Here is a 42,959-nt window from a genome sequence, read left to right as displayed (position 1 = left end):
CTTTTGATCTTGCTTTTAAAAAACAAGATCAAAAGATCGCAGCCTGCGGCAGCTCCTACAGGGGCGCACCGATTACGGTTGGATGTGGGACAATAGCCGCCACTTTTAGCCATACCCGAATCGATCACACCCATGACCGCCCCCCGTACACCCAAACCTGCGCGTAAAAAGCCCGAACCCGTGACCCCGGCCAAAGCCGTGGAGCCGCGCGAAAAGGCCAGCTTGCATCCGCGTAACCGCCACCAGGGTCGTTACGACTTCCCGGCGCTGATCAAGACCACGCCGGAACTGGCGAAGTTCGTGATCATCAACCCCTACGGCAAGGAAAGCATCGACTTCGCCAGCCCGGACGCGGTGCGGGTGTTCAACCGGGCGCTGCTGAAGTCGTTCTACGGCATCGCCCACTGGGACATTCCGGCCGACTATCTGTGTCCACCCGTTCCGGGGCGTGCGGACTACGTGCACTTCCTCGCCGACCTGCTGGCCAGCGGCAATGATGGCGAGATTCCCCGAGGCGCCGCGGTCAAGGTGCTGGACGTGGGCATGGGCGCCAACTGCGTGTATCCATTGATCGGTCATAGCGACTACCGCTGGCGGTTCCTCGGCTCGGAAATCGACGCCACCGCCATCGCCGCCGCCAGGGCCATCATCCAGTCCAACGGTTTGAACAAGGCCATCCAGATTCGCCAGCAGGGCAACCGCAAGCATATTTTGCTGGGTCTGCTGGAGAGCGCCGAACGGTTTGACCTGACGATGTGCAACCCGCCCTTCCACGCCTCGCTGGAGGAAGCCACCCGAGGCAGCAGCCGTAAATGGCGCGCGTTGGGCAAGGCCGATCCGAAACGCAAACTGCCAGTGTTGAATTTTGGCGGTCAGGCGGCGGAATTGTGGTGCGAGGGCGGTGAAGCGCGATTCGTCACCCAACTGATCAGCGAGAGCGCGCAGGTGGGTCAGCAGGTGTTGTGGTTCAGCACCCTGGTATCGAAAGCCTCGAACCTGCCGGCAATCCAGACCGCATTGAAAAAAGCCGGGGCATTGCAAAGCCAGGTGGTGGAAATGTCCCAAGGCCAGAAACAAAGCCGCTTTGTGGCCTGGACGTTCCAGACCCCAGCGCAACAACAAGCCTGGCGTCAGACGCGCTGGGCGAGACCTGCAGCGCAATAATCTGCGGACACAAAAAAACCGTGCCCGGATCACTCCGGCGCACGGTTTTTTTTTAACAAGTCTTACTTGTTAACAGCGTCGGTCAGGCCTTTAGCCACAACCAGCTTGATCACTTTCTTGGCAGCGATTTCGATGGCGGCGCCGGTCGAAGGGTTACGGCCAGTACGGGCAGGACGCTCAGTCACTTTCAGTTTGCCGATACCTGGCAGAGTGATTTCGCCGCCGTTTTCCAGCTGATCGGCAACGATTTGGCCCAGTTGGTCCAGAGCGTTACGCGCGGTGGTTTTCGGCGCGTCGATAGCTTCAGCGATGTCGGCGATCAGTTGGTCTTTAGTAAGAGCCATGTAGTGTTCCTTCCCTATCAAATTCATATGGATTGCAGAGTGCAGTGTCAGCCATCGAGCCCGATCTTTTGGATCCGGCACCCTCGGCCAAATAACCACGGGATCGGGGTTATAGATTCCGAAATCAGGGTTTGGTTCGACCTGACAAATGCTGAATGCACGCTTAACGCAGTGACTACGCGTAAGACCGCGCAAAACTAGCACAGAGGCGGGGAAATATCCGCCTCTAGCTACCCAATTGGTCAGCTTTATTGCTCTAAATCGGCAAAAAAACCCATAAGCACCACCGGTCGCCCCGCAATTGCCGTTCGCACCGCGCCAAAACCAGTGGTTGCGGTACACTGGGCGCTTTTTCGGGGAGCACGCCCTCCCGTCTTCAATCAGCCGAGAAGCCCATGCCGATCCGTCATTGCATCGTCCACCTGATCGACAAAAAACCCGACGGCACACCTGCAGTTCTGCACGCTCGAGACTCCGAGTTGGCCGAGTCCAGCGCCATCGAGAACATGCTTGCCGACCTCAACGAAAGTTATAACGCCAAACAAGGCAAGGCCTGGGGTTTCTTCCATGCCGAATCCGGGGCGCATCCGTTCAGCGGCTGGCTGAAGGAGTACTTCGATGGCGGCAAAGACTTCACCGCCTTCAGCCGCGTGGCGGTGGAACACCTGCAAAAACTCATGGAAGAGTCCAACCTCTCGGTCGGCGGCCACGTCCTGTTCGCCCACTATCAACAAGGCATGACCGATTACCTGGCGATCGCCCTGCTGCACCACAGTGAAGGCGTCGCGGTGACCGAACAACTGGACGTGACCCCCTCCCGTCACCTGGACCTGGGCCAGTTGCACCTGGCGGCGCGCATAAACGTGTCGGAGTGGCAGAACAACAAGCAGTCCAAACAGTACATTTCGTTCATCAAAGGCAAGAATGGCAAAAAGGTTTCGGAGTATTTCCGTGACTTCATCGGTTGCCAGGAAGGCGTTGACGGCCCCGGCGAAACCCGCACCCTGCTCAAGGCCTTCAGTGACTTCGTCGAAAGCGAAGACCTGCCCGAAGACGACGCGCGCGAGAAAACCAAGACCCTCGTGGATTACGCCAGCAGCCAGGCCAAGCTCGGCGAACCGATGGGCCTGGAAGAGTTATCGGAACTGATCGACGAAGACCGCCCGAAAGCCTTCTACGACCATATCCGCAACAAGGACTACGGCCTGTCGCCAGAAATCCCGGCTGATAAACGCACCCTGAACCAGTTCCGCCGCTTCACCGGCCGCGCCGAAGGCCTGTCCATCAGTTTCGAAGCGCACCTGCTGGGTTCGAAGATCGAGTACGACGAAGAAGCCGGCACGCTGATCATCAAGGGACTGCCAACGTCGCTCACCGATCAGCTCAAGCGCCGCAACTGATGCTTGGCAGCGTATTGAAGAAATGCCTGCTGATCCTGTTGGTGGTCGTGATCTATCAGCATTGGGGCAAGATCGAGCGGGTGTTCAACCCGTCGCAAGTAGTGCCCGAGCAGACCCAGGCCAAGGCCAACGTCGTGCTTTACGCCACCGAGTGGTGCGGCTACTGCAAACTGACCCGGCGCTTTCTCGATCAGAAAGGCATTCCCTACAAGGAATTCGATATCGAGAAGGATGACGAAGCGCGCAAGGATTACCAGGCGCTGGGCGGCGGCGGAATTCCGATCATCGATGTCAACGGGACGTTGATTCGCGGGTATGACCCGGATGCGATTCTTGCGGCGTTGAAATGATTTAAAGATCAAAAGATCGCAGCCTGCGGCAGCTCCTACAGGGTGTACATCGATCCCCTGCAGGAGCTGCCGCAGGCTGCGATCTTTCGCTTTTAGCAGGCCCCGATGCGAAACCCGAACCGCGGAAAATGCACATGCACCCAACCGTCGCGCTCGTCTTTACGACGCAGAATCAATTCCTCGCGACCGGCGAACAGCAGCTCCCCCGCTACTGGATCAACGCCATAGTCAGTCGCGGCAATCACCACCTGCTGACCGGCCTGGAACCCGTTCGGATCGGCAAACTGCTCGTCCGGCAGATCAGCCGGCGTGGCATTGCGCGCCACCTCCAGAGCCTCTTCAGACGTCATCTCGCTCGGCGCACCGTGACCGAAACCGAGCACCCGCGCCAACCAGGCCGACACCGCCGGATAGCTATCCACACAGGGTGAGGTCACGGCGGTTGCCTTGAGGAACCACAGGGGATGAGCCATTGCGAAGTCGGCAATCGACGGCTCGCCAAACAGATAATCGCCCTCCTCGCGCTGCAGCTGCTGCTCCAGGCGCGCCATGATCGTCGGCCATTGGTGTTTGGCCTGCTCAGTAGACAAGCGTATAGCACTGCCACCGCTGAACAACGCGGCGCGGTCGGCGATGAATGCCTTGATCGCTTCCGGCGGCATATTGCCAAAGCGCACGGCTACCGATTCCGGCTGAAACACCAGGCTGACTGCATGCTGGAACACCACCGAATCGGCCCACGCGGCAAAGGAGGCCGCGATCATTTCCTGGCCTTCGGGGAAGAACGCCGGCAAGGCCTTTTCCTGCTCCAGGCGCCGGGCAATCAACGAAGTGTCGCAATAAATATCGGCACCCACCTGCAACACCGGGGTTTTGCGATAGCCTCCGGTCAGGGCCGTCAGGTCAGGCTTTGGCATCACCGGCGAAATGTTCACCGAGCGCCAGGACAGCCCCTTGAAGCCCAGCAGCAAGCGGGCCTTTTCAGAAAAAGGGGAGGTCGGGTAATGATGAAGAATCAACTCGGACATGCTCGGCTCCGCCGCACGGGTAAGGAATCCGCAGCTTAGCGCGCAATCCATAAGCATCACACCGATATGCCTGATGGGAACTTATCAGTCAGATTGATAAGCCGGCAGCAAAGCTCGCCACCAGGCATTCCTTGGCGCTTTTCCTGAGTTTCTTGATCAGCCGTTCCTGGCGCAACGCTTCGCTTTTATCGCGGCAGCGTTCGGTATAGACCAGCGCCACGGCAGGGCTGGAGAGAAAGAAGCGCGCGCCCTTGCCACTTTGGTGAGTGGCAAAGCGGCGTACCGGATCGTCGCTGATCCCGCAGTAGAGCGCACCATTGGCCGCGCGCACGAGGTAGACGAACCAGGGTTTGCTCACCGGTGCATTGGCGTCGAGAGGATTTTCGCTGAGGGTGGTCACGGCACAATCAAAACTTGAAAGGAAACAAGCCGCGATCTTATCAGCGACTGGCCTGCCATGCCTTCAGCCCCTTCAGGGCCTGTGCCCGAACGGCGTTCCTTACCAATGGCGTCCAGCCCAGGATCAGGCCTTTGAAACCCAATGCCTGGCGCGACCAGGCCCACAGATCAAAACGGTCGTGGTGTTCGCAGATCTTGCCGTCACGGAAGACGAATCGAGCCTGGATGTCGTTGACCACGGTGTTGCCGGTCTGGCTGAACAGGTACGTCGCGACCCAATGCGCGGCGCCCGTGTGCTCATCGGCGTGAACGCTATCGAAGGTCAGGGAGAAATCCCTGGCCCGGGTCGTGAGCATGCGCCACATGTCGCCAGCATCGCGCCCCCGAAGTTCGCCAAACGCCGGATCACTGAACACCACGTCATCGGTATAGCAGGCGCTCATGGCCTCGGCGTCCAGCCGCTGGAAGGCTTGGTAGAACTGGGTGATCAATGCGCGATGGGCATCACTCATGGGCAGGCTCCGTACGAATAAAGGATTGCCTGCAAGATAGTCTGCAAAGCCGCCGAACACTATCGGCATTCGCAAGGCGAATACCGACAGTGCGCAAGGGTCAAACCCTTTCGCTTTCGACTTGGACGTAAAGTGCCCGCCCGGCACCAAGGCCGGCAATGATCGCACCCAGGCCGATCACCCCGAAGATCCAACCCACAGCGCTCCAGCCGCCGGTCCAGTCGTGCACGATGCCGACCGCGAACGGTCCCATGGACGCCAGGGTGTAACCGAACCCTTGGGCCATGCTCGACAGGTTCGCCGCCACGTGGGAATCGCGCGAGCGCAATACGATCAGGGTCAATGCCAGGCTGAACGTGGCGCCCTGCCCCAGCCCCAGCACAATCGCCCACCCCCACAAGCCTTCGATCGGGGCGTACAGGCAACCGAACAAACCTGCCAGGGTCAGCGCCATGACGATCACGATCGCCAGGCGCTGGTCCTTGCCACGCGTCGCCAGCCATGGCGCGGCGAGGGAGCTGACCAATTGAACGATCACCGACCCCGACAGCACCAGGCCGGCCTGGGTTGCGCTCAGGCCACGACCGATCAGGATCGACGGCAACCAGCCGAACACGATGTAGGCCAACGACGATTGCAGGCCCATGTACAAGGTGACTTGCCAGGCCAACGGGTCGCGCAGCAATCCTCGCACGCGATAGGCAACGTTATGCGCGCCGTGTTTCTGCCCGGTTTGTGGCAGCCAGAAAATCGCCGCGATCAAGGCTGGAATCACCCAGAACCCGAGGCCCAGGCTCCAGCTTTTGTCGAAGTGTTCGCTCAACGGCACCGTGGCGCCTGCGGCCATGGCCGCCCCCAGGCACAGGGCCATGGTGTAGACACCGGTCATGGTCCCGGCGTGTTTAGCAAAGTCGCGCTTGACGATGCCCGGCAGCAACACGCCGATCACGCCGATGCTGGCACCTGCCAGCACACTGCCGGCAAACAGACCGATTTCGCCGAAGGCACTGCGCAGGATGATCCCTCCCGCCAGCGTCAGGAGAATGCCCAACACCACACGTTCAGCGCCGAAGCGGCGCGCCAGCACCGGTGCCAGCGGAGCGAACAACCCGAGGCACAGCACCGGTAGCGTGGTCAGCAAACCGGCTTGGGCCGCCGACAGGCCGAGGCTTTTCGACACCTCACTCAGCAGCGGCGCCATGCTCGACAGCGCCGGACGCAGATTCAAAGCCACCAGGATCAGGCCCAGCAGCAACAACCACGGACGCCGCAGAATTGGCTGGGTTTGCTGGACCTGCTCGTCATCGGCCTCGGCGTCGATCAGCAGCTCTTCCAGCTCTGCCGTGCGCTTGGGTGAAGTGACATCGGTGTGCTGGCTGGACATGGCGTTCTCGGTTTCAAGGTTCATTGATCAACTGCCTCGACAGGGCTTTGGCCCGCTCCGGGTCGCGTTGCTCCACGGCATCAAGCAGTTCGACGTGCAGGTCGAACACCTCCTGGCGTCGGGGAGTGATGTTCAGGCAGTGGCGCAATTGTTCGCCGACAACGCTGGAGAAATAGCGATACAGCTCACTGAGTGTCGGGTTGTGCGCGGCGTCCACCAGGCGCCGGTGGAACACCAGGTCACAGGCGATATAGGTGTCGAGATCGCCGTGATAATGGCTACCGCTGACGCCCAGTGCCTCGCGCAAGGCCACCAGGTCTTCATCGGTGCGGCGCATGGCGGCCAGGCCAATGGCCTCGACTTCCAGGATGTGCCGGGTCTCGCGGGCCTGTTCGAGTGAGCAGCGGGACAACGCCTTTAGGGTGTCCAGCGGATCGACCACCGCGCGCAGGTAACTGCCGTCACCCTGACGGATCTCGATCAACCCGGAAAACGCCAGCACGCGCATGGCTTCGCGCACCGTATTGCGGCTGATGCCCAGCTCTGCGGACAACTCGGGCTCGGTGGGCAAACGCTGGCCGACCGCCCAGACGCCCTGGTTGATGCGCAAGCGCAACTGCTCCAGTGCCTGATCGACCAGGGAGCGCTTGATTAACGGAGAGGTATCTGACATTGGATTCATCCTTTCATCCAATCATAGGATGAATTTTTTGACATCTTAGTCAGCTTCATCCCAAAGGACAACCTCCTACAGGTATTGCGCTATCCATGTTTCCCAATCCGGAACCAAAAAAAAGGCCCTTCACGGTTTGCCGTGAAGGGCCTTTTTGATGCCCGTGTATCAGGCTTCGGTCTTGGCTGCTGCTGCTTTGGCAGCGGCGTCCTTGATCAGCGCCTGCAACGAACCATCAGCGGACATTTCAGTCATGATGTCGCTACCGCCAACCAGCTCGCCAGCTACCCACAGTTGCGGGAAAGTTGGCCAGTTGGCGTATTTAGGCAGGTTGGCGCGGATTTCCGGGTTCTGCAGGATATCCACGTACGCAAATTTTTCGCCACACGCCATCACGGCCTGCGCGGCTTTCGCGGAGAAGCCGCACTGCGGGGCATTCGGCGAGCCTTTCATGTAAAGCAGAATGGTGTTGTTGGCAATCTGCTCTTTAATCGTTTCGATGATATCCATGGAGCACCTCGGCTGAACTTTCCGACTCATGGGTCGGCACGGTGGCGCATTGTAACGGAAAGCCGAGCGCCCTGCTCGGTCTCTCCGTCAGATGCGATCAGGCCGCTACCACGGTCACTGGTACACCGTTCAACGCCGCATTACCCGACAACTCGTCGAGCTGACACTCGTCGGTCAGGTCATTGGCGCTGGAACCCGGCTGACCACTGGCGATGCTCATTTGCACACCTGGCCGGGCATGGCCCCAACCATGTGGAAGGCTGACCACACCTTTCATCATATCCAGGCTGGCCAACACTTCCACTTCGATCACCCCGACCCGCGAGCTGACCCGCACCTTCTGCCCGTCGCTTAACTTGCGACTCGCCAGATCATCCGGATGCATCAACAACTGATGACGCGGCTTGCCCTTCACCAGACGGTGATAATTGTGCATCCATGAGTTATTGCTGCGCACATGTCGCCGGCCGATCATCAACAACTCATCGCTGGTCGGCGCCTGCAATGTCGCGAAACGCGCCAGGTCGGCGAGGATCGCGGCGGGGGCAGCCTGGACTCGTTGATTGGCGGTTTTCAGGCGTGGCGCCAAGTTGGGTTTCAGTGCGCCCAGGTCAACGCCATGGGGATGATCGAACAGGGTTGCCAGGGACAGATTGTGCGGCGACGCGTCGCCGTACAGTCCCATGCGCAAACCGCGGTCGATCATCTGCGCCGGGGCGATGGTGGGCTTCAACTCCTTGCCGGTCTTGGCTGCAAACGCCTGGGCCAACCCGACGAAAATCTCCCAGTCGTGCAACGCACCCTCGGGCTTGGGCAGGATGGCGCGGTTGAAGCGGCTGACGTTGCGCACCGCAAACATATTGAAGGTGGTGTCGTAATGATCGTTTTCCAGCGCAGAAGTAGACGGCAGGATCAGGTCGGCATAACGCGTGGTTTCATTGATGTACAAGTCGACACTGACCATGAACTCCAGGCCGTCCAGCGCCTGCTCGAGCTGGCGTCCATTGGGCGTGGACAGCACCGGGTTGCCCGCCACGGTGATCAATGCACGGACCTGCCCTTCGCCTTCGGTGAGCATCTCTTCGGCCAGCGCCGAGACCGGCAGTTCGCCGCCATACTCGGGGCGCCCGGACACCCGGCTCTGCCATAAATTGAAGTGTCCGCCCGACGTCGAGGCCACCAGGTCCACCGCCGGTTCCGTGCACAAGGCACCGCCGACGCGGTCGAGGTTGCCGGTAACCAGGTTGATCAACTGCACCAGCCAATGGCACAGGGTGCCGAATGCCTGGGTCGAGACGCCCATGCGGCCGTAGCAAACCGCCGTGGGTGCGGCGGCAAAATCCCGTGCCAATTGGCGGATCTGCTCCGCCGGCACCGCACACAATGGGCTCATGACGTCGGCGCTGAAGCCGGCCACGGCTTCGCGCACCTGGTCCAGACCGTCCACTGGCAAATGACTGTCGCGGGTCAGGCCTTCGGCGAACAGGGTATGCAGCAGACCGAACAGCAGCGCCGCATCGCCACCGGGACGCACGAACAGATGCTGGTCGGCGATTGCCGCCGTTTCGCTGCGACGCGGATCGACCACCACGACCTTGCCGCCTCGGGCCTGGATCGCCTTCAAGCGTTTTTCCACGTCGGGCACGGTCATGATGCTGCCGTTGGAGGCCAGCGGGTTGCCGCCCAGGATCAACATGAAGTCGGTGTGGTCGACGTCCGGTATCGGCAACAGCAAACCGTGGCCATACATCAAGTGACTGGTCAGGTGATGGGGCAACTGGTCGACCGACGTCGCGGAATACCGGTTACGGGTTTTCAGCAAGCCAAGGAAGTAATTGCTGTGGGTCATCAGCCCATAGTTGTGCACGCTGGGGTTGCCTTGATAGACCGCCACCGCGTTCTGCCCGTGGCGCTCCTGAATCGCGGCCAGGCGTTCGGCGACCAGGTTGAAGGCGTCGTCCCATTCGATGGGTTGCCACTCGCTGCCCACCCGTCGCATTGGCTGATGCAGGCGATCCGGATCGTTCTGTATGTCTTGCAGGGCAACCGCTTTGGGGCAGATGTGCCCACGGCTGAAGCTGTCCTGGGGGTCGCCCTTGATCGAGGTGATCTGCAGGTTGCCATCGAGCTCGGTGGTTTCGATGGTCAGTCCGCAAATGGCTTCACACAAATGGCACGCACGGTGATGGAGAGTCTTGGTCATGGCCAGTCTCTGTCTTGTTCGGGGCGGGCAATAACGACCGCGGAAACAAAACTATGGTGCCTGCCCCTCCAGCGCGCCAGCGACGTTCATCTTGTGAATCGGTGGTTATCAGGCCTGCCGATAACCGCGGGCCATCAGCTCGAAGGCAACCTCGGCGGCGTGTGCAACTGGATTTCCTGGAGGGTTTCGACCGGCGCTTGGGCTGCGTGCACACCGGTCAGCTCGCCAATCAGGCGCCAGTGTTCGTCAAGCCCGGCACTGATGGTGACCATGCGATCGATCATGCGCCGTCCTGCGTCACGTGTGACCTGGTCGTCGCTGCGCAGCAGTTCGAAAGACATCGATGTCATGGAGGCGGTCAGGTGAGTCAGGCAGCGTGCCGTGAGGCCGAGCAATTCCATAAGCTGTTGTTCTTTCGATTCCATCGCTGAGCTTCCTGCGTCACTCGTGAATTAGTTATAACCCAGCACTTTGCATTCGCAAGTATTTCAGATCGGCTGTGCCCGGCACCAAGGCCACGAACCACCGGCCGAAAACCGACTGTCTGTTCGCCATCCCCGCCCCTCTGGATTGCCAAGTTCCAAGGCCCCGGTGTACAAATGCCTGGCTGCTGTCAGGAAACAGGCTTCAAAAGCGCTATTGCGGTCCACCGATAGCCCCTCTGAAATCCCCTAAAACCGTAGCCCTATTGGTAAGACGCGACATTTAATTATAAGATCGCGCCTTCCCCTATTTCGTCGCCCCGTGCGGCTTACGCCGCAGGTCTCGCCCGTTGTTCCGTTAAACAAGGCTTTGAGCATCTGCGGTTTGTAGCAAAAAGGTAGTCAATGATGAGCGCAAGGCACTTTCTCTCCCTGATGGATTGCACGCCCCAAGAGCTGGTCAGCGTGATCCGTCGAGGCGTTGAGCTCAAAGACCTGCGTAACCGCGGTGTACTGTTCGAGCCTTTGAAAAACCGCGTGCTCGGGATGATTTTCGAAAAGTCCTCGACCCGCACCCGAATTTCGTTCGAAGCCGGCATGATCCAGCTCGGTGGCCAGGCGATCTTCCTGTCGCCACGCGACACCCAATTGGGCCGTGGCGAGCCGATCGGCGACTGCGCGATCGTCATGTCGAGCATGCTCGATGCCGTGATGATCCGCACCTTTGCCCACAGCAACCTGACCGAATTCGCCGCCAATTCCCGTGTGCCGGTGATCAACGGCCTGTCCGACGACCTGCACCCGTGCCAGTTGCTGGCCGACATGCAGACGTTCCTCGAGCACCGTGGCTCCATCCAGGGCAGGACCGTTGCCTGGATCGGTGACGGCAACAACATGTGCAACAGTTATATAGAAGCGGCGATCCAGTTCGACTTCCAGTTGCGCGTCGCCTGCCCGGAAGGTTACGAACCCAATCCCGAATTCGTGGCCAAGGCCGGCGATCGGGTGACCATCGTTCGTGATCCCCAGGACGCCGTGCGCGGTGCGCATCTGGTGAGCACTGACGTCTGGACCTCCATGGGCCAGGAAGAAGAAACTGCCAAGCGCCTGCAGCTGTTTGCTCCGTACCAGGTCAACCGTGCCCTGCTCGACCTGGCCGCCCCGGACGTACTGTTCATGCATTGCTTGCCGGCTCACCGCGGCGAAGAGATCAGCCTCGACCTGCTCGACGACCCGCGCTCAGTGGCATGGGACCAGGCTGAAAACCGGCTTCATGCACAAAAGGCGCTGCTCGAGTTTCTAGTCGAAGCGGCGTACCACCACGCATGAGCCAGCCATTACTGCTCAACCTGCGCAACCTCGCCTGCGGCTATCAAGACCAGCGCGTGGTGCAAAACCTCAACCTGCATTTGAACGCCGGTGATATCGGTTGCCTGCTGGGCTCTTCGGGCTGCGGCAAGACCACCACCCTGCGCGCCATTGCCGGCTTCGAACCGGTGCACGAAGGTGACATCCAGCTGGCTGGCGAGACCATCTCCAGCGCCGGTTTCACACTCGCACCCGAGAAACGTCGCATCGGCATGGTGTTCCAGGACTACGCCCTGTTTCCGCATTTGAGCGTGGCTGACAACATCGCCTTCGGCATTCGCAAACATCCGAACAAGGATCGCGTCACCGAAGAGTTGCTCGAACTGGTCAACCTGAAAAACCTCGGCAAGCGTTACCCCCACGAGCTCTCCGGCGGCCAGCAGCAACGGGTCGCCCTGGCTCGCGCCCTGGCGCCAGAACCGCAATTGCTGCTGCTGGACGAACCGTTCTCCAACCTCGACGGAGAATTGCGCCGCAAACTCAGCCACGAGGTGCGCGACATCCTCAAGGCCCGTGGCACCAGCGCGATCCTGGTGACCCACGACCAGGAAGAGGCCTTCGCGGTCAGCGATCACGTCGGCGTGTTCAAGGAAGGCCGGCTTGAGCAATGGGATACGCCCTACAACCTCTATCACGAACCACTGACACCCTATGTGGCCAGCTTCATCGGCCAGGGTTACTTCATTCGCGGCCAGCTGAGCAGCCCGGAGTCGGTGCAGACGGAACTCGGTGAATTGCGCGGCAACCGCGCCTACACCTGGCCGGTCGGCGGTGCGGTAGATGTATTGCTGCGTCCGGACGATATCGTCTATGCGCCAGACAGTGCATTGAAGGCGCGGATCGTCGGCAAGTCTTTCCAGGGGGCCTCGACGCTTTACCGCCTGCAAATGCTGACCGGCGCACAACTGGAATCGATCTTCCCGAGCCATGTCGATCATCAGATCGGCGCAGAAGTCGGCATTCGTGTGGCGGCGGAACATCTGGTGCTGTTCCAGGCCTCCGGCAGCATGGCGGCGCAAATTCCGACCGTTGATTCAGGCGTGCGGCGCCACAGCACCGCGCACTGATCAACAGCAAAAGATCGCAGCCTGCGGCAGCTCCTACATTGGAATGCGCTCCCTGTAGGAGCTGCCGCAGGCTGCGATCTTTTCGTTTTCAACCCAAGTTCAAGCTCGGCCTATATCGGCGAATGTTGCCTGGGTGTGCTCCGCCAGCACTGCCGGTGCCAGTTCGACCTCCAACCCCCGCCGTCCCGCGCTGACAAAAATGCTCGCCAACGGCTGGGCCGAATTGTCGATAAAGGTCCGCAAGCGCTTCTTCTGTCCCAGCGGGCTGATACCGCCCAGCAGATAACCGGTGGAGCGTTGCGCCGCCGCAGGGTCGGCCATTTCGACCTTCTTCACCTTGGCCGCATGGGCCAGGCCCTTCAAGTCCAGGCTTCCGCCGACGGGCACCACCGCAACCAGCAATTCGCCTTTCTCACTGGCCGCCAGCAAGGTCTTGAACACTTGCGCCGGGTCCAGTCCGAGCTTCTCCGCAGCTTCCAACCCATAGGAAGCAGCCTTCGGGTCATGTTCATAACTGTGCACACGGTGTTCGGCGCGAACCTTTTTCAGCAAATCCAATGCGGGTGTCATGACAGCTCCAGACTGGGTGGCGGTAGAAAATCCTGGGCCGGATTCTAAGACATTGACCCACAAAAGGCTCTATCGCGGCGCTGCCTTAAAAAAGCCCATGTGATTCGCACACTCACCGACGCGATCATTCACAGAACTAATAGATTATTTGTGACCAATGGTTCACTTTCGACCTTTGACATCAGCGTTTCTTGTCTATATTTTTTCGTTTCTGAAACTGTATGAAATGTCTTACCGCAGTGCCCAGCTGTAAAACGGGAACAGGATGGGGATCCTGCCTCAATGAAAAACGCGCTTCGACCATGATGAAATGAAAGCGCCAGACAAGAAAAAAAATGAGGTTTCAATGACAACTGCTTTACAACAACCGTCGCTGTCGAGCCAATGCATGGCCGAGTTCCTGGGGACTGCGCTGCTGATCTTCTTTGGTACGGGCTGCGTTGCCGCGCTCAAGGTCGCGGGTGCCAGCTTTGGCCTCTGGGAAATCAGCATTATCTGGGGTGTCGGGGTGAGCATGGCGATCTACCTGACCGCCGGGGTGTCCGGCGCTCACCTGAACCCTGCCGTCAGTATCGCACTGAGCATTTTTGCCGACTTCGAAAAGCGCAAACTGCCTTTCTACATCGTCGCCCAGGTGGCTGGCGCCTTTTGCGGCGCATTACTGGTGTACACGCTATACAGCAATCTATTCTTCGATTTCGAACAAACTCACCAAATGGTTCGCGGCAGTGCGGCCAGCCTCGAATTGGCGTCGGTGTTCTCCACCTTCCCCAATCCAAGCTTGTCCACGGCCCAGGCGTTCCTCGTCGAAGTGATCATCACCGCCATCCTGATGGGCGTGATCATGTCGCTGACCGATGATAACAATGGCCTGCCCAACGGCCCGCTGGCGCCGATACTGATCGGCCTGCTGATTGCGGTGATTGGCAGTTCCATGGGCCCGCTGACCGGTTTTGCGATGAACCCGGCACGCGACTTCGGTCCTAAACTGATGACATTCTTCGCTGGCTGGGGTGAAATTTCCTTCACTGGCGGACGCGATATCCCGTACTTCCTGATTCCGGTTTTTGCGCCGATTGTCGGTGCCTGCCTGGGTGCTGCCGCCTACCGCGGCTTGATCGCCCGTCACTTGCCTGGCGCCGCGCCTGCTACACAGGGTGCAACACCGGCCATTGACGGCAAGCCCAGAATTTCCTGATAGCGTTGGCGCGCGAAACCTGCCCGTTTGCTCGCGCGCCAGACCTCACTTCCCTTTTTCGTCCAAGGCAATCGACATGACCGACACTCAGAACAAGAATTACATCATTGCCCTCGATCAGGGTACGACCAGCTCGCGCGCGATCATTTTCGACCGTGACGCCAACGTGGTCTGCACCGCACAGCGCGAGTTCGCGCAGCATTATCCGCAAGCCGGCTGGGTCGAACACGATCCGATGGAAATCTTCGCCACCCAAAGCGCAGTGATGGTCGAGGCCTTGGCGCAAGCTGGCCTGCATCACGATCAGGTCGCAGCCATCGGCATCACCAACCAGCGTGAAACCACGGTGGTCTGGGACAAGAATACCGGTCGCCCGATCTACAACGCGATCGTCTGGCAATGTCGACGCAGCACCGAAATCTGCCAACAGCTCAAGCGCGATGGCCATGAGCAATACATCAGCGAAACCACGGGACTGGTTACCGACCCGTACTTTTCCGGCACCAAGCTCAAGTGGATTCTCGACAACGTCGAGGGTAGCCGCGAGCGCGCGCGCAACGGTGAGCTGCTGTTCGGCACTGTCGACAGCTGGCTGATCTGGAAATTTACCGGCGGCAAGGTGCACGTCACCGACTACACCAACGCCTCGCGCACGATGCTCTTCAACATCCATACCCTGGAGTGGGATGCGAAGATGCTCGAGTTGCTGGACATCCCCCGGGAAATGTTGCCGCAGGTGAAGTCCTCTTCGGAAATTTACGGTCACACCAAAAGCGGCATCGCCATCGGTGGTATCGCTGGCGACCAGCAGGCCGCCCTGTTCGGGCAGATGTGCGTCGAATCCGGCCAAGCGAAAAACACCTACGGCACCGGTTGCTTCCTGCTGATGAACACCGGTGACAAAGCCGTGAAATCCAACCACGGCATGCTCACCACCATCGCGTGCGGCCCACGCGGCGAAGTCGCCTATGCGCTGGAAGGGGCGGTATTCAACGGCGGCTCCACCGTCCAGTGGCTGCGCGATGAGTTGAAGGTCATCAACGACGCCCACGACACCGAATACTTCGCCAACAAGGTCAAGGACAGCAACGGCGTGTACCTGGTACCCGCCTTCACCGGCCTCGGCGCGCCGTACTGGGACCCTTACGCCCGTGGGGCGCTGTTCGGCCTGACCCGTGGCGTGCGCGTCGATCACATCATTCGCGCCGCGCTGGAATCGATTGCCTATCAGACCCGCGACGTCCTCGACGCCATGCAGCAGGATGCCGGCGAACGCCTCAAGGCCCTGCGCGTTGACGGCGGTGCAGTGGCGAACAACTTCCTGATGCAGTTCCAGGCCGACATTCTCGGCACCCAGGTCGAGCGTCCGCAGATGCGCGAAACCACGGCATTGGGCGCCGCTTACCTGGCGGGACTGGCCTGTGGCTTCTGGGGCAGCCTGGACGAGTTGCGCGGCAAGGCTGTGATCGAGCGCCAGTTCGAACCGACCCTGGATGAAGCAGCGAAGGAAAAACTCTACGCCGGCTGGAAAAAAGCCGTCAGCCGCACACGCGATTGGGAGCCTCACGAAGGGGCTGAATAAGCCAGGCTGAAGGCTCGTATCGGGATGTAACTGGTAGGGAGCAGATTCCTGCGGCATCATGGGCAAATTTTGCACGGCAGCCCAAAGGACGCCCCATGAATCTGCCTCCCCGTCAGCAGCAAATCCTCGAACTGGTTCGCGAACGCGGTTATGTGAGCATCGAGGAAATGGCCACGCTGTTCGTTGTTACCCCGCAGACCATCCGCCGCGATATCAATCAGCTGGCGGAAGCCAATCTATTGCGCCGCTACCATGGTGGCGCAGCTTACGATTCCAGTGTTGAAAACACTGCCTACGCCATGCGCGCCGATCAAATGCGCGACGAGAAACAGCGCATCGGCGAAGCCATTGCCGCACAGATCCCCGATCACGCTTCGCTGTTCATCAATATCGGTACGACCACTGAGTCGATTGCCCGCGCCCTGCTCAATCACAGTCACCTGAAAATCATCACCAATAACCTGCACGTGGCCTCGATGCTCAGCGCCAAGGACGACTTCGACGTCCTGCTGACCGGAGGCAATGTGCGGCGTGACGGCGGCGTGGTCGGCCAGGCCAGCGTCGACTTCATCAACCAGTTCAAGGTCGACTTTGCCCTGGTCGGCATCAGTGGCATCGATGAAGATGGCAGCCTGCTGGATTTCGATTATCAGGAAGTGCGGGTATCCCAGGCGATCATCGCCAACGCGCGCAAAGTGATTCTCGCCGCCGACTCCAGCAAATTCGGGCGCAACGCCATGATCCGCCTGGGGCCCATCAGCCTGATCGATTGCCTGGTGACCGACCAGCAGCCGGTGCCGGCGCTGACGCAGTTGTTGAATCAACACAAGATTCGCCTCGAAGTCGTTTAACCCCTGCGCCTGTGGTGAGGGGATTTATCCCCGCTCGGCTGCATAGCAGTCGCAAATCCTTCGCACCCGGTGTACCAGGTACACCGTGGGTGCAGGCTTCAGGGCCGCTGCGCAGCCCAACGGGGATAAATCCCCTCGCCACAAGCCCTCGCCTGTCTTATTAAAATGTTCGAATATTTTCCTTTAACCGTCCTTCGATGAGTTTTTTCAATCGAAGTCGACTGGCTGTGCGCGTCTTTATGGGCTAAGATTTTCGCAAATGAACATTAATGTTCGAATTCAAATACAGAAAATCAAAGAATCCCGAGGCCTTAGCCGATGCCCACTTCTCTTTCACCTACGCCACCTCTCGCCGAGGTCTACGATATCGCCGTCATCGGTGGCGGAATCAACGGCGCAGGGATCGCGGCAGACGCCGCGGGCCGCGGGCTCTCGGTGTTCCTTTGCGAAAAGGATGACCTGGCCAGCCACACCTCATCGGCCAGCAGCAAGCTGATCCACGGCGGCCTGCGTTACCTTGAACATTACGAATTCCGCCTGGTGCGCGAAGCCCTGGCCGAGCGCGAAGTGCTGCTGGCCAAGGCCCCGCACATCGTCAAGCCAATGCGCTTTGTACTCCCGCATCGCCCGCACCTGCGCCCGGCCTGGATGATCCGCGCCGGCCTGTTCCTTTATGACAACCTGGGTAAACGGGAAAAGCTGGCCGGTTCCAAAAGCCTGAAGTTCGGCCCCGACAGCGCGCTGAAAAGTGAAATCACCAAAGGTTTCGAGTATTCCGACTGCTGGGTCGACGATGCCCGACTGGTGGTATTGAACGCCATGGCCGCCCGGGAAAAAGGCGCCCACGTCCACACCCAGACCCGCTGCGTCAGCGCGCGTCGCACCAAGGGCTTATGGCACCTGCACCTTGAACGCGCCGATGGCAGCTTGTTTTCGATCAGTGCCAAGGCGCTGGTGAACGCAGCCGGTCCTTGGGTCGCCAAGTTCATTCGTGACGACCTGAAAATGGAATCGCCCTACGGCATTCGCCTGATCCAGGGCAGCCACCTGATCGTGCCGAAGCTCTATGAAGGCGATCACGCGCACATCTTGCAAAACGAAGATCAGCGCATCGTCTTCACCATTCCATACCTCAATCACTTCACCCTGATCGGCACCACCGACCGCGAGTACACCGGTGATCCGGCAAAAGTGGCGATTACCGAGGCCGAAACCGATTACCTGCTGCAAGTGGTCAACGCCCACTTCAAAAAACAGATCGGCCGTGGCGATATCCTGCACAGCTACTCCGGCGTTCGTCCGCTGTGCAACGACGAGTCCGACAACCCATCGGCTGTCACCCGCGACTACACCCTGGCGCTGTCGGGCAGTGGCGAGGAAGCGCCCCTGCTGTCGGTATTTGGCGGCAAACTGACCACCTACCGCAAGCTGGCCGAATCGGCACTGGCGCAACTGGCGTCGTACTTCCCGCACATCTTGCCAAGCTGGACCGCCAACGCCACCCTGCCGGGCGGCGAGGACATGAGCACGCCACAGGCGCTGAGCGCGCAGATCCGTGACAAGTTCGACTGGATCCCCAGCGAAATCTCGCGCCGTTGGGCCACCACCTACGGCAGTCGGACCTGGCGCATGCTCGAAGGCGTACAGAACCTCAATGACATGGGCGAACACATCGGCGGCGGTCTCTACACCCGCGAAGTCGATTACCTGTGCAGCGAAGAGTGGGCAACCAGCGCCCACGACATTCTGTGGCGACGCAGCAAGCTCGGCTTGTTCACCACCCCCGAGCAACAGCAAAGGCTCGCCGATTACTTGAGCAAGGTCGAGCAGAACCGCAGCAAGATTGAAGCAGCCTGACGGATTGCTTGAATAAAGCAGCAGATCAAAGATCGCAGCCTGCGGCAGCTCCTACAGAGCGAGTTGCCGCAGGTTGCGATCTTTTTGCATTCGGTTTTCCGAACGCGACTGGGCGGTCGATTCGGTTAACCGGATTTCCTTTAACTAAAAAAACCTCAATAAATATTTAATCTCCTTATAAATCAATGTATTGAGCCATCGAGCCTGGCCTGGCACGAGTCATGCTCTACACTCTTGGACGAATGCTTGTTGTACCGACGCTCCAGGAGCCGTCAGGCATTCGAAGCACAAAAGGGCCGACGAACTGGCTCCATAAAAAAAACAATGTCGAGGAAAATTTGATGCGCATCGTTCCCCATATCCTGGGCGCAGCCATTGCTGCCGCTCTGATCAGCACGCCAGTTTTCGCCGCCGAACTCACCGGCACCCTGAAGAAGATCAAAGAGTCCGGTGTCATCACCCTCGGGCATCGTGACGCCTCCATTCCTTTCTCCTACATTGCGGACGCTTCCGGCAAACCGGTCGGCTACTCCCACGACATCCAGCTGAAAGTCGTCGAAGCCCTGAAAAAAGAACTGGATCTGCCGAACCTGCAGGTCAAATACAACCTCGTCACCTCGCAAACCCGAATTCCGCTGGTACAGAACGGCACCGTGGACCTGGAGTGCGGTTCGACCACCAACAACGTCGAACGCCAGCAACAAGTCGACTTCTCCGTCGGCATCTTCGAAATCGGTACCCGCCTGCTGTCCAAGGCAGACTCCAAGTACAAGGATTTCCCGGACCTGGCCGGCAAGAACGTCGTGACCACCGCCGGCACCACGTCCGAGCGCATCCTCAAGGCGATGAACGCCGACAAGCAGATGGGCATGAACGTCATCTCCGCCAAAGACCACGGCGAGTCCTTCCAGATGCTGGAAACCGGTCGCGCCGTTGCGTTCATGATGGACGACGCCCTGCTGGCCGGTGAAGCGGCCAAGGCCAAGAAAGCCAGCGACTGGGCCGTGACCGGTACGCCACAGTCCTACGAAATCTACGGCTGCATGGTGCGCAAAGGCGACGAGCCGTTCAAAAAAGCCGTGGATGACGCCATCAAGGCCACCTACGCGTCGGGCGAGATCAACAAGATCTACGAGAAATGGTTCATGCAGCCAATCCCGCCAAAAGGCCTGAACCTGAACTTCCCGATGAGCGACGAGCTCAAGGCCCTGATCGCCAATCCGACCGACAAAGCGGCTGACGACAAGAAATCCTGATTTCTGACTAACCTTATCTCCTGAGAGGGCCACTGCCCTCTCGGGAGGTTGTCACTCCCTGCTGGCATTTCTGGAAACACTCGAACTGGTGGCTGTCGAGCCGGTGGCGTGTGCCCGAGCATCACGTTCGGGCGGGAACGGAGCTTCCCCCAAGCGGGTACATCGATTGATCTCAAGGGGAGACCCTAATGAATTACAACTGGGACTGGGGCGTGTTCTTCAAGTCCACTGGCGTTGGCAGCGAGACCTATCTCGACTGGTACATCGCCGGCCTGGGCTGGACCATCGGCATCGCCATCGCGGCCTGGATCATTGCCCTGACACTGGGTTCGATCCTGGGCGTCATGCGCACCGTGCCGAACCGCATCGTATCGGGCATCGCCACCTGCTACGTCGAACTCTTCCGTAACGTGCCGCTGCTGGTTCAGCTGTTCATCTGGTACTTCCTGGTACCCGACCTGCTGCCTGCCGACCTGCAAGAGTGGTACAAGCAGGACCTGAACCCGACCACCTCGGCCTTCCTCAGCGTTGTCGTGTGCCTGGGCCTGTTCACCACCGCTCGCGTTTGCGAACAGGTGCGCACCGGTATCCAGGCGCTGCCCCGCGGCCAGGAATCGGCTGCCCGCGCCATGGGCTTCAAGTTGCCGCAGATCTACTGGAACGTACTGCTGCCCCAGGCGTATCGGATCATCATTCCACCGCTCACCTCGGAATTCCTCAACGTATTCAAGAACACCTCCGTGGCCTCGCTGATCGGTTTGATGGAGCTGCTGGCGCAAACCAAACAGACTGCCGAGTTTTCCGCGAACCTGTTCGAAGCCTTCACCCTGGCCACGCTGATCTACTTCACCCTGAACATGAGCCTGATGTTGCTGATGCGCCTGGTCGAGAAGAAAGTCGCCGTACCGGGCCTGATTTCCGTAGGGGGTAAATGATGGAATTCGACTTCTCGGGCATCATCCCGTCCCTGCCTGGCCTGTGGAACGGCATGGTCATGACCCTCAAGCTGATGGCCATGGGCGTAATCGGCGGGATCATCCTCGGCACCATCCTGGCGCTGTGCCGTCTGTCGCACAACAAATTGCTGTCCAACCTGGCCGGCGCGTACGTCAACTATTTCCGCTCGATTCCGTTGCTGCTGGTGATCACCTGGTTCTACCTGGCGGTGCCGTTCGTGCTCCGCTGGATCACTGGCGAAGACACGCCGATCGGTGCGTTCACCTCCTGCATCGTGGCATTCATGATGTTCGAAGCGGCGTACTTCTGCGAAATCGTACGCGCAGGCGTGCAGTCGATTCCCAAGGGCCAGATGGGGGCTGCAAAGGCGCTGGGCATGACTTACGGCCAGATGATGCGCCTGATCATCCTGCCGCAGGCGTTCCGCAAGATGACCCCGCTGTTGCTGCAGCAGAGCATCATCCTGTTCCAGGACACCTCGCTGGTATACGCCGTCGGCCTGGTGGACTTCCTCAATGCCTCGCGTGCCAGTGGCGACATCATTGGCCGCTCCAATGAGTTCCTGATCTTCGCAGGTCTCGTGTACTTCATCATCAGCTTTTCCGCCTCGCTGCTGGTCAAGCGTCTGCAAAAAAGGTTCGCCGTATGATCTCTATCAAAAACATCAACAAGTGGTATGGGGACTTCCAGGTGCTGACTGATTGCAGCACCGAGGTCAAGAAAGGCGAAGTGATCGTGGTGTGCGGGCCATCCGGTTCCGGCAAGTCGACCCTGATCAAGTGCGTCAATGCCCTGGAGCCGTTCCAGAAAGGCGACATCGTGGTCGACGGCACGTCCATCGCCGACCCGAAGACCAACCTGCCGAAACTGCGTTCGCGGGTGGGCATGGTGTTCCAGCATTTCGAACTGTTTCCGCACTTGACCATCACCGAGAACCTGACCATCGCGCAGATCAAGGTGTTGGGCCGTAGCAAGGAAGAGGCCACCAAGAAAGGCCTGCAACTGCTGGAGCGTGTTGGCCTCTCGGCTCACGCCCACAAGCACCCGGGACAGTTGTCCGGTGGTCAGCAGCAGCGCGTGGCGATTGCCCGCGCGCTGGCGATGGACCCGATCGTCATGCTGTTCGACGAACCGACCTCGGCGCTGGACCCGGAAATGGTCAACGAAGTGCTGGATGTGATGGTGCAACTGGCCCATGAAGGCATGACCATGATGTGCGTGACCCACGAAATGGGCTTTGCCCGCAAAGTGGCCGACCGGGTGATTTTCATGGACCAGGGCAAGATCATCGAAGACTGCAGGAAAGAGGAGTTCTTCGGCGATATCAGCCACCGCGCCGAGCGTACGCAGCACTTCCTCAACAAGATCCTGCAACATTAACAGCAACACGGCCGCCCCTCTGTAGGAGCGAGCATGCTCGCGATGATCTCAAGGACACCGCGTACATCCAGGATGAACGCGTCTTCGTTGACGACCATCGCGAGCATGCTCGCTCCTACAGGAGGCCGACGCTGGTTGATCCAAGGCATCTGTGATGAAATGCGACCCCAATCTCTATCGCGCCACGTCGCCATCACTCGCCGTGAAACCTCGCCTGATTCGTCATTTGTTCCTGCCGCCGCTGATCATCGCGCTGATGATCGGACTGGGTTACATCGGCTTCTGGACCAGTGAGCACTATGGTATTCGCAGCCTCGGCGAAAATGGCCAGCGCCAGCTGGAACTGCACGCCCGCGCTGTCGAGAGCGAGATCAGCAAATACACATACCTACCCAGCCTGCTGGAACTCGAAACCAGTGTTTCGAAGCTGTTGGCCGAGCCGACGCCGGAGCACCGGCAGACCGTCAATGATTACCTTGAAGGCCTGAACCGGCGCAGCCGCAGCCGGGCCATCTACGTGATGGACACCACCGGCCGCGTCATGGCCACCAGCAATTGGCGCGACGTCGACAGCTACCTGGGTGAAGACCTGTCTTTCCGTGCCTATTTCCAGGACGCCGTGCGTGGCCAGCCCGGGCGCTTCTATGGCATTGGCAGCACCAACGGCGAACCCGGTTACTACCTGGCCCATGGCCTGGAAGAACACGGCAAGATCATCGGCGTCGCGGTGGTCAAGGTCCGCCTCGAGGCCATGGAGGAGCGTTGGCAACGCGCGCGCCTGGAAGCCTTCGTCAGCGACGAGAACGGCATCATCATTCTCTCCAGTGACCCCGCTCGACGCCTGAAATCGGTGGTGCCGCTGAGCGAAGAAACCAAGGAAAAGCTCGCCCGCAGTCTCCAGTACTACTGGTTCCCACTGAACGAATTGCAACCGTTGGCCCGGGAAACCCTGTCCGAGGGCGTGGAGAAACTCACCTTCCCCGCCAATAGCGAACTGGATTCCGCTGACGAAAACATCAGCTACCTGGCGCAGACGCGTCCCTTGAGCGATACCCCGTGGAATTTCACCCTGCTCACGCCACTGCAGGATCTGCGCCGCGAAGCGATCAACCAGGGGATACTGGTGGCCGTGGCCTTTGCCCTTGTGGCGTTCCTGCTGATCGCCTGGAACGAGCGACGCAAAGTGATCGCCACCCGCCTCGCTGCCCGAGAAGCCTTGCAGGAAGCCAACAACCAATTGGAGCGTCGGATCACCGAACGCACCACCGACCTGCGCGCCAGCAACGAGCGGCTCAAGGGGCAGATCCGCGAGCGTCGTCACGCCGAAGAGACGCTACGCCGTGCCCAGGACGAACTGGTGCAGGCCGGGAAACTCGCCGCGATTGGCCAGATGTCCACCAGCATCGCCCACGAATTGAACCAGCCGTTGGCGGCGCTGCGCACCTTGTCCGGCAACACCGTGCGGTTTCTCGAGCGCGGTCAACTGGATGTGGCCAGCACCAACCTCAAGACCATCAACGAATTGATCGACCGCATGGGCCGGATCACCGCCAGCCTGCGCTCCTTCGCCCGACGCGGTGACGACAAGGGCCAGGCTTGTCTTGGCAAAGCCGTGGACGCCGCCTTGCAATTGCTCGGCGGGCGTGTGGAAAACGCCCATCTGCAAGTGCATCGCCACTTCGACGATGTGCAAATGCAGATCGATCAGACCCGTCTGGAGCAGATCCTGGTCAACCTGGTCGGCAATGCCCTGGACGCCATGCAGGCGCAGCCGAAGCCCGAATTGTGGCTTGAAGGCGAAGCACTGGAGGGTAAATATCGGCTGCGTGTACGGGACAATGGCCACGGCATCGATGCCGAAGCACGCAAACACCTGTTCGAACCATTTTTCACTACCAAGCCCGGCGAACAAGGCCTGGGCCTCGGCCTGACCCTTTCCGCGAGCCTGGCCGCCGCCACTGGCGGTCACCTGGGTGTCGAACACCCGGCCAGCGGTGGTACTGCTTTCGCCCTCAGTTTACCGTTGGTAAGCCCCACTTCCGCTGAGCCAATATGAACAACGACCTTAGTGTATTGATCGTCGAAGACGACCCCCATGTTTTGCTCGGTTGCCAGCAGGCACTGACCCTGGAAGACATTCCCTGCATCGGAGTCGGCAGTGCCGAGGAAGCCCTGGAGCGGGTGGGCGAAAACTTCGCCGGCATCGTCATCAGTGACATTCGCCTGCCCGGCATCGATGGACTGGAACTGCTGAACCGACTCAAGGCCCGCGATCGCAGCTTGCCGGTAGTGCTGATTACCGGTCACGGCGACATCTCCATGGCCGTCGGCGCCATGCAGAAAGGCGCCTACGACTTCATGGAGAAACCCTTCTCTCCCGAACGCCTGGTGGATGTAGCGCGCCGTGCCCTGGAGCAACGCAGCCTGGCACGAGAAGTCTCTTCGTTGCGCCGGCAACTGGCCGAGCGCGACTCACTTGAAGGTCGAATCATCGGCCGTTCGCCGGCAATGCAGAACTTGCGCGAACTCATTGCCAATGTTGCCGATACTTCAGCCAACGTGCTGATCGAGGGCGAAACCGGCACCGGCAAGGAACTGGTTGCGCGCTGCCTGCATGATTTCAGTCGCCGGCACACCCGGCAATTTGTGGCGCTCAATTGTGGTGGCCTGCCGGAAAACCTGTTCGAAAGCGAAATCTTCGGCCACGAAGCCAACGCCTTCACCGGCGCAGGCAAACGGCGGATCGGCAAGATCGAGCATGCCGACGGCGGCACGCTGTTCCTCGACGAAGTGGAAAGCATGCCCCTGCCCCTGCAAATCAAACTGCTGCGGGTATTGCAGGAGCGCACCCTCGAACGCCTCGGTTCGAACCAAAGCGTGGCGGTCGACTGCCGGGTGATTGCCGCCACCAAATCCGATCTCGACGAGTCGAGCAAGGCCGGTGAATTTCGCAGCGACCTGTATTACCGCCTCAATGTGGTGACCCTGGAACTGCCGCCTCTGCGCGAGCGTCGCGAAGACATCCTGCAATTGTTCGAGTATTTCTTGCAGCAGTCGTCCTTGCGTTTCGACCGCGACGTACCGGAACTGGATAACCAGACCCTGTCAAACCTGATGAGCCACGATTGGCCAGGTAACGTGCGCGAGTTGCGCAACGTCGCCGAGCGATTTGCCCTGGGCCTGCCGGCATTCAAGAAACCGGGTGCGGGCGGTGCCGCCCAAGGCCTGGCGTTCGCTGAAGCGGTGGAGGCCTTTGAGCGCAACTTGCTGAGCGATGCCTTGCAACGTAGCGGCGGCAACCTGACCCAGGCCAGCCAGGAACTGGGCATGGCCAAGACCACGCTGTTCGACAAAGTGAAAAAGTACGGGCTGAGCCACTGATGGATCTGATTCTCAAAGCAACCCTGGGCGCGGCGGTGGTGGTGATCCTCGCGGCCCTGGCCAAGACCAGAAATTATTACATCGCCGGATTGGTGCCACTGTTTCCAACCTTTGCACTGATTGCCCATTACATTGTCGGCAAGGGTCGTTCGCTGGAAGACTTGAAGACCACCATCGTGTTTGGCATGTGGTCGATCATTCCTTATTTCATCTACCTGGCAACCCTCTATGTGCTGGTCGATCGCATGCGCCTCGAGGCATCGCTGGCCGTGGCGGCGGTGGCGTGGTTGATCGCGGCGACGGCGCTGGTCAGCGTCTGGGTTCGCCTGCACGGCTGATCAAAACCTCTTGTTACAGCTGCTCAGGATTGCCCGCAGTTGCTGGCCCGTCCCTTGCACCTACCCTCTAAAGCCCCTCGGCCGGCCCTCATAATCGATGAAGCCGGTGTCCGGGAGGGGTATGGCAAGGGTAGATTCCGACCTTGAACATTCTAGACCTCGACCACAGCCTGACTGCCCAGGCACCGATTGCGCGGTTGCTCGACAGCGGCCGCGCCAATCGCCTGGACCTGCTCGACCTCGGCCCCAAACTGCGGCTTTGGTCCAGCGAGCGAACCTGGCGCAGTTTTTGCGAACGCTTGCGACAACGCCCCCAACACAGCGGCCCGCAGCCGGAAATCTTCTTCGTCGGCTCCGGCGACTACCATCATTTGACCCCGGCCTTTCTCACCGACTTGCCGGAACCCATTAGCCTGATCCACTTCGACAACCACCCCGACTGGGTCCGGTTCGCGCCGCGCCGGCATTGTGGCTCATGGGTCAACCAGGCACTGAAACTGCCGAACATCCAGCGTATCGTCACCCTCGGCCCCTGTAGTGACGACCTGAAAAGGCCACAACTCAAAGGCGGCAACTTGCGCGCGCTGCGGCGCGGCGTGCTGCAAATCTTTCCCTGGCAGAACGAGCCGTCCCGAATCTGGGGGCTGATCGGCGAGGGTGCCGGGCATCGTCAACAGGGAAACCTGCTGCATTGGCACAACCTGGCCGGGCTGGACTGGTCGGCGTTTCTCCAGCAACTGATTGCCAGCCTGCCGACACCAGCGGTGTGGATCACTATCGACAAGGATGTACTGGCCAGTGAGGACGCCGCGACCAATTGGGACCAGGGCGCAATGCGCCTGACCCATCTGCTGCAGGCGATTCGCATGCTGGCCGCCGACAAGCGCATCCTCGGCATCGACGTCTGCGGCGATTACGCCAGACCGGGCTTCAGTAATGCCCTGAAACGCTGGGAAGCCAGGTCTGACCAACCCCCGGCCGAGCGCTGGAGCGAAGCCGACCTGCTGCGCAATGCCGCGACCAACCAGGCCTTGATCGAGTTGTTGGAGGAGCTGTTCCCATGACCTTCACTGTGATCGTGCTGGTGGCCATTTCCATTGTGCTGGACGTGATTGGCCAGCTCTGTTTCAAACTCGGCCTGGACCGATTGCCGGCGCTCGAAGGCGGTTTTCGGCTGAATGCATTCTGGGGCCAGGTGTTCAGCGCGCGACTACTGTGGTGCGGAGTCGGCGCCTACGTGATCGAATTTTTCATCTGGCTCGAAGCCCTGTCCAGGGCACCACTGAGTTTGTTATTTCCGGCGGCGGCGCTGGCCTATTGCGGCGTGGTGCTGGCGGGCAAGCTGATCCTCGGCGAATACGTCAGCCGACGACGCTGGCTCGGCACGCTGGTCATTACGGCGGGCGTCATGCTCGTGTGTGCCGTCCATGCATGAAGAACCCACGACGATCCGTATCAAGACCGACTGGCTGCATGAACGCCTCGGCACCCTTGTCCTGTGGGTGCTGTTGATCGGGTTGGAAAGCGCAGGCCAAATCGCGACCAAGGTCGGTGGCGATGAACTGGGGCAAATGGACTTCAACCTGCAGTGGCTGGTGGCTGTGGCAGGAAACACCGGGGTCTGGCTGGCAATTGCCTGCTACGTCTGTGCGTTCTTCGTGTGGATGCTCATCCTGCGCCGCAGCCAGTTGTCCCTGGCGTTTCCCTTGAGCTCGCTAGTGTTTGTTGGCGTATTGCTGGGTTCCTGGCTGTGGTTGGGGGAACACATCAGCGTGCTGCACTGGGTAGGCGTGGCGGTGATCATGGCAGGGATCGTGATGTTGGCCGCAGGTGAGGAAGCCTGATCCCAACCATTGTCATCGCCCCTGCAGGAGCTGACTTGCCCGCGAAAGCGGCGTGCCTGATACGGCGTGTCGTAGGGTTCGCCGGCAAGTCTGGCTCCTGCAGGCGATACGGGATTCACTCGAATTTATAGGCAAGTGCCGCCTGAACTTCGCCCTGACGTCGGGCGCCAACGGCCTTGACGATACTGCTTTGCGCTGCACTACCTTTCAGGTGAGTCCAGCTGGCGCTGCTCAGCAGCGACCAGTCCGGCGCCAGGGGAAACTCGAAGTTCTGGCTCAGGGTCACTTTCTGCAAGCCGCCACCGGCGCTATACGGGGCAATCCCCGAGGCACGAGCCTCATCGTCATCGACGCCAAAAAATGTCTGGTTGTGCCGGGCATTGGCGAAGTGCGCGGTCAGGTTATTACTGCCGATCATTGCACCACCCAGTGGATAACCCACTTCGCCCCCGACCCTTCCCAACACTCCCCTGCCACGCCTGCCCACCGTCTGACCGACAAAAGCGAATACCCGCCAGAAATCAGCCGGGGCGTATTGCACAAACCCGCCCGTCACCGCCCTGTCAGGCACATCGCGCAAACCCTGCAATTGGCCGTTGGCGGTGCGGCCAGGAAGGTAATTGACGAATGGACCGACGCTCAAACCGCTGGCGCTCAACGCGTCCCAGGTCATCCCGTCATCGCTGCCCAGGCTGAGTTCACCCCAATCCAGATCGAGGTACGGCACCGGGCGGGTCTGGTACCCACTACCACTCGGTTCGCGGGGCTGATAGCTGAAGCCAGGACCGGCTTCACCGGTGACGCCATCGGCCATGACGCTGCCAGAAAGGCAGGCCAGGGCGTTGATCAATACAAAAGCAATCCTCGACATGAGGCAATTCCTGGTGCGGGACATGCGCGCATCAATCCCCGGATTGCCCTGGCCACGCAAGCACTCATGTTGATTGTAGGGACCTACAAAAATTGTAGCTGCGCCCACCACAAAACCTGGCAAACCCCCTATGCCACGGGGCCGGGCACGATTGGCACAGTCCCTGCTCTACCCCTTGGAAAGCGCGCAGAGCGCACCCTGCCCAATAGGTACAACAGATGATTGACTGGCATATCGTGTGTGATTTCGACGGGACCATCACCCGCACCGACGTGATCGACAGCATCCTCCAGCGTTTCGCCGACCCGAGCTGGGAAGCGATCGAAAATGCATGGCTCGCGGGCGACATCGGCTCCAGGGAATGCCTTGGCCGCCAGCTTTCGCTGGTCAAGGCCACGCCAAGCGAACTGCTCAACCTCTTCGACAGCATCGAAATCGATCCGCACTTCCCCGACTTCGTCGACCACGTCATTGGCCTGGGCGCATCCTTGGAAGTGGTCAGCGACGGCATCGAACAAGCCATCGCAAGGATCCTGGCGCGCCACTACGTCAGTCTCCTGCCGATCCTCGCCAACCGCTTGCGCCAGGTCGACCACAGCCACTGGCGCATCGACTTCCCCCATGCCAATGACGCCTGTCGCGCCGCGGCCGGCAATTGCAAGTGCAGGTCTGCACCCGTGGCCCGCCGGATCCTGGTCATCGGCGACGGCCAGTCCGACCTGTGCGTGGCTGCCACCGCTGACTTCGTGTTCGCCAAGGATCGCCTGGCCGAGCACTGCGAACGTCACGACATTGCTCACGCACGCTTCGACAGCTTTGCCGAACTTCCAGCCCTGCTGGCCCTGCTGCCCAGCGTCAGCGCCGCCAACGCCACCTCTTTCAAATTCGACGCACAGGAACTCTTCCACCATGTCTGATATTCGCATCGCCACCGCCGAAGACCAGGTCCTTCTGGATAAAGAAGCCCGCTATTGCTCCTACGGCGACACCGTTCACTACATCGAGCCACCGCGTATTTTCAGCCGCTGCCAAGGTTCCTATGTCTGGGACACCAGCGACCAGGCCTATCTCGACCTGCAGATGTGGTACTCGGCGGTCAACTTCGGCTACGCCCACCCGCGCCTGAACAATGCGCTGAAACAGCAGATCGATGCCCTGCCGCAAATCGCCAGCCAGTATCTGCACAAGGGCAAGATCGAGCTCTCGGAGATGATCGCGGTCGATGCAAAGAACAAATTCGGCCTCGACGGACGTGTGCACTTCAATGTGGGAGGCTCGCAGTCCATCGAAGACTCGTTGAAAGTCGTACGCAACGCCTCCCAGGGCAAAAGCCTGATGTTCGCCTTCGAGGGTGGTTATCACGGCCGCACGCTCGGGGCTTCGTCGATCACTTCCAGCTACCGTTATCGACGCCGCTACGGCCATTTCGGCGAACGCGCCAGTTTCATCCCGTTTCCGTACCACTTTCGCGGCCCGAAAGGCATGACCAAGGAAGAGTACGGCAGCCACTGCGTGAAGCAATTCGCCCGGTTGTTCGAGACTGAATACAACGGCGTCTGGGACCCGAAAGTCAGTCAGTGCGAATACGCGGCATTCTACGTCGAACCGATCCAGGGTACCGGCGGCTATGTCATTCCGCCGATGAACTTCTACAGCGAACTCAAGCATGTACTGGACCAACACGGCATCCTGCTGGTGGTCGACGAAATCCAGATGGGCTTCTACCGCACCGGCAAGCTGTGGTCGATCGAACATTTCGACGTCAAACCGGATGTGATTGTCTTCGGCAAGGCCTTGACCAACGGCCTCAATCCGCTCGGCGGCCTGTGGGCCAGGGAAGAGCTGATCAACCCGACGATTTTCCCGCCGGGGTCGACCCATTCGACTTTTGCTTCCAACCCGCTGGGCACGGCAGTCGGCCTGGAAATGTTCAAGATGACCCGCGAAGTCGATTACGGCGCGATGGTCATGAACAAGGGCAAATATTTTCTCGACGGTTTGAAAGATTTGCAGAAACGATACCCGATCATTGGTGATGTCGATGGTCTCGGGCTGGCCCTGCGTTGCGAAATATGCGGTCCGGACGGTTTTACACCGGACAAGGAAACCCTGGACTTCATGGTCGAGGAAGGCATGAAGGGCGACATCGAAATCGACGGCACACGGCTGGGCCTGATCCTCGATGTGGGGGGCTACTACAAGAACGTGATCACCCTGGCGCCATCGCTGGAAATCAGCTACCCGGAAATCGACCTGGCCATCGCCCTGCTCGATCGCCTGCTGCATCGGGCGATGCACCGATGAACGCCACGCTGTCACCCGCAGCGATCGACGTCGGCGAAGGCAACCTCGGTTACATTCTCGGTAGCGGAAAGGTCGCGGTGTTGCTGATTCATGGCCTGACCGGCACCCCGAGGGAGCTGCGTCGCGTGGCCATGGGCCTGGCGGAAGCGGGATATACCGTCTACGTGCCGACCCTGGCCGGCCACTGTGGCAACAACGCCGACCTGCAAGCCACGCGATGGCACGACTGGTACGAGAGTGCACGCAACACCTACCGCGGCATGCGCCATAAACACGAACGGGTTTTCGTCGGTGGTTTGTCCATGGGCGCCGTGCTGTCGATGTACCTGGCGGCCGAACACCCGGGACAGATCGAAGGCTTGCTGCTGTACTCGACGACCTTGCGTTACGACGGCTGGAACATGCCCAAGGCGGCTGTCCTCACGCCGTTGCTGATGGCGATCCCCTTTGGTGTACACCTGTGCCGCTTCAATGAAAAATCCCCCTTCGGCATCAAGGACGAACGCCTGCGGGCAATCGTCGAGCGGCAAATGAAGGCAGGCGAAAGTGGGAATGCCGGGCTGTTGACCATGTCCGGGGTCAGTGTTCGCGAATTGCACCGATTGGTCGCGGCAGTGAAAAAACGCATGCCGCAAATCACCACCCAGGCACTGGTGGTGCATTCGCGCGAAGACGATATCACCAGCCGCTGGAACGCCGACTATGTGGAACGCAAGCTCGGTGGTCCGGTGGTGAAAATACTCCTCGACGACTGCTACCACATGATCACCGTCGACCTGCAGTATCGACGGGTGGTGGAGTTGAGCGTGGATTTCATCCAGCAACGTTTCAAGCAGCAGTCCAGCACTGCGCTTGCCACGGGCCAGGCTTTTCGGCCATGGTTATGAGGCAAGCCCCCCCCGTGATCACCGGCCATGCCTTTTCGACCATTGAGGACATCGACCGTGGTGCGTGGAACGACTGCTTCCCTGCCGAGCTGGAGGACTGGGATTACTACCGGGCCGTTGAACAGGCAGGCATTGCCGACTTTCAATGGCGCTATCTGGTTTTGTATGAGCACCAGAGCGTGGTTGCGGCAGCGGTGGTGTTCACCACCGCCTATTCACTGGACACCACCGTTCAAGGCCTGGGCAAACGCATCTGCGAGCGACTGCGCCGCTGGCGCCCGGGACTGCTCGATATCCCGCTCTACGCCTTGGGCTCACCGGTCTCCGAGCGTTGCCATGCGGGCACGGCCCGGCATATCGAGCCTGCCCGGCGCCCCGCCCTGCTCGGACAATTATTGATCCTGGCCCGTGACGATGCGGACAAGGCCGGCATTGGCCTGTTGGCCGTGAAGGACGCGTCGCACAGTGACCCGCAGTGGTTGCAGGCTTGCCAAGACGCAGGCCTGCACAGCATGCCCGGCTTGCCCGGCGCCGAACTGCCCATCTCCTTCAACAGCCTCGATGCCTACCTCGGCACCCTCGGCAAATCCACCCGCAAGGACCTGCGCCGCACCTTGCGCACCCAGGGGCCCAGTATCGAGTGGCGACGGGAAGTGGAGGACTTGCTGCCGGTCATGATGCAACTCTACGAAGCCACATTGAACCGCAGCGACCTGAAGTTCGAACGCTTGCCTGCGGCCTATTTCCGCCAGGTGCTGGAACAACTCGATGAACGAGCCGCCTGCGTACTCTACTGGCTTGGCGAAGACCTGGTCGCGTTCAACCTGGTATTGCTGGATGGCCAGCGACTGGTGGACAAGTTTTTCGCCCACGACCTCAGCCGCACCCGCCAACACAACCTCTACATGCGCAGTTGGCTGGCCAATGTCGACTACTGCATTGAACATGGCCTTACGATCTATGCATGCGGCCAGGCCGGCTATGCCGGTAAGCTGCGCCTGGGTTGCTCGTTCACCGGAAACACCGTGTTTTTTCGCCACCGAAACCGCTGGATCAACGGCTTGTTGCGCGGGTTGAAAGTGTTTATCCGTCCTGACCGATCCGACCCTGCCATGGCTGCTGCGATAAGCGAAACCCGATGACCAAAGCCCCACGCCCCACCCCCCGAACTTTCGCCCTTTCCGACTGGAGCCTGCAGCGCAAACTGGTGCTGGCTTTCTGGCTGGTCAGCGTAATACCGACAATGATCGCCGCCGAACTCGCGGCCACCACGTTGTCGCAGATCTTCGACAGCAACGTGCGGATCTGGCTGCAGGAATCGACCCGGATCGTCGAGGACGAAATCAGCGAGATCCTGCGCGACCATGCCCGGGCTGCGCAGTTGTTCTTGCGCTATACGCGCCCGCCCACCGACCGGCTGTCGACCCGACACGACAAACTGACCACTGACATCGCCGAGTCAATGGGCATCGACGTGGTGGCGCTGGTTCGCAGTAACGACCACCAAGTGGTGTTCAGCAGTGTCGCCGACGATGTGATTCGCCAGATCAGCACCGCCCCCAGAGCCGTGCTGCAAACCTTGCAAGTCGCAGGCGTAGCGACCGGCACCGTGGTTTCGACCTTCGAGACCGAGCAGGACGGCCTCCAATACCAACTGGTGATCGCCACCTACCTGGACAACAGCTTCCTCACCAGCGTGGCCGATGTTCATTCCCTGGACCTGCGCCTGTACCTGGCCAAGGCCGATGATTTCCCGGAAATTTTCTCGACCCAACGCTTCCAGGATCATCCCCTGAAGGTGCCGGCAAAAATCGAACAGTCGATGCGCCTGAGCAAACAGCCCATCGAGCAATTCACCAGTCGCTACAGCGGAATCTACCAACCGATACTCAATGATAACGGCGAGCTGCAAGGCGTGATCTTCAGTGGCTTGTTGCGCCACAGCAGCCTGGTCGGGCTGGTGAACCAGAGCAACCTGTTCATCCTGATTTTCCTGCTCAGCTCGGCGGGCTCGCTGGCGGTCGGCTGGCTGGTTTCGCAGCGTCTGACCAAACCCCTGCGCGGTCTGTCCAAGGGCGTGCAAGCTGTCATTGCCGGGGATTACCGCCAGCGCCTGGTCGTGACCGGCGGCGACGAACTGGCGGAATTGAGCAGCACCTTCAACCACATGAGCGAACGCCTTGGCCAGCTGCAACATCTGGAATCACAGCTGCGTCGCCGCGACCGACTACACGCCCTGGGCGAAGTAGCCATGGGCCTGGCCCATGAAATCCGCAACCCCCTGGGCATCATCAAGACCGCGACCCAACTGCTGCATCGGCGCGCCGATCTGCCGGAGGCCGACAAGCGCCACCTGGAATACGTCGTCAGCGAAGTCAGCCGGATCAACGACCTGATCACCGACTTCCTCGATTTCGCCAAACCCGGCGCGCCCCTGCGATCCATGCAAGCGGCACGGCCGCTGGTAGAGGAATGGATGGGTTTCTGCGCGCCAGAGCTGGCCAACCACCAAATCGACGCGCACATTGACGATCAGGCCCCCGGCGCCACCCTTTACGCCGACGCGCGGCAACTCAAGCAGGCCGGCCTTAACCTGATCGTCAACGCCATCGACGCCATGCCCGACGGTGGGCACCTGACGCTTGCGATCAGCAGCGATCCGCCATACACCGTGATCAGCATCCGCGACACCGGCCCGGGCATCGAACCGGACATGCTCGAGCGTATCTTTACGCCGTTCGTCACCACCAAGGCCTCGGGTACCGGCCTCGGTCTGGCGAAGGTGTACTCGATCATGGAAAGTCATGACGGGCGCATCGAGTGCAGCAGTGGAAAAAACGCCGGCGCTACATTCAGCCTCTACATTCCGGACAATGGCGACGAGTCCGATGAGGCCAACTATGACGCATAACGTACTGGTGGTCGACGACGAACCCAAGCTCTGCGACCTGCTGGCGTCGGCGCTGGGTCAGAACGGCATCACGGTGTTCACCGCGGGCAATGGCTTGCACGCCCTGAAGGTACTGGAGGTCGAAGACATCGACCTGGTCATCAGCGACTGGCGCATGCCCGGCATGGACGGTCCACAGTTGCTGGGGGAAATCAAAAACCGCTTTCCGCAGCTGCCGGTGATCGTCATGACGGCCTATAGCACCGTGAAAAACGCCGTGCAGTCGATGCGCAACGGGGCATTCGACTATATTGCCAAACCGTTCGACATCGATGAGCTGGATATCACCGTCAGCAAGGCCCTGCAATTTCGCGACATCCTCCAAGACAACCAGCGCATGCGCGCCGAACTCGACGAACACCAACAGATCGACAGCCTGATCGGCGACAGCCCGAGTTTTCGTCGGGTGTTGCAGGCGATCGATTCGGTGCGTGAAAGCAATGCGACGATTTTGCTGACCGGCGAAAGCGGCACCGGCAAGGAAATGGTCGCCCGGGCAATCCACAAGCACGGCAATCGCGCCGACAAGCCCTTCGTCGCGGTGAACTGTGCGGCCATCCCCGAAGGATTGCTGGAAAGCGAAATGTTCGGCCATCGCAAAGGCGCGTTTACCGGAGCCGTCGCCGACCGCGTCGGACGCTTCCTGCAAGCGGACAAAGGCACGCTGTTTCTCGATGAAATCGGCGAAATGCCGCTGGCCTTGCAGGCGAAGATCCTGCGGGCGCTGCAGGAGCGTGTGATCGAGCCGGTGGGCGATCCTCGCGAGCGCAAGGTGGATGTACGAGTGATTGCGGCAACCAACAAAAACCTGCTGGACGCGGTGGCCAACAAGGAGTTTCGCGAAGACCTCTATTACCGCCTCAACGTCTTTCCCATCCCCCTCCCCGCCCTGCGCGAACGGGTTGAAGACATCGCCCCGCTGGCCCGGCATTTCGCCCACATCCTGGGTGCCACGGCCGGCAAGCGCATCAGCGGTTTCAGCCCCGCGGCGTTGCAGGCCATGGCCCATTACTCGTGGCCTGGCAACATTCGCGAACTGCAAAATTGCGTGGAACGCGCGACCATCGTCGCGTCTGGGACGGTCATCGACGACGACGATCTGCCGGCGTACCTGTTTGCTGCATCGGCGGCCACCTGCAGTGCCATTCCCAATGAAGGCATGGGTGTGCCGTCAGACCTCGAAGCCGCACTGGCGCAAGTCGAAAGGAATTACATCCTGGCAGCCCTTGAGCAGAGCAACGGTGTGCAGGCCGCGGCGGCGCAGTTGATCGGCATCTCCGAGCGCAGCTTCTGGTACCGGCTGAAGAAACTGGGCATTCACGTGGACAAGATCGTGCGTTAAAGCAGGTTGTGATCAGACACCGGCTCAATCTGCGCCCAATGCGAAGTGTCCTCTCGATGCGCCCGTAGATATGGCAACACCGCCGCCAGCAACGGCGCCTTGAACGCTTCCTGAAACCGATGAGCCAACCCCGGTATCAACTTCAACTGGCTGCCACGCAGATGCGCCGCCAGGTGCACGCCGTGCATCACCGGCAATAATGGATCGGCCGTGCCATGCACCACCAGCGCCGGCACCCGTAGCTGGTTGAGCAGTGCCACTCGGCTCGGCTCGGCCAGGATCGCCAGGATCTGCCGTTTGGCCCCCTCGGGATTGAATGCCCGGTCATACGCCAGTGCCGCCTGATGCAGCAGTGCCTGACGATCATCGGTTACCGACGGACTGCCCAGTGCCGCCAGCAGGTCCGCCTGTTGCTCAAGTGCGATTTCACGGTTGGGCGCCCCCCGGCGCGCCAGCAACTGCAGCAGCGCCGCACTGGGTGCGGGTAAACCTTCGGCGCCGGAAGTACTCATGATCAGGGTCAGGCTTTCCACCCGCTGTGGCGCCATCGCCGCCATGTGCTGGGCAATCATCCCACCCATGCTGGCGCCCAGTACATGAAATTGCTCGATGTGTAACGCATCCATCAGGCCCAGGGCATCATCTGCCATATCGGTCAGGGTGTAAGGCGCCGACACGGGCAAGCCGAGCTTATAGCGCAACACTTCGAAGGTCAGATTGGCCTCGACCGGGGGTTGCCGCCAGGTCGACAGGCCGACATCGCGATTGTCATAACGAATCACCCGGAACCCTTGCTGACAGAGCGCAACCACCACTTCGTCAGGCCAATGAATCAACTGCCCACCGAGGCCCATCACCAGCAGCAATGCCGGGTCCGAAGCGCGACCGATGCTCTGGTACGCCAGGCTTACCTGATCCAGGTTGACCCGCTCGGTGGCCACATTGACGTCACAGCGGGACGCCGAAAAAGAAGGAAAACTCAACAACAACGAGGCCAAAAAGGCCGCTGTCGATAAAAATCGTGCACGCATGAAAAACACCGAAACGCAGAACCCCAGTAGAGCGCGAGTCTGATGATGTTTGTTCAAGCGCGCTGCCACAAATGCATGACAGTTTCGTGAACGCCGCCCAGTGGTCGATGCGATAACTATGTAGTGCCACAGGCCCGGGGCATTTTTTTTTAATGGCTTGATCCGGAGTGGACCCGCCGCTCCCCAGGAAAGAGCCCCGTCACCATGACCGAAAGACTGCTGCCGACACTGCTGCCACCCTCCCTCTCCACCCCATCGCCAATCGTCATGCCCGAGTTTTCAACGCTGCCGGGCACCATCGATCAGACCCTGCTGCAACGTGCCTTGAGCCGTTGGCAAGCCTGCCAGGAAGGTTTGCAGTCACTGTTCGCGGACGCGCCGCCGAACGTTGGCGCTGATGCCTATTGGAATGCCCGCGCCCCCGGTACACCGCTGTCGCGGCGTGATCGGGCCAGTCAGTTGTACCGCGATCATATCGAAGCTACGGCCCACGCGGGATTCGCCCTGGGATCCCTGAGCGCCGAACAACTGAAGCCGCTGTGGCAGGTTCTGGACGCCGAAACTGCGGCAATGGGTCTGGACGATCAGTTGATCCATTGCGAACACCTGGCGCTGAAGTTGAGCGACAACAGCATCCGCAAACTCCCCGCGGCCTGGGTGATCAGCGTGGGCAACCAGCAACCTGCCGCGCAGTTGCTGTACCTGCCCTCCCGACCGATTCCGGTCCAGGCCTTCGACGAACGTGGCGACATGGAGCATTGGTTGTCCGCACAACTACTCGCTCCCCCCGAGCTGCCCAGTCATTACAGGTTTGAATACACGGCCGGCACCGGCCCTTTGACGACAGGCATCGCGCAGCTGTTTACGCCCGGGGTGCAGCCCCGCATTGCCGAGGTGTTCGCCCAGGCGCCGACCCTTGCGAACCTGGAGCTGACTGAGGGCCTTGGCGATGAAGACCAATCATCGCCCTTCGATAGCCTGTCTGCCGATATTCCCCGGGCACTGCGCCAGGCCTCGCTGGGCAAACAGCGAGCAGCGCTGGAAACACTGCTGGGCGAAGCATTCGACAGCGACCGCCAACAGGCGCTCGACGACACACTCAAGGCGTTGGAAACCGCAGCGCTTGCGGCAGATACGGGCGCGTCCACCGTGCTCTACCGATCGCGCACGCTGGACCTGATAACGTTCAATCGTGGCTTCAACGCGCTTTACCAGGCGCACAAGGACGGCTTGAAGGCCGAAGTTGAACTGCAACGCACGCTCAATCAGCTCGACGACACTGAACTCGATTGGCTCAAGGTCCTGCTGGACACGCCAGACACCGCCGAACACGACCCTGACGCTGCCTTCGCCAGCCTATCGCTGAGCATGGCAACCGACACCGGTGAACCTTTGCGCCATGAGCTTGACGGGGTGTTTGTCATTGCCTGCTCGCAAGCCCTGTCCGACCCGGATTCGCCTCACAGTCTGTTGCTTTATTGGCCCGGCATCGGCGGCGGCTTGCAACGATTCGCCAACCGCAAAGACCTGGAACAGCAGTTGTTGAAAATCCAGCGCCAGGACCCGGTGCTGGCCCTGCAACTGACGACCATCTCGACAGATCCGCTGCTGTACAGTCTCAATCGACAGATCAGCCATTTCGAAGAACAGGCTGCGCAAATACGCCGACGCTATCCTGACAGCACGCAGGCATCACAACGTGCGCAGGAACTGGAAAAGCTGCGCGGGCAAACATTGGCATTGCTGCAGGTCCCGGTAAACGCGGCAAGAAGCCTGGCGCTTACGCACCTGCAGGAACAACGCCGCAGTGCCTCGATGGTTGCCCGTCTTCCCACCTGGCTGGCCACCCTGGCAGCACCCGACGCTGCCAGGCTTAAAAGCCTGACCAGCGCCTGTATCCAGGCCCTGCAGCGCAGCCACGAGCAACTGGAAACAATCCTGATACCTCGCACCACATTCACCCGTCGACACCTGCAGGCGCAGCTGCGCAAAGACTTTTCACTCAAAGGAGACTTCGACGTCCAGCTCGACTTGCCCGATTCCGTCACGCTGCAAAAACAACTGACCGACGGTGCGGCTCCCGGCACCCCGCAAAAACTGGTGGCGGTACCCAGTACCGCCAGAAGCAAGATGACCCTCGAGGAACTGGCCCAGCTCAACATCGACAACACCCCGTCGATGCAGCTTGAGCCTTTGTCCTTGCGCCTGGGTTTCATGCGTGTGGAAGTCACGACCCTGGACGACAGTGAACGCCGGACCCTCACAACCGGCATCACCCATGCCTACCTGCGCAAGACGCTACCGGCGCTGAATCTGCCCAAGACCTACGAGCAACTGATCCATGACACCTTCATGGGCAGTCACAGCGAGCCGCTGTTTGTCAGGGAACATCGCCGGGAATGCCTGATCGAACCCTGGCGCCAGACCCTCAAGCTGCAAGGTGAGTGCGCACGCCTGCAAAGGCAGATCAGTTTCAACGACCTGCAGATCCTCGACATCGCCATCGACGCCGATACCCCGCAAGCCTGGCACGCGGACGGCAAGCGCATCGAGATCTTGCCGGCCTACCTGAATGCGGGCGGCAAGGACACCCCCAACGAAGGCCCGGTGACCTTGTCCGGCGTGACGTTCATTCAGGAACAGGTCAGCGGCGTGACGTTGCTGTACCTGCCCGACAGTCCCGACGGCCAGTGCCTGCGCCGTTACGGCAGCCTCGAACAGGCGCGCAAGGCCCTGTTCAACCTGTGCCTGAACAGCGAGATGGTCAGCTATCTGGCCGGTCGCGCCTTGCAGGGTGACGTGCGGGCTCATGAAAGCCGGATCAACCAGGCCGTCCTCAAACACTTCGACGCCATGATCGGTGTCGGGATGCGCTGGCCGGCACTCACTTCGCTGGCCGCGCACCTGCTCAATACGCAGATGGGGCGCCTGGTCGAAGCCCATCGCGGCACATCGCGGTCCAACGATGCGTTATTCCTCGAACGCTACGCACTCAGCGGACCCAAGGCGCTGAACTACATAAAAATGGCCGTGGGGGTCGTGCCTTTTGTCGGCACCGCCGTTTCTCTCTACGATGCCTGGAGCAGTGCCAACCAGGCCGTCGCGGCGCTGTTACGTGCCGACGTGGGTGAAGGCCTGGCTGAGATCGAGTCGGTGCTACTGTCTCTGATCGATGCGGCCATGGACATTCTTCCCGGTACGTCGGGCACCAGAACGGCCACGGGCGCCCGCGCACTGACGCGCGCTCGTCAGTTGGGGGCGCTCGGCAACGGCGCCATGGCCTTGCCACAGACATCCAGGCACCAGGCGCGGCACATTGCCGAACGCTTCGCCGGTTATGAGTACGAGAAACCGATATCCCTGCTCGGGTTGAAACCGGCCAGGCACGGTATCTATCGCAATGTCTACCGACATGCCGACGGTGATTTCATCACTCGCCAGGGCCGTATCTTCCAGGTTGAACCGAGCAAGGACTCACGTGGCTGGCGGCTGAGCGGTACTCGTAAAAAAACCTACAAGCAACCTGTCGCTCTGGATGAAGCAGGCCGCTGGGACACCTGGTTCGGTGTCTACGGGTCGACCTTCGAGGGCGGCGGGCTGGGGGGTGGTGGCGCACTCGGGCATCTGGCCGACACCCTCGACCCGCTCTGGCCGGCCACCATTCGCGAACGACTGCCACGTTGGTGGGCCGATCGGGTGTTCCGCCGCAACACCGCCTTGACCAGCACCGCCGACAACCTGGCACCGCAACTCGACAGCCAGGTCCAGCGTACCAACGCGGCGCTGGAGCACTATAACAACAGTTCCGTGCAAGCCCGCCCGGCCCTGCTGCCGGCTACCGAAGCGGCCTGTATCGGCGATATCGAACTGGCCGGCAGACACTACCAGACGCTGGTCGAACTGACGCCCCTGACCCATGGCAACAAACGACGCGCGCTCAAGGACATGCAAAGTCATGACGCCCTCGTGATCGCCGACAGGCAAAAGCAACGGGTGTTTTTCGCCAACCATCGGGCTGATCCGCTCATGGGCAAGATCGACGCCTTAGTCGACCAACTGGACGCACTGCCGGACAATGCACTCGTCGAACGCATTCGGATCCTGCACGACATCCGCAAGCTGCGCGTGGAATTCATTGGCCATCTGGAGCAGATGGAAACGGCAATGCGCGAGCTCAACCGGTGGTACGAGCGCATTACGGTCAGCAGCGAAAAGGCCCAGCTGACCCCCGAAGTAACGATGTTGAACGGACGCCTGAGCGAATCCAATCTGCTTTACCTGAAAACCGGGCATCTGCTGGAAACCGTCAAGCGCTTCGACACCACCAAGGATCTTTCCTGGTTCCATCTACAGGCCCAGGCCGACAGCCTGCGGACCAAGGTCGACCGTGCCTTGTTCACCCAATACAGCCTGGCGGAAGTCAGCGCCACTCGGGCCCAGCGCAATCAGATCCTCCAGGAATGCCTCGAGCACTACCGGCAATTCCGCCGGGGCATGAATGCCTGGACCGCCAGCTATCCCCAACACTTTCATCTCGACGCGGTGGGTCCCTTGCTGGAGGGTATCGAGAAAATGGCCGAACGGGCACGCAAGGCCATCGACCTGCCGGCTCCCGTCATGCCAGCCGGGCAACGCAGCAAGAAAGTCTTCATGACTGAAGACGACCACTTGTTGATCGGGGTGGAACGCTGGGAACCGACTACCCAGAAGCGCCAATACATCCTGACCGGCCAGGGTGGCGTCAAGGAAATATGGGAGCAAGCTGCAAACGGCAAGTTTCGCCTGCTCAACCCACCGCAGCCGACCGCTCGCCCCGCGCAAAGGGACCCCGGGTCCATGGTCGAAGAGGCCCGTAGCCGCCTGCAGTCACAGCCGGCCTACCAGGCGAAGATCGAAGCTTATGCAGCGCAAGACATGCTCCCGGTCGATCTGGAGCACATGATGGTCAGTGAGGCCGGCGAATTGACGCGCCGAGCGCTCGATATCGAAGCCGTTGCCCCACAGAGCCCCGTCATTGCGCAATTGCGTAACAAGGCAACCGAACTGATTTCCACCGGGCGCCTGATGCGCACCCGCCAGTCACTGAGCAGCAAGAACCCTACGGATGGAATGCTCGATGACCTGATCAGCCAAAACGCCGTGGAGATACGTAAAACCAGCCCAATGAAAAGCCTGCGAAAACGCCCTGATGGCCGAGCCGATTACTTGCAGGAATACGAAATCTGGGACCGCACCGCCGTGCCGCCCAACGTGTTGTGGTACGCCCATTTTCATTACAGCAAGGCGGCGCCCGCCTTCGCCGAGTTCGAAAAGGCACACCTGAAGCTGCCGCAGTATCGATTCCTGACCCACGCCGATGACGCCACCCTTCCCTACGCCGACATCGGCAAACGGTCACCGGTATTGCGCCATTTCGATCAGGTCTGACAGGAAAAACGGGAGCGGTGGGTCCGCTCCCGTTGATGCCCTCAAGCCAGTTGGCTACGCAGTTGCCGTGCCGCGGCGACCATGTTCACCAGGGCGGCCTCGGTTTCCG

The 42,959-nt window shown here is 60.2% G+C and carries 39 protein-coding genes (1 of these 39 only partly in view); 26 read left to right on the top strand and 13 right to left on the bottom strand.

Annotated features, from left to right (window positions below):
- Positions 1 to 132: 132 nt before the first annotated feature.
- On the top strand, positions 133 to 1,164 hold the full coding sequence (gene rlmF / locus QLG10_RS06605) for a 23S rRNA (adenine(1618)-N(6))-methyltransferase RlmF (protein WP_282486290.1): 1,032 nt from the start codon (positions 133 to 135) through the stop codon (positions 1,162 to 1,164).
- A gap of 62 nt (positions 1,165 to 1,226) precedes the next feature.
- On the opposite strand, the gene QLG10_RS06600 is transcribed toward rlmF, so the two are convergent.
- Positions 1,227 to 1,508, bottom strand: coding sequence for an HU family DNA-binding protein (locus QLG10_RS06600; RefSeq protein WP_007905514.1), 282 nt, complete (start codon positions 1,506 to 1,508; stop codon positions 1,227 to 1,229).
- Between the two features lie 395 nt (positions 1,509 to 1,903).
- Here QLG10_RS06600 and yejK point away from each other — a divergent pair, with 395 nt between their 5' ends.
- Both yejK and QLG10_RS06590 read left to right on the top strand, forming a co-directional pair.
- Entirely contained in the window at positions 1,904 to 2,908 is a 1,005-nt protein-coding gene (gene yejK, locus QLG10_RS06595) for a nucleoid-associated protein YejK (RefSeq protein ID WP_020799836.1), read from the top strand.
- On the top strand, positions 2,908 to 3,258 hold the full coding sequence (locus QLG10_RS06590; RefSeq protein WP_248679796.1) for a glutaredoxin family protein: 351 nt from the start codon (positions 2,908 to 2,910) through the stop codon (positions 3,256 to 3,258). Before yejK ends, QLG10_RS06590 begins: the two co-directional genes overlap by 1 nt.
- Positions 3,259 to 3,350: 92 nt before the next feature.
- Here the strand turns inward: QLG10_RS06590 and QLG10_RS06585 are convergent, their stop codons facing one another.
- The 8 genes from QLG10_RS06585 to QLG10_RS06550 form a co-directional block, all read right to left on the bottom strand.
- Entirely contained in the window at positions 3,351 to 4,286 is a 936-nt protein-coding gene (locus QLG10_RS06585) for a glutathione S-transferase family protein (protein WP_282486281.1), read from the bottom strand.
- Positions 4,287 to 4,374: 88 nt separating this feature from the next.
- A complete protein-coding gene (locus QLG10_RS06580) occupies positions 4,375 to 4,686 on the bottom strand; it encodes a GIY-YIG nuclease family protein (RefSeq protein WP_110752762.1) in 312 nt (103 codons plus the stop codon).
- Between the two features lie 40 nt (positions 4,687 to 4,726).
- Positions 4,727 to 5,197, bottom strand: a complete 471-nt coding sequence (locus tag QLG10_RS06575) for a nuclear transport factor 2 family protein (RefSeq protein WP_033043298.1) — start codon at positions 5,195 to 5,197, stop codon at positions 4,727 to 4,729.
- A gap of 100 nt (positions 5,198 to 5,297) precedes the next feature.
- On the bottom strand, positions 5,298 to 6,605 hold the full coding sequence (locus tag QLG10_RS06570; protein ID WP_110752760.1) for a CynX/NimT family MFS transporter: 1,308 nt from the start codon (positions 6,603 to 6,605) through the stop codon (positions 5,298 to 5,300).
- The gene (locus QLG10_RS06565) at positions 6,595 to 7,254 is read right to left on the bottom strand and encodes a FadR/GntR family transcriptional regulator (protein ID WP_110752758.1); all 660 of its coding nucleotides are present in this window, start codon (positions 7,252 to 7,254) and stop codon (positions 6,595 to 6,597) included. The genes QLG10_RS06570 and QLG10_RS06565 overlap by 11 nt, the downstream gene beginning before the upstream one ends.
- 168 nt (positions 7,255 to 7,422) lie before the next feature.
- Positions 7,423 to 7,764 carry a Grx4 family monothiol glutaredoxin gene (gene grxD / locus QLG10_RS06560; protein WP_007938922.1) on the bottom strand — a complete coding sequence of 114 codons (342 nt, stop codon included), beginning with the start codon at positions 7,762 to 7,764 and terminating at the stop codon, positions 7,423 to 7,425.
- A gap of 97 nt (positions 7,765 to 7,861) precedes the next feature.
- Positions 7,862 to 9,967 (bottom strand): molybdopterin oxidoreductase family protein, encoded by a 2,106-nt coding sequence (locus QLG10_RS06555; protein WP_282486274.1) that lies wholly within the window; start codon positions 9,965 to 9,967, stop codon positions 7,862 to 7,864.
- Positions 9,968 to 10,101: 134 nt separating this feature from the next.
- The gene (locus tag QLG10_RS06550) at positions 10,102 to 10,392 is read right to left on the bottom strand and encodes a hypothetical protein (protein WP_110752754.1); all 291 of its coding nucleotides are present in this window, start codon (positions 10,390 to 10,392) and stop codon (positions 10,102 to 10,104) included.
- A gap of 405 nt (positions 10,393 to 10,797) precedes the next feature.
- Here QLG10_RS06550 and argF point away from each other — a divergent pair, with 405 nt between their 5' ends.
- Entirely contained in the window at positions 10,798 to 11,718 is a 921-nt protein-coding gene (gene argF / locus QLG10_RS06545) for an ornithine carbamoyltransferase (protein WP_282486272.1), read from the top strand.
- Entirely contained in the window at positions 11,715 to 12,824 is a 1,110-nt protein-coding gene (locus tag QLG10_RS06540; RefSeq protein ID WP_110752750.1) for an ABC transporter ATP-binding protein, read from the top strand. The genes argF and QLG10_RS06540 overlap by 4 nt, the downstream gene beginning before the upstream one ends.
- 99 nt (positions 12,825 to 12,923) lie before the next feature.
- Here the strand turns inward: QLG10_RS06540 and ybaK are convergent, their stop codons facing one another.
- Positions 12,924 to 13,394, bottom strand: a complete 471-nt coding sequence (gene ybaK, locus QLG10_RS06535; RefSeq protein ID WP_110752748.1) for a Cys-tRNA(Pro) deacylase — start codon at positions 13,392 to 13,394, stop codon at positions 12,924 to 12,926.
- A 346-nt stretch (positions 13,395 to 13,740) separates the two neighbouring features.
- Between ybaK and QLG10_RS06530 the strand changes: the two genes are divergently transcribed.
- The 14 genes from QLG10_RS06530 to QLG10_RS06465 all read left to right on the top strand — a co-directional run bounded on the left by QLG10_RS06530 (position 13,741) and on the right by QLG10_RS06465 (position 28,038).
- A complete protein-coding gene (locus QLG10_RS06530) occupies positions 13,741 to 14,592 on the top strand; it encodes an MIP/aquaporin family protein (protein WP_110752746.1) in 852 nt (283 codons plus the stop codon).
- 76 nt (positions 14,593 to 14,668) lie between these two features.
- Positions 14,669 to 16,174 (top strand): glycerol kinase GlpK, encoded by a 1,506-nt coding sequence (gene glpK / locus QLG10_RS06525; protein ID WP_020799855.1) that lies wholly within the window; start codon positions 14,669 to 14,671, stop codon positions 16,172 to 16,174.
- Between the two features lie 95 nt (positions 16,175 to 16,269).
- Positions 16,270 to 17,025: a DeoR/GlpR family transcriptional regulator gene (locus tag QLG10_RS06520; RefSeq protein WP_095193067.1), complete on the top strand. Its 756-nt coding sequence runs from the start codon at positions 16,270 to 16,272 to the stop codon at positions 17,023 to 17,025.
- Between the two features lie 318 nt (positions 17,026 to 17,343).
- Positions 17,344 to 18,882 (top strand): glycerol-3-phosphate dehydrogenase, encoded by a 1,539-nt coding sequence (glpD, locus tag QLG10_RS06515; RefSeq protein ID WP_110752744.1) that lies wholly within the window; start codon positions 17,344 to 17,346, stop codon positions 18,880 to 18,882.
- Between the two features lie 341 nt (positions 18,883 to 19,223).
- On the top strand, positions 19,224 to 20,138 hold the full coding sequence (locus tag QLG10_RS06510; RefSeq protein ID WP_020800741.1) for a glutamate/aspartate ABC transporter substrate-binding protein: 915 nt from the start codon (positions 19,224 to 19,226) through the stop codon (positions 20,136 to 20,138).
- 188 nt (positions 20,139 to 20,326) lie between these two features.
- A complete protein-coding gene (locus tag QLG10_RS06505; protein ID WP_020800742.1) occupies positions 20,327 to 21,073 on the top strand; it encodes an amino acid ABC transporter permease in 747 nt (248 codons plus the stop codon).
- Positions 21,073 to 21,744, top strand: a complete 672-nt coding sequence (locus QLG10_RS06500; protein WP_020800743.1) for an ABC transporter permease subunit — start codon at positions 21,073 to 21,075, stop codon at positions 21,742 to 21,744. Before QLG10_RS06505 ends, QLG10_RS06500 begins: the two co-directional genes overlap by 1 nt.
- Entirely contained in the window at positions 21,741 to 22,475 is a 735-nt protein-coding gene (locus QLG10_RS06495) for an amino acid ABC transporter ATP-binding protein (RefSeq protein ID WP_110752742.1), read from the top strand. The genes QLG10_RS06500 and QLG10_RS06495 overlap by 4 nt, the downstream gene beginning before the upstream one ends.
- Before the next feature lie 154 nt (positions 22,476 to 22,629).
- Positions 22,630 to 24,531 carry a sensor histidine kinase gene (locus QLG10_RS06490; protein ID WP_282486257.1) on the top strand — a complete coding sequence of 634 codons (1,902 nt, stop codon included), beginning with the start codon at positions 22,630 to 22,632 and terminating at the stop codon, positions 24,529 to 24,531.
- Positions 24,528 to 25,856 carry a sigma-54 dependent transcriptional regulator gene (locus tag QLG10_RS06485; protein ID WP_188264108.1) on the top strand — a complete coding sequence of 443 codons (1,329 nt, stop codon included), beginning with the start codon at positions 24,528 to 24,530 and terminating at the stop codon, positions 25,854 to 25,856. The genes QLG10_RS06490 and QLG10_RS06485 overlap by 4 nt, the downstream gene beginning before the upstream one ends.
- A gap of 8 nt (positions 25,857 to 25,864) precedes the next feature.
- Positions 25,865 to 26,194 carry a GlpM family protein gene (locus QLG10_RS06480; RefSeq protein WP_177411659.1) on the top strand — a complete coding sequence of 110 codons (330 nt, stop codon included), beginning with the start codon at positions 25,865 to 25,867 and terminating at the stop codon, positions 26,192 to 26,194.
- Between the two features lie 143 nt (positions 26,195 to 26,337).
- Positions 26,338 to 27,258, top strand: coding sequence for an arginase (locus QLG10_RS06475; RefSeq protein WP_282486253.1), 921 nt, complete (start codon positions 26,338 to 26,340; stop codon positions 27,256 to 27,258).
- Positions 27,255 to 27,629, top strand: coding sequence for a transporter (locus QLG10_RS06470; RefSeq protein ID WP_110752733.1), 375 nt, complete (start codon positions 27,255 to 27,257; stop codon positions 27,627 to 27,629). Before QLG10_RS06475 ends, QLG10_RS06470 begins: the two co-directional genes overlap by 4 nt.
- A complete protein-coding gene (locus tag QLG10_RS06465) occupies positions 27,622 to 28,038 on the top strand; it encodes an EamA family transporter (RefSeq protein WP_110752731.1) in 417 nt (138 codons plus the stop codon). Before QLG10_RS06470 ends, QLG10_RS06465 begins: the two co-directional genes overlap by 8 nt.
- A 115-nt stretch (positions 28,039 to 28,153) precedes the next feature.
- Here QLG10_RS06465 and QLG10_RS06460 read toward each other — a convergent pair whose 3' ends face one another.
- On the bottom strand, positions 28,154 to 28,909 hold the full coding sequence (locus QLG10_RS06460) for a MipA/OmpV family protein (RefSeq protein WP_282486250.1): 756 nt from the start codon (positions 28,907 to 28,909) through the stop codon (positions 28,154 to 28,156).
- Between the two features lie 218 nt (positions 28,910 to 29,127).
- Here QLG10_RS06460 and QLG10_RS06455 point away from each other — a divergent pair, with 218 nt between their 5' ends.
- Genes QLG10_RS06455 through QLG10_RS06430 form a run of 6 tightly spaced genes read left to right on the top strand, consistent with a single transcriptional unit; the run spans position 29,128 to position 36,392 of the window.
- Positions 29,128 to 29,826 (top strand): MtnX-like HAD-IB family phosphatase, encoded by a 699-nt coding sequence (locus QLG10_RS06455; protein WP_188264111.1) that lies wholly within the window; start codon positions 29,128 to 29,130, stop codon positions 29,824 to 29,826.
- Positions 29,819 to 31,213: an aminotransferase class III-fold pyridoxal phosphate-dependent enzyme gene (locus QLG10_RS06450; RefSeq protein ID WP_282486247.1), complete on the top strand. Its 1,395-nt coding sequence runs from the start codon at positions 29,819 to 29,821 to the stop codon at positions 31,211 to 31,213. Before QLG10_RS06455 ends, QLG10_RS06450 begins: the two co-directional genes overlap by 8 nt.
- An 8-nt stretch (positions 31,214 to 31,221) precedes the next feature.
- Entirely contained in the window at positions 31,222 to 32,100 is an 879-nt protein-coding gene (locus QLG10_RS06445) for an alpha/beta fold hydrolase (RefSeq protein ID WP_282486295.1), read from the top strand.
- A gap of 14 nt (positions 32,101 to 32,114) precedes the next feature.
- The gene (locus QLG10_RS06440; protein WP_188264181.1) at positions 32,115 to 33,242 is read left to right on the top strand and encodes a GNAT family N-acetyltransferase; all 1,128 of its coding nucleotides are present in this window, start codon (positions 32,115 to 32,117) and stop codon (positions 33,240 to 33,242) included.
- Positions 33,239 to 35,011 carry a HAMP domain-containing sensor histidine kinase gene (locus QLG10_RS06435; protein WP_282486244.1) on the top strand — a complete coding sequence of 591 codons (1,773 nt, stop codon included), beginning with the start codon at positions 33,239 to 33,241 and terminating at the stop codon, positions 35,009 to 35,011. The genes QLG10_RS06440 and QLG10_RS06435 overlap by 4 nt, the downstream gene beginning before the upstream one ends.
- Positions 35,001 to 36,392: a sigma-54 dependent transcriptional regulator gene (locus QLG10_RS06430; RefSeq protein ID WP_282486239.1), complete on the top strand. Its 1,392-nt coding sequence runs from the start codon at positions 35,001 to 35,003 to the stop codon at positions 36,390 to 36,392. The genes QLG10_RS06435 and QLG10_RS06430 overlap by 11 nt, the downstream gene beginning before the upstream one ends.
- Here QLG10_RS06430 and QLG10_RS06425 read toward each other — a convergent pair.
- A complete protein-coding gene (locus QLG10_RS06425) occupies positions 36,389 to 37,423 on the bottom strand; it encodes an alpha/beta hydrolase (protein WP_282486237.1) in 1,035 nt (344 codons plus the stop codon). The two genes, QLG10_RS06430 and QLG10_RS06425, sit on opposite strands and share 4 nt — an antisense overlap.
- A 204-nt stretch (positions 37,424 to 37,627) precedes the next feature.
- Here QLG10_RS06425 and QLG10_RS06420 point away from each other — a divergent pair, with 204 nt between their 5' ends.
- Complete coding sequence (locus QLG10_RS06420; RefSeq protein ID WP_282486236.1) at positions 37,628 to 42,850, top strand: DUF6543 domain-containing protein; 5,223 nt, start codon at positions 37,628 to 37,630, stop codon at positions 42,848 to 42,850.
- 41 nt (positions 42,851 to 42,891) lie between these two features.
- On the opposite strand, the gene metE is transcribed toward QLG10_RS06420, so the two are convergent.
- Positions 42,892 to 42,959 carry the final stretch of a 5-methyltetrahydropteroyltriglutamate--homocysteine S-methyltransferase gene (metE, locus tag QLG10_RS06415; protein WP_282486234.1) on the bottom strand. It continues 2,245 nt past the right edge of the window, so the window shows 68 of its 2,313 coding nt (coding positions 2,246–2,313); the start codon falls outside the window, past its right edge — the gene reads right to left on this strand; its stop codon occupies positions 42,892 to 42,894.

The sequence above is a fragment of the Pseudomonas sp. V98_8 genome (assembly GCF_029967975.1).
In the GTDB taxonomy this organism is placed as follows: domain Bacteria; phylum Pseudomonadota; class Gammaproteobacteria; order Pseudomonadales; family Pseudomonadaceae; genus Aquipseudomonas; species Aquipseudomonas umsongensis.
This window is presented reverse-complemented; position numbering and strand designations above follow the sequence as displayed.

Coding starts and splice junctions, on each gene's coding strand:
- rlmF (WP_282486290.1), top strand. CDS start 133: ATGACCGCCCCCCGTACACCCAAACCTGCGCGTAAAAAGCCCGAACCC.
- QLG10_RS06600 (WP_007905514.1), bottom strand. CDS start 1,508: ATGGCTCTTACTAAAGACCAACTGATCGCCGACATCGCTGAAGCTATC.
- yejK (WP_020799836.1), top strand. CDS start 1,904: ATGCCGATCCGTCATTGCATCGTCCACCTGATCGACAAAAAACCCGAC.
- QLG10_RS06590 (WP_248679796.1), top strand. CDS start 2,908: ATGCTTGGCAGCGTATTGAAGAAATGCCTGCTGATCCTGTTGGTGGTC.
- QLG10_RS06585 (WP_282486281.1), bottom strand. CDS start 4,286: ATGTCCGAGTTGATTCTTCATCATTACCCGACCTCCCCTTTTTCTGAA.
- QLG10_RS06575 (WP_033043298.1), bottom strand. CDS start 5,197: ATGAGTGATGCCCATCGCGCATTGATCACCCAGTTCTACCAAGCCTTC.
- QLG10_RS06570 (WP_110752760.1), bottom strand. CDS start 6,605: ATGAACCTTGAAACCGAGAACGCCATGTCCAGCCAGCACACCGATGTC.
- QLG10_RS06565 (WP_110752758.1), bottom strand. CDS start 7,254: ATGTCAGATACCTCTCCGTTAATCAAGCGCTCCCTGGTCGATCAGGCA.
- grxD (WP_007938922.1), bottom strand. CDS start 7,764: ATGGATATCATCGAAACGATTAAAGAGCAGATTGCCAACAACACCATT.
- QLG10_RS06555 (WP_282486274.1), bottom strand. CDS start 9,967: ATGACCAAGACTCTCCATCACCGTGCGTGCCATTTGTGTGAAGCCATT.
- QLG10_RS06550 (WP_110752754.1), bottom strand. CDS start 10,392: ATGGAATCGAAAGAACAACAGCTTATGGAATTGCTCGGCCTCACGGCA.
- argF (WP_282486272.1), top strand. CDS start 10,798: ATGAGCGCAAGGCACTTTCTCTCCCTGATGGATTGCACGCCCCAAGAG.
- QLG10_RS06540 (WP_110752750.1), top strand. CDS start 11,715: ATGAGCCAGCCATTACTGCTCAACCTGCGCAACCTCGCCTGCGGCTAT.
- ybaK (WP_110752748.1), bottom strand. CDS start 13,394: ATGACACCCGCATTGGATTTGCTGAAAAAGGTTCGCGCCGAACACCGT.
- QLG10_RS06530 (WP_110752746.1), top strand. CDS start 13,741: ATGACAACTGCTTTACAACAACCGTCGCTGTCGAGCCAATGCATGGCC.
- glpK (WP_020799855.1), top strand. CDS start 14,669: ATGACCGACACTCAGAACAAGAATTACATCATTGCCCTCGATCAGGGT.
- QLG10_RS06520 (WP_095193067.1), top strand. CDS start 16,270: ATGAATCTGCCTCCCCGTCAGCAGCAAATCCTCGAACTGGTTCGCGAA.
- glpD (WP_110752744.1), top strand. CDS start 17,344: ATGCCCACTTCTCTTTCACCTACGCCACCTCTCGCCGAGGTCTACGAT.
- QLG10_RS06510 (WP_020800741.1), top strand. CDS start 19,224: ATGCGCATCGTTCCCCATATCCTGGGCGCAGCCATTGCTGCCGCTCTG.
- QLG10_RS06505 (WP_020800742.1), top strand. CDS start 20,327: ATGAATTACAACTGGGACTGGGGCGTGTTCTTCAAGTCCACTGGCGTT.
- QLG10_RS06500 (WP_020800743.1), top strand. CDS start 21,073: ATGGAATTCGACTTCTCGGGCATCATCCCGTCCCTGCCTGGCCTGTGG.
- QLG10_RS06495 (WP_110752742.1), top strand. CDS start 21,741: ATGATCTCTATCAAAAACATCAACAAGTGGTATGGGGACTTCCAGGTG.
- QLG10_RS06490 (WP_282486257.1), top strand. CDS start 22,630: ATGAAATGCGACCCCAATCTCTATCGCGCCACGTCGCCATCACTCGCC.
- QLG10_RS06485 (WP_188264108.1), top strand. CDS start 24,528: ATGAACAACGACCTTAGTGTATTGATCGTCGAAGACGACCCCCATGTT.
- QLG10_RS06470 (WP_110752733.1), top strand. CDS start 27,255: ATGACCTTCACTGTGATCGTGCTGGTGGCCATTTCCATTGTGCTGGAC.
- QLG10_RS06465 (WP_110752731.1), top strand. CDS start 27,622: ATGCATGAAGAACCCACGACGATCCGTATCAAGACCGACTGGCTGCAT.
- QLG10_RS06460 (WP_282486250.1), bottom strand. CDS start 28,909: ATGTCGAGGATTGCTTTTGTATTGATCAACGCCCTGGCCTGCCTTTCT.
- QLG10_RS06455 (WP_188264111.1), top strand. CDS start 29,128: ATGATTGACTGGCATATCGTGTGTGATTTCGACGGGACCATCACCCGC.
- QLG10_RS06450 (WP_282486247.1), top strand. CDS start 29,819: ATGTCTGATATTCGCATCGCCACCGCCGAAGACCAGGTCCTTCTGGAT.
- QLG10_RS06435 (WP_282486244.1), top strand. CDS start 33,239: ATGACCAAAGCCCCACGCCCCACCCCCCGAACTTTCGCCCTTTCCGAC.
- QLG10_RS06430 (WP_282486239.1), top strand. CDS start 35,001: ATGACGCATAACGTACTGGTGGTCGACGACGAACCCAAGCTCTGCGAC.
- QLG10_RS06425 (WP_282486237.1), bottom strand. CDS start 37,423: ATGCGTGCACGATTTTTATCGACAGCGGCCTTTTTGGCCTCGTTGTTG.
- QLG10_RS06420 (WP_282486236.1), top strand. CDS start 37,628: ATGACCGAAAGACTGCTGCCGACACTGCTGCCACCCTCCCTCTCCACC.